The sequence below is a fragment of the Mesorhizobium sp. M1338 genome, assembly GCF_040318045.1.
Taxonomy (GTDB): Bacteria; Pseudomonadota; Alphaproteobacteria; order Rhizobiales; family Rhizobiaceae; genus Mesorhizobium.
Map to the genome: position 1 here is coordinate 57672 of NZ_JAMYLL010000016.1, position 56518 is coordinate 114189.

The following is a 56518-nucleotide window of genomic DNA, read 5'->3' on the forward strand; positions in this document are numbered from 1 at the left end:
ATTCCGCCGACATCGAATGCTTCCTCATCGCCTTCGAATCCGCGTATAGTGTCTCCATGCCCATCCGCCAGCTTTCCGAAACGATGATCAACCAGATCGCCGCCGGCGAAGTCATCGAGCGTCCGGCAAGCGTGGTCAAGGAACTGGTCGAGAATGCGCTCGATGCCGGTGCTGGCAAGGTGGAGATCGTCACTGCCGGCGGCGGACTGAACCTGATCCGCGTCACCGATGACGGCTCCGGCATTCCCGAACCGGAGCTGGCGCTGGCGATCGCGCGTCACTGCACCTCCAAGCTCACCGAGGATATCAACGACATCCGCTCGCTCGGCTTCCGCGGCGAAGCGCTGCCGTCGATCGGCTCGGTGTCGCGGCTGTCGATCCGCTCGCGCACAGCCGCCGGCGACAGTGCCGCCGAGATCGGCATCGAAGGTGGCCGCGTCCTGCCCGTCAGGCCGGCGGCGGCCAATCGCGGCACCACGGTCGAGGTGCGCGACCTGTTCTTCGCAACGCCCGCCCGGCTGAAATTCATGAAAGGCGAGCGCGCCGAGAGTTCGGCGACCAGCGATGTGATCAAGCGCATCGCCATCGCCTTCCCCACCGTGCGCTTCACCCTGGCCGGCTCCGATCGCTCGACGCTGGAATTGCCCGCGACCGACAGCAGCCAGGAAGGCAGCCTGCGTCGCATCGCCCAGGTAATGGGTGCCGACTTTCCCGACAATTCGATTGCCATCGAGGCGATGCGCGAAGGCGTGCACCTGACCGGGTACGTGTCGATCCCGTCCTTCACCCGCGCCAACGCGCTGCAGCAATATGCCTATGTCAACGGCCGCCCGGTGCGCGACAAGCTGATCGCCGGCGCCATTCGCGGTGCCTTCGCCGACGTCTTGCCGCGCGACCGCCATGCGGTGACGGTGCTGTTCCTGACGCTCGATCCGGCCATCGTCGACGTCAATGTCCACCCGGCCAAGGCCGATGTGCGCTTCCGCGACCCAGGACTGGTGCGCGGGCTGATCGTCGGTTCCATCCGCCAGGCACTCGCCGATTCAGGCATCCGCGCGGCCACCACGGGTGCTGCCGGCATGATGGCGGCTTTCCGGCCCGGCGCCGCATCCTACGGTCACGGCGGCCCGGCAAACGGCCACCGCAGCTACGACGCGGCCCATCACGCGTCGGGCTCGTCCGGCTTCGATGCTGCCCGTTCATCCCAGCGCCCTCTCGACATGGGTTTCGAGGGAGCGCGCTTCGAACATCGCGGTTTGCGCGAAAACGAGCAGGCGGCGTTCGATGCCGGTCCGCTTGCCAGCGCCGATGCGCGCGCCGGGCAGGATGAGGCGGCCGAGACGCTGCTTGGCGCGGTGCTGGGAGCGGCGCGCGCCCAGGTGCATGAGAACTACATCGTTGCGCAGACCAGGGATTCGCTCGTCATCGTCGACCAGCATGCAGCACATGAACGGCTGGTCTACGAGGCGCTGAAGAATGCGCTGCATTCGCGCCCCGTGCCCTCGCAGATGCTGCTTCTGCCTGAAATCATCGACCTGCCCGAAGAGGATGCCGAGCGGCTTGCGCTCCATTCAGAAACGCTGGCACGTTTCGGGCTCGGTATCGAGCGCTTCGGCCCCGGCGCCGTCGCGGTGCGGGAGACGCCGTCGATGCTCGGTGAAACCAATGTCCAGCAATTGGTGCGCGACCTTGCCGATGAGATCGCCGACAACGACACGGTCGAGACGCTGAAGGAGCGGCTGGACAAGATCGCCGCGACCATGGCCTGCCACGGCTCGGTACGCTCCGGCCGTCTGCTCAAGGCGGAGGAGATGAACGCGCTGCTGCGGCAGATGGAGGCGACGCCGGGCTCCGGCACCTGCAACCACGGCCGCCCGACCTATATCGAGCTCAAGCTGGCGGATATCGAAAGGCTGTTCGGGCGGCGTTGAGGTCTTGCTATCGGCGTCCCGCTTCATTTCCTTTGGCGGTACTTTTTGGTCTTGCGGTCAAAGGCATAGTCCATCGCATATCCGGCGCCGCCACCTCGAAAATTCACCGAAATGATGTCCTTGCCTCGCTCGGCCCACTTCTGGACGTTCGCATAGATGGACGTCATCAACATGCCGGCGTTGCAGCCATCATCATCGAAGGCGATCTCCTGAACGACCTTCCTGCTGCTCTTTTTGATGACCTGCATTTTCGCCATGCAAGTGCCTGACTCGGTGTTCGTATAAAGACCGGCAAACCTGTGGGCGGCTGTTTCGGCCCAGAAGGGAATCTCGACGGTCCCGTCGAGCTTTGGGTCGCCAGTATCGTCCAGGCCCGCGACTTTCTTGAGCGAGACGGGATACGTGTCTGCCCCCTTGCTCCAGGTGCCTGTGGCGCCGCTTTCAGCCATGTCGAGGGAAAACGGGCATCCGGTGGTGTCGACGGGGATCTTTGATCCAACCACCAATATCCGGTCGAATTCCTTGTCGTTCGAGATCTCGCAGAGCGCGAGCCTGCTGCCGTTGAGCTTGCCGAACACCGCTATCGGGCTTTGTTTCGTGTCGTAGAAGTAGCTTCCCTCGACGGTCATGCCGCTGCCGAAGCCGTCATATGTCTGAAGCGAGACATGAACGGGCTGGGAGCCGATCGACCCTTCGTAATTCTCCACGTGATACCAACCCGCGGCGGCCTTCCCGCTCAGCAGCAGCACACAAGAAATTACGGATATGAACCATCTTCCCATCCCGACCCCGCCGTGTTCCACAAAAGCGGCCCACCATAGCCGCCCGCCTGGCGCATGTCTGCATCACGGCGGGTACGGCTCGGGATTTGAGTCCGGAAATGGCTCCAGCCTTTTGTGTCAACGCCTCAAATTCACGACAATGACGCCGCCGAGTGCCAGCGCGCCACCGAGGATGCCGAGCAGCGTCGGCACTTCGCCGAGCCAGAAGAAGCCGATCAACGCCGACATGGGTGAGACCAGATAGAGGAAATTCGAGGCACGTGCGGCGGGCAGACGCGACAGCGCGGTCGCCCAGGCGGCGTAGGCGATCAGGCTGGGCACGATGCCGAGGAAGATGACGGCGCCAAGGCCTGCGGTGTCGGCAACCGCCGCCTGCGAAAAGGCTGACGGCAGGAAGGGCGACAGGCAGAGTGCGCCGAGCACCATGTTCGAGGCCGAAATGGTCAATGGATGATGGCGGGCAAACAGCGGCTTCTGGACGATGGTGTTGACGGCCGAGCACAAGGCCGAGCCAAGCACCAGCAGGGCGCCGGTATTGAAATGCAGACCTTGCCCGTCGGCCATGGCGATGACGCCAATGCCGGCGAAGGAAATCACCGTTCCGATCCAGGCCATGCCAGAGAAGCGCTCGCCAAGCAGCGCCATCGCCATGATGGCGGTGAAGATCGGGCTGACGTTGATGATGAAGCCGGCGGCACCTGCCGAGACGGTCAGTTCGCCGAAATTGAGCATTACGGTGTAGAGCGCGACGAAGATGGCGCCGCCGAAGACGAGGCGCCACACTTCGTCCAGCCTGGGCAGCGCCGGACGCTTGACCGCGAGGAAGATCGCCGCCGGCACGGCGGCGATGGCAAAGCGCAGCGCGCCCAGTTCCAACGGCCCGAAGGCGGCAAGGCCGGCGCGGATCGCCGGAAAGGCCGATGCCCAGCCGACCACCGTGAGCGCCACGGCGATGGCTGCCGCGGTATCCATCCGCTGTGTCAAATTCAACGTGCCCGTCATCGCGCCCATCTCACCGTCCTCGTGTTCTTCGGTCCTGAAAGGCAGAAAACGCCTTTTGGGGCCGATTGACAAACGACCAAATCGAGGATCACCTGTGACTATGGATCACAGCTCAGACACAATGGTGCCGCTCGAAACGCTGCGCGCCTTCGACGCGGCGGCGCGAACAGGCAGCTTTTCGGCGGCGGCCGAAAAGCTCAACATCACCCACGGCGCCGTCAGCCGGCAGATCGCCAAGCTCGAAGACTGGCTGGGATTGAAAGTCTTCGATCGCGGTGCGCGCGGCGTCTCGCTGACAATCGAAGGCAACAGGCTGCATCTGCGCACCACGGAAGCTTTCGCGCTGATATCGACCCATTCCGACCGCTGGGTCGAACCGCGCGGCACCGCCGTGGTGCGGCTGACCTCCATCCCCTCGGTCAGCGGGCTGTGGCTGATGCCGCGCATGGCGGCACTGGAGAATAATCCCTCCAAGCTGCGCATCGTGCTGGATGTCGACATCCGCCAGGCCGACCTCGCGGACGAAGGCATCGACCTGTCGATCCGCTGCGGCCGCGGCGGCATTCCTGGCCGCATCTCGGTGCAGCTTTTCGAGGAACATGTCTTCCCCGTCGCCTCACCGGAGCTTGCCCGCGAGATCGGCCGCGGCGACCCCGCCCGGCTGCTCAAATTTCCGCTGATCAACGATTCCGACGCTTCGGCCTGGCGCGCCTGGTTTGCCGCGCAAGGCATGGACTACCGCCCGCGCCCGCAGGACCGCCGCTTCGAGGATTACAACCTGGTGCTCGACGCCGCCGCCTATGGGCTCGGCATCGCGCTGGCGCGTCCGCCGCTGACCGGGCATCAGTTGGAGTCGGGCCGCATCGCTCCCGTCGACGAGCGCACCGCTCTCAATCCGGTGTCCTACTGGCTCGACCGGCCGATGGGACGGCCACGGGCCGCTGCGGCGGAACTGGCGCGCCGTATCGCGGTGCAGGCAGGGCTGGCGCCGGAAAAGATGGAAGCCTTCATCGACGCCGAGGGTTAGCGCAGCACCAAAAGAATGAACCCGACGATCGCCACGGCCAACAGCCCGGCAGCCAACGACGTTAGGCCCACGCTCATCTGCCTGCTTTCGGGCTGCGCCACGACGTTCGACCGGGAAGCCGCCTGCCCTCGTCCCGCAACCGCATTGGCGTCGGCTGAGCGGCGCAGGGCCGGAACCTCGGGTGAAAGAAGCGCAACCCATGGCAGTGCCGTGGCCCTTGCCGCGGCTCCCTCATCGACCCTTGTCGGCGGCGGCGCCAGGCCACGTTGCGTAGTGTCGCCGTCAGCCGATGTCCTCGCCGCAGTCGCTGCGGCATCGCCGGTTGTTGCGCCGTCCGGTTCCGCGAGCGCCAGATAGGCCTGCAACATCTCCGCCGATGCTGTCTGCTGGGCTCTCACGGTTGTTGCCGGTGATAACAGCATAGGCAGTGTCGGTGTCGCTGCCGGGCGAACGGGCGCGCCGGATGGCGCCGGCGGCGCCACCAGCGCCTTCACGAGGGCGGTTTTTACCGGATCGGCCTTCGCCGACGGCACGGCCCGCGGCGTCATCGCTTCCCTAAGCAAGACGGCAAGACGAGCAGAGGAAATATCCATAGTGCCCCGTCAACAGCGTTTTTCTTCCCAACATTAGGGGTTCAGCATTGTCTCAGGCTTGTCACATGCTTGACCTCGCCGGAAATTTATGGCGATGAAACCCCCATGAACCTCGGCGTCCCTGCATGATGAACCGTTTCGAAGGCCCCGGCGGCAGCAAGGAAGCCCGCATCCGCTATCTCGATGGCGATTTCCAGGTTACCAGCCCTGGCGCATTCGTCCGCTGCTCCGTGACCGGCGAAAGCATTCCGCTCGATGAGTTGAAATACTGGAGCGTCGCCAGGCAAGAGCCCTATGTCAGCGCAACCGCATCCCTGCGCCGCGAAATCGAGGTGCATCCGGAGCTGCGCAAGCGCGGCTAGCCCCTCATTTTACGCTGGCGCCAGGCATCCAGCGTTTCATCGATGATGCGCGCGGGCACGTGATCCAGTTCGAAAACGGTGTCGATCTCCAGCACTTCGAGCTGGTCGAGAAAGTCCCGTGAGGCGCCGTGCCGCAGCCGGGCGGCGTCCTTGGCGGTGGTGATGAGACCGAGCCTCTCGGCGCCAGCCGTCGCGGCCAGTTCGGCAAGTTCGTCCTCGGCATAGAAATGATGGTCCGGAAACGGCCGCGTCGACACCAGCTCGCCGCCGGCTTTGCGCACCGTGTCGAAGAATTTCTCGGGATGGCCGATGCCGGCGAAGGCCAGCAGCCGCTTGCCGGCAAACCCCGCCTTGCCGCTTGGCTCGGTGCGAGCCTCGAAGATCGGCCGTCCGGCGCGCGCCGCCTGGCGTACCACGGCGTCGGCGGCGGTGCCCTCGCCCATCTTCAACAGCCCGCTGGTGAAGACCAACTGGTCGACGACCTTGGCCCGGAGCGGGCCGCCCGGAATGACCCGGCCATTGCCGATCCCGTAGCGCGCATCGACGACGACCAGCGCGTAGTCGATGTGGATGCGCGCGCTCTGGAAGCCATCGTCCATGATCAGGAAATCGCAGCCATGCTTTTCCAGCAGCAGCCGGGCGCCGGCGGCGCGGTTCGGCGTCACCGCCACCGGCGCGTGTTCGGCCAAGAGCAGCGGCTCGTCGCCGACATGCTTGGCGCTGTCGTGATTGATATCGACGACATGCGGTTCGGCGAAGGAGCCGCCATGGCCGCGCGACAGGAAGCCGGGTTTCAGATGCATGCGTTGGGCCTGTTCGGCGAGCGCGATGGCCACCGGTGTCTTGCCGGTACCTCCAACGGTGAAATTGCCGATGCACAGAACCGGTGCCTCGATCTTCTCGCGCTTGGCCCGCCGCATGCCCCGGCCGGCGGCGAGCGCATAGATGGCCGACAGCGGCGACAGTGCCAGGACCCGCCAGTCCGGCTCTTCCCACCAGAATGGTGGTGCCTCGGAAGTCACGCTAGCGCCCGTTCGCGCCCTTCAGGCGCGACTTGACGACCAGCGGCTGGATGTAGGGCTCAAGCGATTTCAGCGTACGGGCCAGCGCACCTCGCATCTCGTCGACGGTCGCAATGCCCGCCGCCATCATCTCGTGGCGCGCCACTTCGTTGGTCAGGAGGAAATTGACGGCGCCGGCCAGCATGTCGCGATCGCGCACCAGCTTGGCGCCGCCGCTGTCGAGCAGACGCCGGTAGGCCTCGCGAAAATTCTGCACATTGCGGCCGGCGAGAACCGCGGTGTCGAGCATGGCCGGCTCCAGCGGATTCTGGCCACCCTCCGAGGTCAGCGAGCGGCCGACGAATGCGATTTCCGTCAGCCTGAGATAAAGCCCCATCTCGCCGATCGTATCGCCAAGCAATATGTCGGTGTCGGCAGTGATCCTGTCGCCCTTGCTGCGCCGCGCGACCTTCAGACCCATGCCGGAAATCTGCGCGGCAAGCGCCTCGGCGCGATCGGGATGACGTGGAACGACGATCGTCAGAAGACCAGGGTGACGCTTGTGCAGCGTCGCGTGGACTTCCGCCGCGACCACCTCCTCGCCGTCATGGGTCGAGATCGCCGCCCAGGTCGGGCGCGCGCCGATCTGCCGCCGCAGCGCCGCCAGCACCCGTTCGTCGACAGGCGGTGGCGACGTGTCGACCTTGAGGTTGCCCGATACGGTGACCGGCCGGGCGCCGAGCGCGAGGAAGCGCTCGCCATCGACATCCGACTGCGCCACCACATGAGCCAGGTTCTCGAACAACGCCTCGGCGATGTTGGCCCGTTTCTTCCACGACCTGAACGAACGGTCGGACAGCCTGCCATTGACCAGCACCTGCGGCACGCGGCGCGCGCCAAGCTCGAGGATGGTCATTGGCCAGATCTCGGATTCGGCGATGATCGCCAGATCCGGCTGCCAGTGGTCGAGGAACCGGCTGACCGCCGGCTTGAGGTCGAGCGGCACATATTGATGGATGATGCGATCACCGAGCCGCTCGTCGGCGACCTGCGCCGAAGTGACCGTGCCGGTCGTCAGCACGATGTTAACGCCGTAGTCGAGAATGCTTTCGACCAGCGGCACGACGGCTATGGTCTCACCGACGCTTGCAGCATGGATCCAGATCACCGGACCCTCGGGCCGCGGGCGGCCGGCGACGCCATAGCGCTCGCGGCGGCGGTAGCGGTCTTCCTTGCCGCGCGAGGTGCGCCAGGCGACGTAGGGCCCGACCAGCGGATAGGCGGCCGCACCCGCGAAGCGGTATGCCGACAGCATGGCTCTCGCCCAGCGACCGCTCATCGCGTGGCGTCCACGAGACGGTAGGCCTCGGCGGTCGCGGCATTGAGCGCGACTGTCACTTCCTGGCGCTTGCGCTCCATTTCGGCGGCATCGGCACCAGCCGCCACGAAGATCGGCGGGCCGATGACGATCGACGAGCGGCCGAACGGCAGGTTGATGGTGGTCCTGTCCCAGCTCTTCTCCAGCACCTTGCGGCGGCTGGTGGTGATGGCGACCGGCACAAGCGGCCGGCCCGAGAGGCGCGCCAGGAGAACGATGCCAAGCCCTGCGTCGCGCGGTTTGCCGTGCGGAATATCTGCGATCATGGCGACGTTCTTGCCGGTCGCGAGCGACTTTTTCAGGGCGATAAGCGCTTTTGCCCCGCCTTTATCGAGATGCCTGGCATTTTCTCGCCCGCCCGAACCGCGCACCGCCTCGATGCCGAATTTCTCCAGCATCAATGCGTTGAGCTCGGCATCGGCGCTGCGTGAGACCATGGCGACCAGGGGCTTGCGCTTGGGGTAGTAGGCTGGCGTCAGCAGATGCTGACCGTGCCACAGAGCGATGATGACGGGCTCGAACTCGGTATAGGCACCGCCCGAAAACCGCGCCGATCCCGCGACGACGCGATTGGTGAGGTGCACGAACCGGACGAACTGGGCGAACAGGCTGGCGATGGCGTTCTTGACGAAGCGCGACTCCGCCAGCGGTTGGCGAATCTTGCGCCAGAAGGCCTTGGTCGTGCGGCTGCGTCCCCTGCCCGTGGGTGCGGCCTCGCTCGCTGGCCCTTTCGCCAGATCATGCTCCATCGAAGTCAACCGGCAGCCTTGTTGTCGGGGTCCAGCAGCCGGTGCAGATGAACGACGAAATAACGCATGTGGGCATTGTCCACGCTGGCTTGCGCCTTGGCTTTCCAGGCCGTGTGCGCGGATTGATAGTCCGGATAGATGCCGACGATGTCGAGCCCGTCGAGATCGCGGAATTCGCTGCCGCCAAGCTTCTTCAGTTCGCCACCGAACACCAGATGCAAAAGCTGTTTCTTTCCGTCTTCCACGGCCATGTCGGTCCTTCACATATCGTGAGTTTGTGACAGGTCTAGACCAAAGCCGCCGACTTTGGAACCTTAGACCCAGATGAATTCATCTCGTTCAGGAAAGCGCTTTTACGCATCCAGCCCGGCGATGACGCCGGCGAGCACGTCCAGCAGTTCACCGCTGCCGGCGGCGAGCGCGCCGTGGCGGGTCACCTCGCCGGCATAGAGCGGGGCGCGGCCATGCCGGTCGAGCAACTGGCCGCCGGCCTCGCGCAAGATGAGATCGGCAGCGGCAATATCCCAGTCATGCGCGTTCGGCTTGACGAAAGTGGCATCCAGCACGCCATTGGCGATCATGGCCAGCCGATAGGCGAGCGAAGGGCTGTAGGGCGCCCGCTTCAGCCGCGCCTGCCACTTGGCCGGCATCAGGTCGGTCAACTGCTTCAGCCCGGAAATCTCGGCCGTATCCGCCAGTTTGCGCACCGCGATGCGCTTGCCATTGCGGAAGGCGCCCTGACCGGGCAGCGCCCAATAGGTCTCCTCCATCGCCGGGCATTCCAGCACGCCGGCCAATGTGCGGCCATGCTCGACGACGGCAACGCTGACGCACCAGGTGCGCTGGCCTTCCAGGAAACCGCGCGTGCCGTCGATCGGGTCGACGACGAAGGTGCGGCGTGCCGAAAGCCGAACCGGATCGTCGACTGTTTCTTCAGACAGCCAGCCATAATCCGGCCGCGCCGCCAGCAGCGTTTCGCGCAGATAGGCGTCGGCGGCGTGATCGGCCTCGCTGACCGGCGATGTGCCGCCCTTCATCCAGACTTGCGGGCTGTTACCGAAATAGCGCATGGCGATGACACCAGCCTCGCGGGCGGCATCGCGCAGCAGCAGCAAATCCTCGGTGGCGCCGGCAATGGTCAGGTCATGCTCCGGCAAGGGTCATCCCTTCGATCAGGAGCGTTGGGGCGGCGGTGCCGAAATTGCGGTCGAGATCATCAGCCGGCACCATGTTGAGGAACATGGTCTTCAGGTTCGAGGCGATGGTAACCTCGGCGACCGGATAGGCCAGTTCACCATTCTCGATCCAGAAGCCCGAGGCGCCACGGCTGTATTCGCCGGTGATCATGTCGACGCCCTGGCCAAAAACCTCGGTGACGTAGAACCCGGTCTTGAGCGATTTGATCAGTTCCTCCGGCGAGCGCTCGCCGGGCTCGATGGCGAGATTGGTGGAGGATGGCGAGACGGAAGAGCCGCTGCGCGCGCCGCGCCCGTTGGTGACGAGGCCAAGCTCGCGCGCGGCCGATGTCGACAGGAACCAGTGGTTGAGCACGCCCTTTTCGACCATCAACAGCTTTTCGCCCTCAACGCCTTCGCCGTCGAACGGACGCGAGGCCTGGCCACGCCGCCTGAGCGGCTCGTCGGTGACGGTGATGGCGGATGCGGCCACCTGCTTGCCCATCATGTCGCGCAGGAACGAGGTCTTGCGCGCGACCGAGGCGCCGTTGATGGCGCCGGCAAGATGGCCGGCGATGCCGCGCGCGACGCGCGGGTCGAGCACCACGTCGACCGGCCCGGTCGCCGCCTTGCGCGCGCCGATGCGACGCACCGCGCGTTCGCCGGCCTTGCGGCCAATATCCTCGGGTGCATCCAGATCGGCAAAATGCTGGCGCGAAGAGAATTCGTAGTCGCGCTCCATGCCGGTGCCCTCCCCGGCAATGACGCTGGCCGAGCGCGAAAAACGCGAGCCGACATAGTGACCAAGGAAGCCGTGCGAGGTGGCAAGAACCAGCCCGCCCAGGCCCGCACTGGCGCTGGCGCCGGCCGAATTGGTCACGCCCTTGACTGCAAGGGCTGCCGCTTCCGCAGCAAGGGCTGCTTCCTTCAACTGGTCGGCCGACACTTCGGTGGCATCGAACAGGTCGAGATCGCGCGTCTGTTTGGCGAGCAATGCCGGGTCGGCCAGCCCCTGATAGGGATCCCGCGGCGACACTTTCGCCATCGCGACGGCGCGCTCGGCCAGCATCTTCGGATCCGAGGCTGCGGTGGCCGACACACTAGCCACCCGGCCGCCGACGAAGACGCGCAGCGCGACATCCTCGCTCTCGGATGATTCGGTGCCCTCGACCTTGCCGAGACGCACCGACACGCCGGTCGAGCGGCCGCGCACGGCCACCGCGTCGGCGGCATCGGCACCAGCCTCCTTGGCAGCCTCGACCAGAGCCGCGACGCGGTCGGTCAATTTTGCTGCGTCTGATATATCGGTCATGCCTGAAATCCTGCTGGTGCGGCCGACGTCCGGTCGTTGCCCACCCATCTATTGTTCCGGTCCGGCTTGTGCAATGGCATGGGCTTCAATCAAAATGCAGCGTTGAGGGTTCAAACCGCGAACCCTGCGACGCATAATCAGTCTGCAGCCTGCTCGGAGCATTTTCGATGACGCCTTTCCATCTCGCCTTCCCGGTCCGTGATCTCGATGAAACCCGCGTTTTCTATGGCGAGGTGCTGGGCTGCGCCATCGGCCGCTCGTCGACGACCTGGGTAGACTTCGACCTGTTCGGCCACCAGATGTCGGCGCATCTGCGGCCGCGGGCGGCACAGGCCCCCAGCGACGGCAAGGTCGACGGCATTACCGTGCCGATCCCCCATTTCGGCGCCGTGCTGCTGATGGACGACTGGCAACGACTGGCAACGCGACTGGAGGCACGCGACGACATCGACTGGCTGGAACGACCGATGGTCCGCTTCAAGGGCGAGCCCGGCGAACAGGCGACATTGTTCATCCGCGACCCCTCCGGCAATGCCTTGGAATTCAAGGGCTTTCGCTCTTTGGAGCAGGTTTTCGCGCATTGAGCAGGTCAGGACCGGCTGCAGAGCGATTCAGGGCGCCGCGACCGGCGTCCAGATCACATCCTCGATCTTCTGCGCGCCGGTGGCCAGCATCGCCAGCCGGTCGAAACCGAGCGCGATGCCGCTGGCCGGCGGCATGATGGCAAGGGCGGCGAGGAAATCCTCGTCCAGCGGATAGCGCTCGCCATAGATGCGCTGTTTCTCGTCCATTTCGATGATGAAGCGCCGGCGCTGCTCCTCGGGATCAGTCAGTTCGCCAAAGCCGTTGGCGAGTTCGACGCCGCAGCAATAGAGCTCAAAGCGCTCGGCGACGCGCGGGGCGATCGGGCTCGGCCGCGCCAGCGCCGCCTCGGCCACGGGATATTCGCACAGGATGGTCGCGCGCCCCTGCCCGAGGAACGGTTCGACCTTTTCCACCATCACCCGGCTGAACAGGTCGGCCCAGCTATCGTCGGGCGCGGTGCGCAGGCCGGCCCGGGTCAAGGCAGCGTACAGCGCGGCGCGGTCGGTGGCGCCGTCGGCGGCGATCGTGGCCAGCAGATCGATGCCGGCATGGCGAGAGAAGGCGTCCGCCACCGTCAGCCGCTCCGGTTCGGCGAACGGATCGCAGTCGCGGCCGCGGAAGGAAAAGCTCGTCGCCCCTGCCCTTGTCGCTGCCAGCGCCAGAAAGGCCGCGCAATCCAGCATCAGGCTCTCGTAGCCTTCGCCCACCCGGTACCATTCGAGCATGGTGAATTCAGGATGGTGCAAGGGCCCGCGCTCGCGGTTGCGGTAGACCGGACCGAAGCTGAAAATCCTGACCTCACCGGCGGCGAGCAGCTTCTTGCAGGCGAATTCCGGCGAGGTGTGGAGATAGAGCGGCGACCGCGCACCGTCCGGCCCTATCGCTTGCGTGGCGAAGGCCGCCAGATGCGCCTCGTTGCCGGGCGAGACCTGCAGGGCCGCCGTTTCCACCTCGACGAAATCATGGGCGGCGAACCAGTCACGCAGGCTGGCGGCGATGGCGTTGCGCAGCATCAGCCGCGGGCGGCGGTCGGCATGGACATGCGGCGTCCACCAGGGCGAAGCTTCGGTCATGAGGCGCAGATCATGATGGAATGGGGCTGGCGGCGGCGGCCAAGATGCGCTAGGCCCCCATCCAGTGCCGCACAGGCCGGCAAACGCCAATCAACTATCGCAGGATTTAAAACCGTGGTGAAAGTCATCGCCAGTTCGCTCCGCAAAGGCAATGTCGTCGAAAAAGACGGCAAGCTTTATGTGATCCTCTTTGCCGAAAACATCCACCCAGGCAAGGGCACGCCGGTGACGCAGCTCGACATGCGCCGCATCGGCGACGGGGTGAAGGTTTCGGAGCGCTACCGCACCACCGAACAGGTGGAGCGCGCCTATGTGGAAGAGCGCGAGCACACATTCCTCTATCGCGACGGCGAAGGGTTTCACTTCATGAACCCGGAAACCTACGACCAGGTGGCGGTGTCGGAAGCCGTTGTCGGCGACATGGCGCCTTACCTGCTGGAAGGCATGGCCGTGCAGTTGTCACAGTTCAACGGCATTGCCATTTCGCTGGTGCTGCCGCAGCGCGCCACCTTCGAAGTGGTGGAAACCGAGCCGACGACCAAGGGACAGACGGCCTCGTCCTCCTACAAGCCGGCCCTGCTGTCCAACGGCGTGCGCACGCTGGTCCCCCCGCACATCGCGCCGGGCACCCGCGTGGTGGTGATGACGGCCGATGGGGCTTATGTGGAGCGGGCGAAGGACTGAGGTGGGCGTTTAGCTTCAGGGCGAAGGCGGTGATTCCTCAGCGAGCGACCCCTCAGGGAAAAGTGAGATGCCCTGAGGCGCTGGATGGCTGCCTCGCAGGCGCCGCCCTCCGATAGCTCATGGGCGGCTTGAGGCGGCGATCGCGGGATAGTCGGTATAGCCAGCGGAGCCGCCGCCATAGAGCGTCGCCGAGTTGAACTCCGTCAGCGGCGTGCGCGTCTTCAGCCGTTCCACAAGGTCGGGATTGGCGATGAACGGGCGCCCGAAGGCGAACAGGTCCGCCTTGCCCTCGGCGAGCCGCGACGCCGCGAGTTCGAGGTCATAGCCGTTGTTGGCGATATAGGTATTGTTGAAGCGCCGGCGGAGCGATCCGAAGTCGAACGGCGTGACATCGCGCGATCCGCCCGTGGCGCCCTCGACGACATGGATATAGACGATACCCAAAGCGTCGAGTTGATCGACGATATAGTCGAACTGCGCCTGGGGGGCGCTGCTCGAGACGCCGTTGGCGGGCGAGACGGGCGAAATCCGGATGCCGGTGCGCTCTGGGCTGATCTCCTCGACCACCGCAGCGGTAACCTCCAGCATCAGCCGGGCGCGGTTCTCGACCGATCCGCCATACGCATCCGTGCGGACATTGGCGCCGTCCTTGGCGAACTGGTCGAGCAGATAGCCGTTGGCGCCATGAATCTCGACGCCATCGAAGCCGGCCTCAATGGCGTTCGCGGCTGCTTGCCGGAAATCGTTGACGATCCCCGCAAGCTTGTCGAGCGCCAGCGCGCGGGGCTCCGAAACCTCGACAAAGCCGTTGTTCACGAACGTCTTGGTCGCGGCCCGGATTGCCGAGGGCGCCACGGGCGCGGCGCCGTTCTCCTGCAGATCGACGTGCGAGACGCGGCCGACATGCCAGAGCTGAAGAAAGATTCGCCCGCCCTTGGCGTGCACGGCGTCGGTGACCTTGCGCCAGCCGTCGATCTGGGCCTGGGTGTAGATGCCGGGCGTGTCCTGGTAACCTTGTCCCTGCCGCGAGATTTGTGTCGCCTCGGAAATCAGCAGGCCGGCCGACGCGCGCTGGCCGTAATACTGCGCGGCGAGATCGCCTGGAACGAAGCCCGGGCCAGCGCGATTGCGCGTCAGGGGCGCCATGACGATACGATTGGAGAGGGTCAGCGAGCCGAGAGAATAAGGCTCAAAAAGTGCTTTGTTGGTCATAGGTCACCTTTGTTTGTCCCCGTCGCGACGAGGTCGTTTTCAAATGGATCTTGGCGCTCAGGCGGCCGTGCGGTATCGCTCGGCGGGATGTTCGTTCCGGTAGTTCGGAAGCATGGCCTGGCGCGCGGCCTGAAGCGCGTCCCACTGCCCGGCATCGGGAAGCGGCGGGATGGTCACCGGTTCGCGACGGTCGAAGCCGACCAGCGCCGCATCGACCAGATCGTCCACCTCCATGACGTTGGAAAGTGTGTTGATGTCGGCGCCGACGTGGTCCCAGATCTCCGTACGCGTCGTGGCGGGAAGCACGGCCTGGACGTAGACACCCTTCGGCCCGAGCTCGAGGCTGAGCCCCTGCGACAAAAACAGCACGAAGGCTTTGGTCGCGCCGTAGACCGTCATGCCGAACTCCGGCGCCAGGCCCACCACGGAGCCGATGTTGACGATCGCCCCTTCGCCGGCCTTCGCAAGACGCGGGGCGATGGCGCTGGCCAGCCGCAGCAGTGCGGTCGTGTTGAGCGCAACCAGCCGCGCCACGTCATCGGTGCTCTGTTCGACGAAGCTTCCGCCGATGGCCGTTCCGGCGTTGTTGACGAGGATTCCGATGCGGGCGTCGTCGCGCAGCCGCGTCTCCACCGCTGCAAGCTCGGCAGGTTGGGTAAGATCAGCCTGGATGATGTCGATCGCCACGCCGGTCTCCTCAACCAGGCGCGCCGACAGAGCCTCCATTCGTGCCACGTCACGGGCAACCAGCACGAGGTCGTGCCCGCGCCGCGCGAAGCGCTCGGCATAGGAAGCTCCGATGCCGGTGGATGCGCCGGTGATGAGGACTGACGGAATGACGGTCATGGCATTGCTCTTTTCTCTGATGGAACCTACATTCATGACGATCATCATGATTGCGGCTAAATATGATGGCCATCATGTAAAAGTCAACAGGCCTATCGGAGAATTTTGAAATGAAGGTGAGTCGAGAGCAGATGGCGGAGAACCGTCGCCGGATTCTGGATGCGGCCAGCCGGCTGTTTCGCGACAAGGGTTTCGACGCAGTCAGCGTGGCGGAAGTGATGAACGCCGCCGGGCTCACCCATGGCGGCTTTTATGGCCATTTCAGTTCGAAGGACGACCTGATCGCGCAGACCCTTGCCCATGTCCTTGCCGCGGACTCAGTCGGAGGGGGCGATCTTCGCGCCTATGTGGGTTCCTATCTTTCGCCCCGTCATCGCGACAACGCCGCCGGCGGCTGTCCGACGGCGGGTCTTGCCGCGTCTATCCGCCATCAGACCCCGGCTGCCCGCTCAGCCATGACAGAGGGCCTTCGATCGCAGATCGACCATATCGGCAAGGCGCTCCCGAAGCTGGATGCGGCAGCCAGACGCCACGTGGCGATCGGAAGCTTTGCGGCGATGGTGGGGGCAGTGATCCTCGCCCGGGCGATCGACGACCCAACGTTTTCGGATGAAGTGCTGGAACAGACGCGTGCCTGGGTCGATGCCGGGATCAGTCAGGTGTCTGCCAGCTAGGTGGTCTGCGGCAGGAGTGCTCTTGTCGAAAGCAATGCGGCTATCGTTCGGCCGACATTAGGCGCAAAGTCGCCATTCGGCCGTGAACTCGCCTATGGCCGCATCAAACGCGACCGTTCCCATAGGTCGCCTTTTGTTCGCTTAAGCCGGTTCGGCAAGCAGAATGGGCGCCAGGTCTTACCGGCACGCCACCATCCTCACCCGACCTGCTTTCCCCGCCTCGCGTTGACGGCAGCACTAAGCCGCGCCTCCAGCACCTTCTCCACCTGCCGTTTCAACTCGTCCTTGATATCCACCGTCTCGTTCATCAGGGCATCGATCTTCAGGAAATCGAGCACGCGGTATTTCGACACCGCCGGGCGGACCAGGATGTCGGGGCGGCATTGCTTCAGCTTGTTGGCGATGATCGACTGCATCATCAGCTGTGTGGCGCCGAAAATCAGGTCGACGGAGGTCGGGTGCTTGCGGTCGGCCTCTTCCGGCGCTCCGACGACGTCGACGCCGATGATGATGTCGGCGTCGTTCTCGATCAGGTCGAAGGGCACGGGGTTGTAGATGCCGCCGTCGATCAGCAGCCTGCCGTCGCGCATCACCGGGCGGAACACGGCGGGTATGGCCGCTGACGCCGCCAGTGCCGAGTGCAGGTCGCCATCCTCGAAGACGGCCAGCTTGTGGCCGAAATAGTCCGTCGCGGTTACCTTCAGCGGGATTTTCAGCTCGGCGAAGGTTTCCGGGATGGCTTCGGGCAGAAAGGCCTTCAGGATGCGCTCGACGTTGAACTGGCTGACGCGGATGCCGTTCTGCATAGCTTCGGCGATGGTACCCGGCCGCGCGCGCCACATGCGGCTCGCCACTTCGGCGCGACGGCCGAGGATCGAGCGGGCATAGTCGTGGATGTCCTTGCCGGTCATGCCAGCGGCCATGCCGGCACCCATGATGGCGCCGATCGACGAGCCGGCAATGGCCACCGGCTTGATGCCCAGTTCGTCCAGCGCCTCGATCACATGGATATGCGCCAGCCCGCGCGCGCCGCCGCCGCCGAAGGCGATGCCGAAGCTAGGCGCCATTTTGCGTGACTCCTGTCCCGTTTCCGGCTGGTGTCGGAGACCGCCAATTGGCAAGGTCGGCGCCGCCCCTCACCTGCCTGCCGGCATCCTCTCCCCGTATAGTGGCGGGGAGAGGGGCGCTGTCATCGCCGATTTCGCCAATCGCCAGCGTTGCAGAATAGGCGTCGAGGTTGCGGCCAGCCGGGGCAGCGCCAGCGCTCGGAAAAGAGAAATGCGTGCCGGCTCTCATCCCTTGCCGGCTCCGGCCAGTTTCGGCCCGATGACCATGATGGTCGGCTCGGTGGTCAGCAGCTTCTTCGCCGCCGCCTTGACCTGGTCGAGCGTCACCGCGTCGATGTAGCCGGCCCGGCGCTGCATGTAGTCGATGCCGAGATCGTCGAGCTGCAGTTCGACCAATGTCGAGGCGATGGCGCTCGACGAGTCCAGATTGTTGATGGCGTAGGCGCCGATCATGTATTTCTTGGTCGCCGCCAGCTCCGCCTCGGTCGGGCCTTCATCGGCCAGCTGCTTGACGACGTCGCGGACGATCCCCAGCGTCTCGGCCGCGCGGTCCGACCGGGTGCCGGTGCTGATGACCAGTGCGTTGGCGTGGTCCTGGTTGATCAGCGAGGAGTTGACGCTGTAAGCCAGTCCGCGCTTTTCACGCACCTCCTGGAACAGGCGCGAGGTGAAGGTGCCGCCGCCGAGGATCTCGTTCATCAGCACGGCCGGAAAGAAATCCGGCGCCCTGCGCTTTACGCCGGGATAGGCGAGCTGCAGGGAGGTCTGCGGCAGGTCGTAGTCGACCTCGACATGCTGCGCCAGCTTGGGGTCGATATCGGCCACCGGCCTCAGCGCCTGGTCTTGCGGCAGGTTACCGAACACCATGTCGAGCTTCTTCTTCAGCGTCTCGGGGTCGATGGCGCCGACCACGGCGACATGCAGCCCGCCGCGCGCGAACACCGCGCGGTGCAAGGCTTTCAGATCATCCGGCGTGATGGTGGCGATGCTTTCCTTGGTGCCCTGGTCGGAGCGGGAATAGGGATGGTCGCCGTAGAGTGCGCGCGCCCATTTGCTCTGCGCGACCGTGTCGGGGTCGTTCTCGCCGGCGATGATGCCGGACAGGATCTGGGCGCGGATGCGGTCGATCGGCAACTGGTCGAAGCGCGGCTCGTTGACCGCCAGCCGCAGCAGGTCGAACGCCTCGTCGCGCTGATCGGCCAGCATGCGCATCGTGCCATAGATGCCGTCGCGGCTCTCTTCGAAACTCATCTCGGCACTGGCATCGTCGAGCTTGATCTGGAAGTCTTCCGAGTCCAGCGGCCCGGCGCCTTCGTCGAACAGGCCGGTCATCAGGTTGGCCAGCCCCTCCTTGCCCGGCGGATCCTGCGTCGAGCCGCCGCCGAAGACGAATCGGATGGCGACGATCGGCACAGAATAATCCTCGACCAGCCAGGCGGTGATGCCCTTTGGCGAGGTGACGGACTGGATGTCCATCGCGCGCGCGGTGAGTGCCGGCAGGATCAGGAAGAGGATGGAGAGGAGCAAGGTGATCAGCGGGGCAACCGCACGCCTTTGGGCTTCAGACAAATGATTACTTTCAATCTGTGTTCGAGACGAACATTCGTCGACGTCGGCGCCGCCCCTCATCGCCCTGCCGGGCACTTCTCCCCGTACAGGGACGGGGAGAAGGGGGCTGGCCGCAACCTCGGCGCCCGTCTTGCAACGCTGGTGATTGGCGAAACCGGCGATGACAGCGCCCTTCTCCCCGTCACTATACGGGGAGAGGATGCCGGCAGGCAGGTGAGGGGCAGCGCCAACGCTCAATCTCGACATCAAATCAATTCCCCGCCTGTTGCTGCGGCAAGAGATAGCCGGTCGTCGACCGGGCGAGCACCAGATAGCGCGCGGCGACGCCCTTGACCTCTTCGGCGGTGACCTTGCGGATGCGGTCCGGCCATTGCTGGACGTCCTGCACATTGCCGCCGGTGGCCAGTGTCGAGCCATAGATGTTGGCCATGGAATCCTGCTTGTCACGGGCAAAGATCATCGACCTGACATAGCGGTCCTTGGCCTTTTCCAGCTCCGATGGCGTGACACCATCCCGGACGATGCGCGCGACCTCGGCATCGACCGCCGCCTCGACGTCGGCGATCTTGGCATCGCCGCGCGGCGCGCCGTACACGGTGAAATTGGTATCGTCGAGCATGGTGCCCTGGAAATAGGCGCCGGCGTTGGAGGCAATGCCTTGCTGGACGACGAGCGCCTGGTAGAGCCGGCTGCGATTGCCGCCGCCGAGGATTTCCGCCAGCAGGTCGAGCGCTTCCGCCTCGCCCGGCTTGCCCGAATGATAGGATGGCACCACCCATTGCGTCGAAAAACTCGGTACGCTGACGCGGGCATCGGCGAGCGTCACCGTGCGCCTGGTGTTCTGCTCCGGTTCCAATGGGCGGATGCGCGGCGGCAGATCGGGGCCGCGCGCCACCTTGCCATAGGTCTTCTCGGCCAGCGCCCGCACCGTGTCCGGCTCGACATCGCCGGCGACGATCAGCACGGCGTTGTTGGGCCGGTAATATTTGTCATAGAAGGCGGTGGCGTCGGTGCGGTTCAGCTGCTGCATCTCTTGCATCCAGCCGATGACGGGAATGCGATAGGGCTGATTCTGCCACAGCGTGGCGTCGACCTCCTCGTCCAGCACGGCTTGCGGATTGTTGTCGATACGCGAGCGGCGCTCCTCGAGGATGACATCGCGCTCGGTCTTGATGACGTCGTCGGTGAGGATGAGGTTGCGCATGCGGTCGGCCTCGAAGCTCATCATCAGTTCGAGCGCCGACGGCGCCACCGTCTCGTGGAAAGCGGTGTAGTCGTAAGAGGTGAAGGCGTTGTTGGAGCCGCCGATGTCAGAGATGGCGCGATCGAACTCGCCGGCCGCATGATGGGTCGTCGCCTTGAACATCAGATGCTCGAAGAAATGGGCAATGCCGGATTTGCCCGGCGGCTCGTCGGCGCTGCCGATCTTGTACCACACCATGTGGGTGACGATCGGCGCGCGATGGTCGGGAATGACGACCACCTCCATACCGTTGTCGAGCAGGAAATCCGTGACCTTGAACGCGTCCGGCGCACTGTCCGCGAGCGCCGGGCCGGTGATCGTGAAAGCCAGCGACGTCGCCATCAGCGTTGCGCGCAGCCATTCAGCTTTAGAGGTCATCAATGGCTCCGGTTTCTCGACAGGACGATAGGCAGGGTCTGGACGACAAGCAAAGTGAATTGTTGGTCATGTTGCCGGCAAAGGCGGCGGCAAAGAGGCCGGGAGCAAAACGTATCAGGCCGCTTCGATGAAGCGGATCACCGTCTCGCCGTAACTGCGCTCGTCCAGCACGGAAAAGCCGGGGCCTGGCTCGAAGGGCGCCACCGCCGCCTCCTCGACCACGCACAGCGCGCCGGGGCGAAGCCAGCCGCCGGCCTTGGCCGACCGCAGGGCGCGCTCGCCAAGGCCCTTGCCGTAGGGCGGGTCGGCGAAGACCAGGCCGAACGGCGCCAGTGTGCCGGCTTCGCCAAGGCCTGTGGCATCGCGGCGGAATATCTTGGTGCGGCCGGTCAGGCCGAAGGCTTCGACATTGTCGCGGATCAGGCCACGGCCTTCGGCCGATTCCTCGATGAAGACGCCGTAGGACGCACCGCGCGACAGCGCTTCGAGCCCGAGAGCGCCGGTGCCGGCGAACAGGTCGAGCACGCGCGCGCCGTCCAGTTGCTCCGCGAAGCGATGCGCCAGCACGTTGAAGACGGCCTCGCGGGTGCGATCGGTCGTCGGACGGATGGCGCTCGAGCGGGGCGTCGCCAAGGGACGCCCGCGAAACTCACCGCCGACGATTCTCATCTCGCTTTGGGCCTCATCTCGTTCTGGGACCTTTGGGACCACCGCGCGGCCGCTCGCCACCACCGGCACCGCCCGGACGCTCGCCTCTCGGCTTGCCGAATGGCTTTGCACCGGCGGGTTTGCCATAAGACGGCTTGAATGACGCCTTGCGCGCCTTGGCGTCAGCCGCCTTGGCGGCGTCGGCCTCAGCCCTGCCCTTGCCGATCGGCCGCGCGCCCGGCGCCATCCAGACATTGGCCTTGCGCTGGCCGGGCGGCTCGATCGGCCGCTGCTCGCGCTCGGACTTCTTGCCACCGGGCTTGCCGCCAAAAGCACCACGAGGCTTGTCGCCAAAATTGCCGCGTGGCTTGTCGCCAAAGCTGCGTTCGGGCCGCGGACCGCGCTCGCCAAAGCTCTTCTCGGACCCTGCGCTTCTGTCGGGACTGGTCGACAGTTTGCCCAGCGCCTCGTCGCGGCTGCCTTCGCGGCGTTTGCGGTTCTTGATCAACCCGCCCTCGCCGATCGGACGGCGCTCGCCGTCACGGGTGAATTTCGGCCGTTCGGGCTCCGGCTCGCGAACTTCAGTACGCCGCACCGGCTTGTTGGAAAACGGCTTGGTGACCTCGGCGTCGAAATTGGCGCCGGATTCCTCGACCAGGCGTTCGCCAAGCTGGTCGCGCAACACCCGGCCCTTGATCTCCAGCACATGGCCCTCGGCGAGGTCATCGAGCTGGAACGGCCCGTAGGAGATGCGGATCAGCCGCGTCACATCGAGGCCAAGTGAACCCAGGATGTTCCTGACTTCGCGGTTCTTGCCCTCGCGCAGGCCGATGGTCAGCCAGGCATTGGTGCCCTGCTCGCGGTCGAGCGTCGCTTCGATGGCACCGTAGAAGACGCCGTCGACGGCAATGCCTTCACGCAGGCCGGCAAGCGCGCTCTCCTCGACCTTGCCGTGGACGCGCACGCGGTAGCGGCGCAGCCAGCCGGTGGCCGGCAGTTCGAGCACGCGCGACAGGCCGCCATCATTGGTGAGCAGCAGCAGGCCTTCGGTGTTGATGTCGAGCCGGCCGATGGTCATCAGCCGCGGCAGCTCGGCCGGCAGCACGTCGAAGACGGTCTTGCGGCCCTCGGGATCGCGGTTGGTGGTGACCACGCCTGCCGGCTTGTGGAACAGGAACAGGCGGGTGCGCTCGATCGGCGGGATTTCCATGCCGTCGAGATGGATGACGTCATCAGGCATGACGTTGAAGGCCGGCGAGGTCAAAGCGCGGCCATTGACCTTGACGCGACCGGCGGCGATCAGCTCCTCGGCATCGCGGCGCGAGGCCAGGCCGGCGCGCGCCAGCCGCTTGGCGATACGTTCGCCTGCCTCTTCGGCAGCGTCGGCGGGACGCGGGCGTGGCTTGAAGCTGCCGCCCGACGCGCCTTGCGGCCGATCGCTGAAGTCGCGCTTGGGACGATCGCCGAAATCGCGCTTGGGACGATCAGCGAAATCACGCTTCGGACGGTCAGCGAAGTCGCGCGGCGCACGATCGCCGAAGTCGCGCTTGGGACGGTCGAAGCGCTTTTCGCCGCCCTCTGCCGCCGCAGCCGGCCGGTCGCCACGCGGTGCATAAGGTTTGCGCGGCCCTTCGCGCTTTTCATAGGGCTTGCGTTCGCCTTCCGCCGCCATCGGCCGGTCGCCACGTGGCGCATAAGGCTTGCGTGGGCCTTCGCGCTTTTCATAGGGCTTGCGCTCGCCCTCAGGCGTCGGACGGTCGCTGCGCGGTGCATAGGGTTTGCGCGGCCCCTCGCGCTTTTCATAGGGCTTGCGCTCGCCCTCAGTCGTCGGACGGTCGCTGCGCGGTGCATAGGGCTTGCGTGGCCCCTCACGCTTATCATAGGGCTTGCGTTCGCCTTCGGCCGCCATCGGCCGGTCGCCGCGCGGTGCGTAGGGCTTGCGTGGCCCCTCACGCTTCTCAAAAGGTTTGCCTTCGGGACGCGGGCCTTTGCTGAATGGCTTGTCGCCGCTCTTGAAGTCGCGCTTCGGCCGCTCGCCATCGGCGGCCATCGGGCGATCGCCGCGCGGTGCGTAAGGTTTCTTGGCGCCAAAGGACGGCTTGCCGCCCTTGCCGGCGGCGCTATCACGGCTGCGCGGTCCCGCCGTTTTCGAACCGTTCCTGGCCGGACCCTTCTTGGGTCGGAATTTCTTGTCGTTGTCGTCCATGTGGCCTTTGTCCGTTTGCGCTGCTACAGCGTGGCGCATCCTTTCGGGCGCGCAACGAACGCTGTAGCACTTTGATTTGGCGCATGATCATTTCCGAAAATCGAGTCCGACTTTCGGGTTGATGCGCTCAATAACAGGATCATCAGAGTTTGTCAGGGAAAAGTGGAGACCGGTTTTTCCGGCAAGACAAACGAAAACCAAAAGCCTGGGGTGGCGAGGAGATAATCGGAATGGAAACCGCGTGAAGCGACCGGATTTCATGGCGATGGCGCTGAAAGAGGCCGAGGCGGCGGCCTTGCGCGGCGAAGTGCCGGTCGGCGCCGTCATCGCCAGCGGCGGCACGGTCGTTGCCAGCGCCGGCAACCGCACACGCGAACTTGCCGACCCGACGGCGCATGCCGAGATGCTGGTCATCCGCGAAGCCTGCCGCAAACTGTCGGCCGAGCGGCTGACCGGGCACGATCTCTATGTGACGCTGGAGCCTTGCGTCATGTGCGCCGGCGCTATTTCCTTCGCCCGGCTGCGCCGGCTTTATTTCGGCGCCGCCGACGACAAAGGCGGCGCGGTGGTCAACGGCGTGCGCTTCTTCGCCTCGCCAACCTGCCATCACACGCCCGACATCTATCCGGGCATGGGCGAGACCGAGGCGGTCCTGTTGCTCAAAGGATTTTTCCAGGAACGGCGCGGCTGACCGGGCGCAAGGCCCGTCAACGCAAAGCAACGAAACGCAGACCGTCCGTTTTTAGAGCGACGGCAGCCAGTCGAACCAGCCGCTGCCCTTCTTGCCTTGCGCCTCTTTCTTCAGGCGGCGTTCCTTCTTGTACTCGTCCTCGCCAAGCTCGTTCTGCGGCGCCGTGCCGGCAGCGACACGATACTGCACCGGCGGTTCGCTGAGATATTTGCGGGTGTTCGGGTCGCCCTGCTTGCTATCGGCAAGCCGGCGCTGGATCTCGGCGGCGCGACCCTTGTCTGAATCGGCTGGCGTCCACGCCGGCGGATGGCTCGAGCCTGACTCCGCCATCGCCTTCTTCACCGAGGCCGGGTCGGTCTGCACGTCGTCGACGATTTCCGACTGGTAAGCCGGGTCGTTCTGATGGGCGGTGGCGTCCGCGCGCAGGCGGGCGCGGCGCTGCTCGGGCGATTCGGGCCACTCGGCGCTTGCCGTCTCGATGCTGTCCTGCGGCGCCGGCAGCGCTTCCTTCTGGCCCGGCGCCGGCTTCACCAGCGTCGGACGCGGCTTGTAATCGATCTGTTCCTTGCGCTTCGGCGCGAACGAAAACGCGCCGGAAATATCACCGGCCAGCTGTTCGCCGGCGGTCTTGTCGGTACCATAGGTCGGAGAGCCCATGCAGCCGGACAAAGCCAGGCCCGATGCGACAAGCGGCGCCAGCAGCGCCAGGCGCGCGTTATATCTCTCGGTCATGCCAAAAAGTCCCACTGTAGACAGCCTCTCGATTGCCACCGGTCTTATGACCGGTCCCCATCGTCCAAGCACTTGCGACGGAAATCCGGCGACAATTTGTCTTCCGGAGTTTCGCGTGTTTACCTCAACCACTCGTTAAGGGCAACGCGCGGGCGGTTTTCGCCCGCCCGGCGTGGCATTTGTGCACCGATCCAGCTGGCTGGCCAGCCTGTTAAAGCCGGCCAAGTGCCTTCAATTCGTGCAGCACCGCGGCATCGCGCGCCGAAACGTCGGGGAATTCCGGATCCTGGCCGACATCGGCGGTGTAGCGCCAGGACCGCGCGCATTTCACCAGGCCGCGATCCTCGGCCTTTTCGACCACCACGGCGACACCCCTGACGTCGTCAAGCGTGAAGGCACCCGCGGGCGCTTGCCCATGAGCGATGACCAGATCGCTGGTGATCGCCATCTCGGCCATGTCGACATCCGATATCGCCGCTTCGAGTGCCGCATCGTTGATGGTGACGACCGGCACAGCTTCCAGCGACGACCCAATCACCTTCTGGGCGCGCGCGATCTCCAGCGCGCCGGTGACGACGCGTCGCACCTGCCGCACCTTGCGCCACTTTTCCGCCAGGGCCTCATTCTTCCAGTCCGCCGGAATTTGCGGAAACTGGTCGAGATGCACCGAGACGGCGTCCGGATGACGGTCGAGCCAGGCCTCTTCCATGGTGAAAGGCAGCATTGGTGCCAGCCATTTCACCAGGCAGTCGAAAAGATGACGCACGACCTGCACCGAAGCCTTGCGCTGCACGCTCGACGGCGCGTCGCAATAGAGCGCGTCCTTGCGGATGTCGAAATAGAAGGCCGACAGCTCGACCACCATGAAATCGAGCAGCATGCGGGTGATGCGCTTGAACTCGAAGGCGTCGTAGCCCGAGCGCACGACCTCATCCAGCTCGGCCAGCCGGTGCAGCATCAGCCGCTCCAGCTCCGGCATTTTCTCCAGCGGCACCTCTTCGCCGTCGTCATGGGCGAGCGTGCCGAGCATCCAGCGGATGGTGTTGCGCAGCTTGCGGTAGGCGTCGATGTTGGTCTGCAGCACGTTCTTGCCGAGGCGCTGATCCTCCCAGTAATCGGTCGTCACCACCCACAGACGCAGTATGTCGGCGCCCGACTGCTTGATGACGTCTTGCGGCACCACGGTGTTGCCAAGCGACTTCGACATCTTGCGGCCGTCCTCGTCCATGGTGAAGCCATGGGTGACGACTGTGTCATAAGGCGCCCTGCCCCTGGTGCCGCAGCTTTCGAGCAGCGAAGAGTGGAACCAGCCGCGATGCTGGTCGGAGCCTTCGAGATAGACGTCGGCCGGCCATTTCAGATCCGGACGATCCTCCAGCGTGAAGGCGTGCGTCGAGCCCGAATCAAACCAGACGTCGAGGATGTCCATCACCTGCTTCCATTTGGACGCATCGTGATTGCCGAGGAAACGCTCCTTGGCGTCGGAGGCGAACCAGGCGTCGGCGCCCTCCTGCTCGAAGGCATCCATGATGCGCTGGTTGACCGCCTCGTCCTTCAGCACATTGCCGTCGGCATCGGCGAAGACGGCGATCGGCACGCCCCAGGCGCGCTGACGCGACAGCACCCAGTCGGGGCGCTCCTCGATCATGGCGCGGATGCGGTTCTGGCCCGCCGCCGGCACGAAACGAGTGTCGTCGATTGCCTTCAGCGCACGGCCGCGCAACGTCGAGCCGTCGCCGAGGTCCTTGTCCATATAGACGAACCATTGCGGCGTGTTGCGGAAGATGATCGGCTTCTTCGACCGCCAGGAGTGCGGATAGGAGTGCTTCAGCCGGCCACGAGCGAACAGCGCGTTGCGCTTGATCAGTTCGTCGATGACGGCCTGGTTGGCGTTGCCCTTCTTGCCGTTGTCATCGATGACACGCGCCGGTCCGCCCTCGCGGTCCGGGCCGAAACCCGGCGCGTCCTTGGTGAAGAAGCCGCCATCGTCGACGGTGAACGGGATGGCGCTGTCGATGCCACGTGCGCGCAAATCCGTTGCCGCATCCATCCAGGCGTCAAAGTCCTCGCGGCCGTGCCCCGGTGCGGTGTGGACGAAGCCGGTGCCGGCGTCGTCGGTGACATGGTCGCCAGCGAGCATCGGCACGGCAAATTCGTAACCGCCGCCAAAGCCCTTGAACGGATGCGAAAGCGTAAGGCTTCCAAGCTCTTGCGCCGAAACGCCGCGGAGACGATTCAAGATGACCTTGGCCTTGGCCGAGGAGTCTTCGGCCAGTGCGTCGGCAAAGATCAGCTTTTCGCCCGGCTGCGGGCCGAACGCGTTCTCGGCCGCCGTGACCTCGTAGAGGCCATAGGCGATGCGCGGCGAGTAGTTGACGGCGCGGTTGCCAGGGATCGTCCAGGGCGTCGTCGTCCAGATGACGACATGGGCCTGCAGCAGATCGAGGGCTCCCTCCGTCAGTTTGGTCCCGCCATCATCGATGGGGCGGACCAGGCTGGCGACCGGAAACTTCACCCAGATCGTGTCGGATTCATAATCCTGGTACTCGACCTCGGCTTCGGCCAGCGCCGTGCGCTCGACGACGCTCCACATCACCGGCTTGGAGCCGCGATAGAGCTGGCCCGACATGGCGAATTTCAACAACTCGCCGGCGATGCGCGCCTCGGCATGGAAAGCCATTGTCGTATAGGGATTCTTGAAGTCGCCGATGACGCCGAGCCGCTGGAACTCGCCGCCCTGCACCGTGATCCAGTGCGCGGCGAACTCGCGGCATTCCTTGCGAAATTCGTTGACCGGCACCTCGTCCTTGTTCTTGCCCTTGGCGCGGTACTGCTCCTCGATCTTCCATTCGATCGGCAGGCCATGGCAGTCCCAGCCCGGCACATAGTTCGAGTCATAACCGCGCATCTGGAACGAGCGGGTGATGACGTCCTTGAGGATCTTGTTCAGCGCATGGCCGATATGGATGTTGCCGTTGGCGTAGGGCGGGCCGTCATGCAGCACGTATTTCGTGCGGCCGGCAGCACTTTCGCGCAGCTTGGCGTAGAGGTCCATGTCCTGCCAGCGCTTGACCAGCAGCGGCTCCTTCTCGGGCAAACCGGCGCGCATCGGAAAATCCGTTTGCGGCAGATAAAGCGTCTTGGAATAGTCGATCGTTTCTTTGGTGTCAGTCATTGGGGTATCGGTCATTGGTCTGCCATGTGCATTGCCCGGCCGCAAAGGAGCTCGGGCGTTGAACTTTACTTCTTGCGCATGTCGGTTTCCCAAAACCGGGGCCACTTTTGGGCGACATGCCTTATGATCTGGAAAAAGCGCGAGATGGCGCACGCCAAAATTCCCGGCGGCTCCGGCGGCGCTCAGGCCGCCCGGAACACCGGGCTCATAATTCGTATCGTCGGCCTGCAAAGGCGCGAAAAGCTCATCATGCCCCGGCTTTTAGCGGAGATGAGCGCAGGAATAAAGCGTCTCGTTCGATTCACTTACATCGTGAAGTCGAAGCGATATGTGGTCGACACGCCGATCATGAACTGATTGCGGTCGCCGCGTTCCCTGACCAGGCTGGAATCGGCCGCCGGTCCCATCAGGCGGGAATATTCGCCAAACAGGCTGGCGGTCATCGGCTCGGTCACCTTCCAGGTTATGGCGCCACCGACGCCGGTCGATTTCAGGCCGCCACCGGGGTGATATTCGCTCAGGCCCGAGGCCACGGCTTCCTGCGCGTCGACGCCATAATAGGCGTCAAAATAACCAGCCGAGGCGAACGACACGCGCGGCCCGCCCGAAATCCGCACGGTTGGCGTCACATCGTAGAAGGCGTCGGCGGCGATGTCGGCGACAAAACCGTTGTGGGCACGGATGCCGTGGCGCAGCTCGGCGCGGGCACGCAGCCAATCCGTCGGATAGAATTCGAAGAAGCCGCCGACTTCGCCGCCCCAGCGCACCGGATCGAGGCCCTTCAGCTCATCGGCGTTGCCGTCGTCGCGGGAAAACAGGAACTTGCCGGTCAGGCCGGCGCGGACACCGTCATCGTCGACCAGTGCCAGCGAGATGTTGTCGTTGCGCGAGGAGAAGCGTGCCGCCGGTCCGGCCTTGCCCAACGAAATGATCGGTGAAGCGCTGAGCAGGTACTTCTTGCCGCCCTCGAAATTCGGCGCCACCATGCCGGTGGCGCCAACGGTCAGATACCAGTCGCCGGACAGCCAACTGCCCTCGCCCGCATTGGCAGCGCCCGCGCCACCCAGCAGCGCAGCGGCCAACACCAGAGAGATTTTTCCGACCGGACTCATGGCCACTCCACTAACACAACACACACGGTTACCGATGCCAGCTTTGACGGCCATTTGGTAAAATTTGATTTAAAATCCGACACATCCGCTCGTGGTTTGCAGGGGATCCCCCACTGCCGGCCATCGACTGGACGTTGACCGGCGCCGGGACTAACGTCCGCCCGTACCCGCAGCCCTTGGTGGAGACCGCGACAATGACCCTGCATGGCGACGCCTTGAAAATCGCGATCGAACAGACACGGACAAAATGGGGGTGGTTTGTCGCGCTCGGCGTACTGCTGCTCATCTTCGGCGGAATTGCCTTCGGCAATCTGTTCATCGCCACGGTGGCCTCGGTCTATGTCGTGGGATGGCTGATGCTGATGGCGGGCATCATCGAGATCGTGCATGCGTTCGGCGTCAAGACCTGGGGCCGCTTCTTCTACTGGCTGCTCAGCGGATTGCTCTACGCCGTCGCCGGCTTCTTCGCTTTCGACAACCCGCTGCTTGCCTCGGCGGTACTGACGTTCCTGCTGGCGATCGCGCTGGTCGCGTCAGGCGTGCTCAGGGCTTGGGTCGGCTACAGCCACCGGCCGCAGCGCGGCTGGGGCTGGGTCGTCGCGGCCGGTGTCATCAGCGCGCTTGCCGGCCTGGTCATCGCCATGGGCTGGCCGGTCAACAGCCTGTGGGTGCTCGGGCTGTTCCTGGCGATCGACCTGATCTTCCAGGGCTGGACCTTCATCGCCGTTGGTTTGGCACTGAAGAAGTAGCCGGGATCACGCCTGGCTCAAAAAGCCATGGCCGCGTCGAGGTCGGAGAGCGGCTTGACGCCGGCAAGCAGCGCGCGTGCCTCGGCTTCATCGCGCTTCATCTGCGCGACCAGCGCATCGAGCCCTTCGAACTTCACCTCCGGGCGCAGGAAACCGAAGAAGGAGACCTGGCAGATCTCGCCATAGAGGTCGCCGAAGAAATCGAAGACGAAGGTTTCCAGCAGCTGCGCGCCGTTGTCGTCGACCGTCGGGCGACGGCCGAAGCTGGCGACACCGTCGTGAAGTGTGCCGTCGGCGCGGCGAAAGCGGACGGCATAGATGCCCTCCTTCAGAGCGGCTTCGGCTGAAAGCCTCATATTCGCGGTGGGAAAGCCAAGCGTGCGGCCGAGCTGCTGTCCGCCGACCACCTCGCTTTCGACGGTGAAGCGATAGCCGAGCAGTCCAGCGGCCTCGGCCACCTCGCCCCCGCTCAGCAACCCGCGGATGCGGCTGGATGAGACCACCTCGGCGCCCTCGTCACGGAAGGCGTCGACGAGCGTGACGCCGAAGCCGTGACGCTCACCGGCCGCCATCAGGTAGGCCGGACCGCCTTGACGATCCTTGCCGAAATGGAAATCGAACCCGGTCACGGCGTGGGTAATGCCAAGGTTCTTTTCCAGCACATCGGTCACGAACGCTTCCGCCGACAGCGAGGCGAAGTCGCGCGTGAACGGCTGTTCGACGAGCGCGGCAAAACCCAGTAGCGACAGGAGGCGCGCCTTCATGGGCGGCGGCGTCAGCACGAACAAGGGTATATCAGGCCTGAATATCTTGCGCGGATGCGGTTCGAACGTCAGCACCAGGGCCGGCACATCACGCCGCCCGGCCTCGGTCAATGCCCGCTCGAGCACCGCCTGATGGCCACGATGGACACCATCGAAATTGCCGATCGCCACGACGCCGCCGCGCAGGTCGGCGGGCAGCGGAGTTGTTGCCAGAACGTGCTGGAAGGCTGCCATCGTCACCTACCGCAGTCTGGGAATGACGGCCACCGGACGATATCCATGCTTTTCCAGGAAGGTCGCCAGCCTTGCCGGATCCGGTTGCAGTGCATCGCCATAGTCGCGGGCATGGATACCGCCGGAGACATAGAGAACGTCGAAGCCATTGTCGGCGGCGCCCTTCACATCGGTCATCATGCCGTCGCCGATGGCCAGCACCTGGCCGCGTTCGACCGGCCGGCCGAGTAGCTCCACAATCTCCTTCATGGCGACGTCGTAGATCGGCGCGTAGGGTTTTCCGGCGATCAATGTGCGGCCGCCGAGTTGGGCATAATCGCGTGCCAGCGCGCCGGCACACCAGATGAGGCGTTCGCCACGCTCGACCACGATGTCGGGATTTGCACAAATGAAAGGCAGGTTCCTGGCGCGCAATCGCCGCAGAAGCTCGGTGTAATCCTCGGGCTTCTCGACCTCGTCATCGAACAGACCGGTGCAGACGACGCCGGACGCCTCGAACTCCTCGACAAGCTCGACGTCGAGACCTTCATAGAGGGTGAAGTCACGGTCGGCGCCGATATGGAAAATCTTGCGCGGGCCCTCGGCGATCAAATCCCGGGTCACGTCGCCTGACGTGACCACCCTGTCGTAGGCTGAGGGTGGAACACCGATCGCGTTCATCTGCGCCACGACATCAGCACTTCTGCGCGGCGAATTGGTGATCAGGACGACGGGGATTTCCGCCTCTCTAACCCTCGCAAGCGCCGAGGCCGCCACCGGGAAATGCCTCTCGCCATTGTGGACCACGCCCCAGACATCGCACAGGATTGCCGAATAGGCCTTCGACACGTCTTCGAGCGAGCCGATGATTTCAGGCGAATCCGCCATGCCATTTCCTTCAGTCATGATCATACGAGCACCACGGCCGACGGTCGCCGCGGCCGGTTCGGATTAGCCGAACCGCTCCGGCCTGTCACCAGCTTTCGGCGTGGCCGTGAGAGCGGTAGTGGATGCCTCGCGCAAAGGACCGCGGCGCTAGTGTCTTCCAAGCTTCAGCGGGTTGTCACGCGGCGTATTGTGCCGTCGGAGCCGGCATAGTTAACGAGCCATCAAAGAGCTGGCCGGTCTTTGAGGCATCCAGCAACATGAAATTTAGCATTTTGTCAGCATTGTCATGCCGAAAACTGGTTTCTGGGCAGGGATGCTGAAGGCGATGATCCTCAGATTCGCGCGCGACAGGCGCGGCAACTTTGCTTTGGCGACCGCCATGGCGATGCTGCCGATAATGGTTAGCATGGCCGGCATCATGGATCTGGTGGGCACGAGCGACGACGCCGCGCAATTGCAGAACTCACTGGACGCGGCTGGGCTTGCCGTCGCCACGAAGTACTCACCCGGCATGACGGCAGGTGATGTCCGGGCGCTCGGGCTGACATTTTTCTCGGCCAACATGAGCGCCGCCGACCAGCAAGAATATTCGGGCAGCGTCTCCACCTTTTCGGCCGCGGCAAGTGGGGACGCGAGCGCCTACTACATCTCGGTTTCGTCCAGCATCAGCCGTGCAAGCTTCATCCGCGGCGCGCCCTCCTGGCAGGCTCACCGCTCAGCCTCAGTCAAACTGGAGCCCGGCGCGCAAGCCTGCGTGCTGGCGCTCGATCCGCAGGCATCGGCCGCCGTGAGCCTGCAGGGCTCGACCAATGTCTCGATGGCCAACTGCGTAATCGCGGCAAACTCCGATGCGTCCGATGCCGTGAGCAGAGGCGGTTCCGCGCTGGTTTCAGCGGGCTGCGTCTCGACTGTCGGCGGCACTTCCGGGCTTTCGCCACCCAGCGCCAATCTCACCTGTGGAACGCCGATCGAGCATCAATATGCGTCGTTTGATCCTTTGGCCGACGTCATCCCTCCCGCCTTCACATTGTGTCTGCCGGTCCCGAACGGCAAAACCTACACGCTGTCACCTGGCACTTATTGCGACAAAACATTGTCGGGAGACATAACACTTGATCCGGGCGTCTACATCCTGCGCGGCACCGCCATCAAGCCCGGAGGCAACGGTAGCCTGACCGGCCAGGGCGTGACCATATTCCTCACGGAAGGCGCACAGATCTACATAAATGCCAATGAGCAGGTTAACCTTTCCCCGCCCACCAGCGGCCCCTATGCCGGCATCACCATTTTCGAGGATCGCGGGAACACGTCCGCCTTGACGCTGAATGGCGGCGCGAATTCCGTGATCAGCGGTTTCATCTATGCGCCTGACGCTCCCATTTCCTACGCCGGCAACTCAGATATGAGCAGCCAAGGCGACTGCCTGAGGCTTGTTGGCAAGACCGTGCAGATGACGGGAAACTCATCCGTCAGAACGGATTGCACGGCCGCTCTTGGAAATCGCGAGATGTATGCCAGCCGCCGCATTACTCTCGCGAAATGAGAGACGCCTCCGAACGTTTGGCCCACATTTAGGGCGGCCGCCGATAGTGAGGCGCGGGTTGCACACCCGTTTCACGCTTCCGCGAGGATCCGACGGATCCGAGCAAGGAAATCGGCAACGAACCTGCGCATCGTCGGCTGATCCAGAGGCACGGGCAACCAACTGGCGCAACGGCTGGCGTCGTCATGCGCTTGCGCGTGCCTGCCGGGACAGGCACATGTTGACCGCTCGCGGGATCACGTACCCACGGCAGCCCGCTAGGGAAACGAACCGATGCCCGAAACCGCCAATCATCTCGCCTTCGCCCTGGTCTGCCTCGGCATGGTGCTGACGCCAGGCCCCAACATGATCTACCTGATCTCGCGATCCCTGTCGCAAGGACCGAAGGCCGGGCTGATCTCGCTCGGTGGCGTGGCGCTCGGCTTTCTCTTCTATGTGCTGGCGGCGGCCTTCGGCATCACCGCGCTGCTGCTCGCCGTGCCCTATGCCTATGACGCGCTGCGCTTTGCCGGTGTGCTCTATCTCCTGTGGCTTGCCTGGCAGGCGGTGAAGCCGGGCGGGCGTTCGCCATTCCAGGTGCGCGAACTGCCAAGGGACCGGCCACGCAAGCTGTTCGCGATGGGCCTGATGACCAATCTGCTCAATCCGAAGGTGGCCGTGCTCTATCTGTCGCTGTTGCCGCAGTTCATCAGCCTGGGCAAAGGCCATGTCCTGTCGCAGCTTCTGGTGCTGGGCGCCACGCAGATCACGATCAGCCTTACCGTCAATGCCATCATCGCGGTGACGGCCGGTTCGATCGCAACTTTCCTCGCCGGACGGCCCTTGTGGCTGGTCATCCAGCGCTGGATGATGGGCACCGTGCTGGCGGCATTGGCGCTGAAGATGGCGACCGACGCGCAGCGCTGAGAGCGCTTCGTTACATCGGTCGCCTTATCTGCTGCTCCCGCTCCGGCTCGACCACCTTGCGGTAGAGGTGCCAGGTGGCATGGCCGAGCACCGGCATGACCACCGCGAGCCCGGCAAACAGCGGGATCGAGCCGATCACCAGAAGCACGGCGACCATCAGCCCCCATAGCGCCATCTGCAGCGGATTGGTCATGACCGCCCGCGCTGAGGTTTCGATGGCCGAAACGGCGCCGACATCGCGGTCGAGCAGCAACGGGAAGGCAACCACGGTGGTGGCCAGCACGACCGCGGCGAAGACAAAGCCCGCGGCATTGCCGGCAAGGATCAGCGTCCAGCCCTTGCCGGTCGTCAACACCTCGCGGACGAAGCCGCCGATCGATGCCGGAGGCCGGTCGCCGAACAGGCCGGTGTAGATCGACTGGGCGGTGTACAGCCACAACAGGAACAGCGCGACCAGCATGATGCCGATCACCGCGATCGACGGAATCGCCGGCGAGCGGCGCACGTCAAGGGCATGCCACCAGGAGGTGTTCATACCGAGCTCGCGCCGGCGGCTGATCTCGTACAGACCGAGCGCGGCGAACGGGCCGACAAGTGCGAACCCCGACATCAAGGGATAGATAAGCTGGATGGCATTGGCGCCAGACGACGTCCACCGCGTCAGGATCAGGCCGACGATGGGATAGATCAGGCACAGGAACACGTAGTGCGATGGCTTTGCCCAGAAATCCTCGGCGCCGAGGCGCAGTGCATCCCAAAGGTCCGACGTGGTAATGCGACGCACTGCTGGCTGCACATGCATCCCACGTGCGTCCGCCATGACATGAAAGCCGGCCATAACCATCCTCCCGTGTGTCGGGGCGGTCACCGCCAGGATGGCCGCCCGGAGCTGCCACTTTTCGTTCAAGCGCAATTCTAGTCGATTTAGGGCCGCTTGTCGCCAAGTCCATTGATCGGTTGAGTTGATTTCCGGTTCTCTCCTCGGATCAGCAAGCGGGTTTGCAGTGGCGCGGCGCCAGGCATGTCGGCGCCGCGCGGTTGAAAATACCTGAAGCGCGTCAGGCGGCGAACCGATCGATCACCTCGACAACCCAACGGTCTCGCACCGCATTCTGGCGCTGGAACTGCGCAAGCTGGAGGACGCCGGTATCGTGCGGCGAACGGTGTATTCGGGCTATCCGTTGCGCGTTGAATACGATCTTACCGCGCCGGGTCGCGGGCTTGTGCCGCTGATCGATGCGCTCGGCGCCTGGTGGGTGCATACGGAAGACGATCGGATGGGCGGTAATCCAACCTCGGACACAAATCTCGATACAGCAGCCTAGGATCGTCGATTCGACCCCGTTTTTCGCCGCCCTGCCCGGCAAAAGCCATGATCGCCACTATTTCAGGTGGGCATGACCGTTGCGAAAATCGAAAACCACCCGATCCCGAATCTGAACAGGCGCATGCTGCTGAAGGGCGTCGGCCTCGCAGCCTTGGCCGGGCTCGCCGCCTGCGGCACCGTTTCGCTGCCGGCCGGCGAAGGCGCCAGGGTTTCCTCATCCGCCACTGGCACGCTGGCCGGCATCCGCGCTTCGGCCGGGCTCGCGGCGCTGGTACCCGACCGGCAGCTCGAACAGGCCGCCCTGCAGCAGGCCGGCTACATGGCGCAACGCCGTCGCATGAGCCACACCACCGGATGGGGCAAGGATTTTGCCTCGCGCGTCAAAGGCAATGGCATTGCGGGTGCGGCCGCTGAGAACATCGCCGAGGGCCGTTTCGACCTACAGAAGCTGTTCGATATCTGGGTGCATTCAGCCGGCCATCGCCGCAATATGCTCGATCCGCGCTTCACCCGCTTCGGCCTTGCCTATGTGCGCGATGGCAGCGATAGCAACCTCCGTTACTGGAGCCTCGTGCTCGGGAAATAGCAGCAGGCGTATCGCCGTCGGCCGCCGGCTTCTTCGTCAAGCTGCGCGGCGGACCAATGGCTGATCCGTCAATCCTTGGGGTTGAGCAAGGTCTCGATGTCCCGTGCGGAGACCGGTTTGCTGAAGTGATATCCCTGCATTTCATCGCAATTGTTCTTGCGCAGGAAGGCGATTTGATCGTCGGTTTCGACGCCTTCGGCGATAACTCTCATGTTCAGCTTTTGACCCAACGAAATTACGGCGCTCGCAACAGCCTGATCGTTTTCGTCATCGGCGACGTCGTTGATGAAAGATTTGTCGATCTTCAGCCGCGCAACTGGAAACGTCTTGAGTGCGCTGAGGCTGGAATAGCCCGTCCCGAAATCGTCGATCGATATCTGAACGCCAAGATGTTGCAGTTCGTTCATCGTCGCGACCGCCAAATCGGTGTCCTGCATGATGAGGCTTTCGGTCAACTCCAGCTCCAGATAGCTTGCCTCAAGGCCGCTCTCCTGGAGTGCATTGACGACACGTCCGATCAGGTTCCTTTCCCTGAATTGCCGAGCCGACACATTCACGCAAACCGTCATCGGCGGCAGACCCGCATCCTGCCAGGCCTTGTTCTGTCGACAGGCTTCGTGCAGGACCCAATCGCCGATCGGCACGATCAGACCGGTCTCCTCGGCCGCAGGAATGAAGCTGGTCGGCGCTACCAGGCCCAGTGTTGGGTGGTTCCAGCGTATCAACGCTTCCACCGCAAAGACACGCCCCGAGCGAAGATCAACTTGCGGCTGGTAGACCAGCGCGAATTCCGAGGCGGCCAAGGCGTTTCGCAATTCCTCTTGAAGCACGAATTTTTCATGAGCCCTTGAGTTGAATTCGGGAGCGTAGAATTGGAAATTGTCGCGGCCGAACTCTTTCGCGCGATACATGGCTGCATCGGCATTGGCCAGGAGTGTTTCCGGGCTCGCTCCATCCTTGGGATAGTTCGCGATGCCGATGCTGGCGGTCGTTCGTAGCTGATGCTCTCCGAGATGAACCGGCTCCGCGATCGCGGCCCGGATCTTCTGCAAGCTCTGGGAGATGAGATCGACATCCGTGGGCTGGTCGAACAGGACGATCACAAATTCATCGCCGCCAAGTCGCACAACGGTGTCGGTCGCCCTTACGCATTCGACCATACGGCTGGCGACGGTCTTCAGGAGCTCGTCTCCGGCATTGTGGCCAAGCGTGTCGTTGACGAGCTTGAAATTGTCCAGATCGATGAACACCAGCGTCACCCAGCGATCGTATCGCTGCGCGTACAAGATGGCTTGAGAAAGCCGGTCCTCCAGCAAGGCGCGATTAGGAAGCCCGGTAAGCACGTCATGATTTGCCATGAAGTGGATTTGGTCTTCAGCCAGTTTGCGCTCGATCGCTATACCGGCGATGCGGGTCGTGAAATCAATCAGCCGGGTCTCGGCCTCGACCGGTTCACGCACCGTCATCGAATACATTGCAAAGACACCCAAAACCGCGCCCTGATGCGACAGGATCGGGGTCGACCAGCAAGAACGATAACCGTATACCGCCACCAGTTCGCGGTAATCCTCCCACAGCGGATCTTGTATGACGTCGGCGACAATGACCGGCTCCCGCCGATAGACCGCGGTCCCGCACGATCCGACCTTGGGACCGATGGCGATGCCATCGATGGCGTTCGTATAGCCTTTCACCAGGCTCGGCGCCGCACCGTGCCGCAAATGGCTGCCGTCCTTGTCGAGGAGCAAGACGGAACCGAATATGCCTGTCAGCTGGGATTCCACGAGACGCATGAGGCGGTCGAGCACGTCCTCGAGCGGAGCACTCATCGCGATCATTTCCAGGATTTGCGCTTGCCCGTCACGGAGGACGTCGGCTTGCTTGCGGGCAGTGATGTCGTGGGCGATGCCAATTAGACCGAATATCTCATTTTTAACATTGCGCAGCGGAACCTTCGTCGACGAGAACCACTTGCCGGCGCCGGACGCATCGACAACAAACTCCTCCTCGTCGATCATCGGCTGTCCGCCGGTGAGGACGTTCTGTTCGATCACGCGAAATTTCTGCGCAAGTTCGGGAGCATGGAGATCAAAGTCGGTCAAGCCGATCATGTCGCTTGTCTTGTCCCGGCCATTGTCGGACGCAAGGGCCCTGTTGACCATCACGAAGCGGCTTTCGGTGTCCTTGACCCATAGATAGCCCGGCACCCAGTCGATCAGCGTCTGCAGCGAGATGCGTTCATTGACAATCTGGCGATTGGCCGCGAGTTCCGTAACGTCCGAATGCGTGGAAACCCAGCCGCCGTCGGGCATAGGTTGGTGGCAGACCTGGATTGTCCGGCCATCGGTGAGGTTGGCGGTCCAGATTCTTGAAGTGACACTCGAATTGACCGACCGGGCCAATGCTAGATAGGCGTCGGCAGCCATAGCGGATGTTCCGGCAGCGACGCGTCGCTCGACGATTTCACCCAGTGTCAGGCCCGGCTGCAATTGCTCCACCGCAATGCGGTAGATCTCCGCATAGCGACGGTTAGACAAGATCAGACGTTCATCGGCGTCGAAAAAGCAAATGCCTTGCGATATGTTGTCGATCACCGTCTTGAAACGGAGTGCCTGGCCTTCGAGCCCGACGATCGTAGCTCGAAGCTCGTGCTCAAGGGTTTCGTAGGAAGCCGTAGCCAGTTTTGCTAGTGCGGCCAGGCCGCTCGACTCGGGCACCTCGGTGGCTAGCCTGGATGATTTCGTGACCAAACAGAGTTCCTCCGATTTGGCGCATGGGAAAATACCGCTCACTTGCAGACGGAAGTCCCCATAGTGTTACGTATATACTAATGACAGATGAACTGGATCGAGATCGAGGCTGCGGAGCCTCGATACCTGAAGCCAAGGGCTGTTCTCGAACCTCTTTTGAGCTTCCAGACTCAGTATTCTTCGACATCAGGATGATTCGGCCGACAACCGCCCGAGGCGATCGCCACTGCGCCATCCGCTACTGGGATAGTTGAGAATGCAGGCTGTATGATCATGATCTCCAGACTGGCTGCCACGGAGACATACAACCTCCAGCGCAACGGCATCTAGTCCATGTGCGCGGCTGGTCCGCCAGCGGCAGGCGCCTGCTTTGGCTTGCGCAGCAGGAAAACAAACGGGATGGCAAGCAGCGTCATCACCATGAGTATTTTGAAGTCATTGACGTAGGAGATCATCATCGCCTGGAGATTGACCATGCGGTCGACTTGCGACAGCGCCATTGGATCGCCGCTTGCGGCCGCTGGGGAGACCGCCCACAGATTTGGGTTGAACGGATTGATGAAGGCCGAAAGCTCGGAATGATTGACCTGCGTGTTGCGCACCATCAGAACGGTTACGACCGACACGCCAATGGACGAGCCAAGGTTACGCACCAGGCTGAACAGAGCCGTGGCGTCGGTGCGGAAGCGCACATCCAGCGTGGCGAAGGCGACCGTCGACAGCGGCACGAACACCATGCCCATGCCCAGGCCCTGGATGACGCCGGAGCTGAGGATCAGCCAATTGTCCATCTGCGGCGTGAAGGTGGACATGGTGTAGAGCGACTGCGCTGTCAGCAGAAAGCCGATGACGACAAGAATCCTGGCGTCGATCCTGCTCATGAGCCGCCCGACGACAAGCATCGAAATCATCGTGCCGACACCGCGCGGCCCCAAGACGACACCGATGGTGACGGTTGGATAGCCGAAGATGGTCGACAGCATCGGCGGCAGCAGCGACATCGAGGCCAGGATGAGCACACCCATGACGAAGATGAACGCCAGCCCAGTGACGAAATTGCGATCGAGGAAGATCTTGGGATCGATGAAGGGGTGTTCCGCCGTCATCGTGTGGATGATGAACACCCAAAAGCCGGTGAGGGAAAGAGCAAGCTCGATCCAGATCTCGATCGAGGAAAACCAGTCGACCTCGCCGCCGCGGTCGAGCAGCAGCTGCAGCGCACCGACACCGAGCGATAACATGGCGAAGCCGAAGAAATCGAAACCGCGCACCCGCCGGGCAACCGCCGGCAGATAGGCGGCCATGCCGAGGAAGGCGATGATGCCGACCGGCAAATTGATGAAGAACACCCAGCGCCAGTTGAAATTCTCGGTCAGCCAGCCGCCGAGCGTCGGGCCCAGGATTGGCCCCAGCATGATGCCGGCGCCCCAGATGGCCATTGCCTGGCCGTGGCGTTCCCTGGGGTTGATGTCGAGCAGGAAGGTTTGCGACAGTGGCACGATGGCGGCGCCGAACACGCCCTGCATCAGCCGGAAGAACACTATGCTCTCCAGGCTCCAGGCAATACCGCACAGCATCGAGAACACGGTGAAGCCGACAACCGCCCCCAGGAACAGTTCCTTGCGGCCGAAGCGATCGGCCAGCCAGCCGGTCACCGGCGTCATGATGGCGGCGGCGACGATGTAGGAGGTCAGCACCCAGTTGATGTTGTCCGGCGAGGCGCCGAGATCGCCGGTCATGGTCGGCAGCGCGACGTTGGCGATCGTCGTGTCGAGCGCCTGCATGATCGTCGCCAGCATGAGGGCGACCGTGATCAGGCCGCGATGCGGCACTTCTTTGAAGGGTTCGGGCGTGCTCATGACGTGAAACTTCCAGCAGGTAACAAAAACGTGTACAACGGGTTTCCGGGCGGCAAAGCCTTCCGTTGAGAGACCTTCATCGCGGTGGGACGCGATTATCGATGTGGGGGTTACATCGACCGAAAGTCTCTGATGAGCGGATGCCTGCCGCCCGGAAACATGAGGACCGACGGGTCCGTGCCGAAGATTTCAGATTCCGGTCAAGCCGCGCGGCGGCTTCGCCCAGACGCTGATCCTTCCCACTCCTCCATCAGACCAATCCTGCTACTCGCTTCCACCCGCAGGTCCCCGCGGGATTCCGCTGACTTTACTGCGCGGTCTCGCCAGCCGTGGCGTGACCGAAGATCGACGGCAGGCCACGCGCCACGCCGGTGTCGACGGTAACGGTGGCGCTCATGCCGGTGCGCAACGCCATCTTGGCGTCGGCATCGGTCAGTTCGAGACGCACCGGAATGCGCTGCGTGACCTTGACCCAGTTGCCGGTGGCATTCTGGGCCGGCAGGAGCGAGAATTCCGCTCCCGTGCCGGCGCCGATCGCCTTGACCGTCGCTTCGAAGGTGCGCCCCGGATAGGTGTCGACCACGATATCAGCCTTCTGCCCGGGCTTCATGTGGGTGAGCTGCGTTTCCTTGAAATTGGCGGCGATCCAGGTGTCGCCGGTCTCGACCAGCGAGAACAGCGGCGTGCCGGAACCGACATACTGGCCGACCTTGAATGAGGAAGCCTGGCTGACGACGCCGTCGGCCGGCGCCTTGACCGTGGTCCGCGCCAGGTCGTAGGCCGCCTTGTCGCGCGCGGCGAGCGCGGCCATCACGGTCGGGTGCTTGTCGGTCTCGATGTCGGGATTGCCGCCAAGCGCTGCCTTGGCGCTGATGATGCCTTGCTCGGCAACGGCCAATTGCTGCTTGGCCTTGTCGAGATCGTTCTTGGCCTCGTCCAGTGACGACTTGGCGTTGATGCCCTTCTGGGCAAGGTCGGCGGCGCGGTCGAACTGCGACTGGGCGAAGGCGACCTGACTGGTGTCGGATTTTTGCTGAGCCATGGACTGGCCATAAGCCGCGCGCAACTGCTCGACATTGAGACGCGCTCCCGCAACCGCCGCGTCGGCCTGAGCCAGCGCGATCCGGTATGGCTCAGGGTCGATGGCAAACAGCACATCACCCTGCTTGACCAGCTGGTTGTCGGCGATGTCGACCTGAACGATACGCCCGGCCGTGTCGGAAGCGATCGAGACCTTGGCCTGCTGCAGATTGGCGTTCTCCGTCTCCTGGTAGCGGCCGCCGGTGACCCAGACATAGCCGCCGCCGGCAGCCAGTGCGGCAGGCAGTGCGACCATCAGCAGAAAGCGACCCAGCCGGCGCTTCTTCTTCACAGGGGTCAGGGCTGGCTGCACCGGGGGAGCAACCGTCACCGGGGCGGCGGCCGGCTTCTCCGGCGCTTCCATTTCCAGCTCGGTCACTTTCTCGTCTATCTTGGCTACCGCGTTCATGCTGCTGCGCCTTCTGTCTTTACTTTTTCAATGGACGGCGTCTCGTCGTCGGTCAGGTTCCGGACCATCGCTTCAAGCCCCTCAATGAGGACACGGCGGGCTTCCGGCTTCACGCCGACCAGTGATTCCTCGTAGACTTCCCCGGCAATGCTCTTGATCACGGCGTAGGCTTCGCTCGCCTTGGGCGTCAGGAAGATCATGCGCACCCGGCGATCGGTGGCGTCGGGACGACGCTCAATCCAGCCGCCCTCCTCCATGCGATCGACCAGGCGAGAAACGCTGATCGGCTCGATTTCGAGAAGTTCGGCCAGCCGCGCCTGCGCGACGCCGTCTTCCTTGGCAACGCGCACCAGAAGCCGCCATTGCGCCGAAGAAAGCCCCAAGCCACTGGCCCTCGCCTCGAAGCGCTTGCGCATAAGGCGCTGCACGTCGTGGATCAAGAAGCCCAATCTGTCGATGCCATCGGAAACCATGAGCGGGATATATAATAAGCGTGCTTACTATTCAAGATGCCGCGTTGCACAAGAAGCCGGCAAATGCGCATGACAGCCATGCGATGCAGTCATGGTTAGCGATTGGTGAGCGCCTGGTCTCCATGCCAGTCGGCATAGCCGCTCCGCCACGTCATGCTGGTCGTGTCTGACATATTGATGTACAGCCGTTGGTCAGGATCGGGGGATCACGAAAATGCCGACGCTTTACGCTCTCAAGCCGGCTTTCCAGGGAAGGCTGCGGCCGCTGGTCAATCGGCTGGCGGCAATCGGGGTCACTGCAAACAGCATAACCATCCTGGCGGCGTTGATGTCGATGGCGGCAGGAGCGGCCATCGCGGTTCTGCATGAATGGCGCTGGCTGCTGCTGCTTGTCCCAGCGGTTATGTTCGTGCGCATGGCGCTGAATGCCGTGGATGGCATGCTGGCGCGGGAACATGGGCAGGCCTCGACGCTCGGCATGTATCTGAACGAGTTTTGCGACGTCGTTTCGGACTTCGCGCTAATTCTCCCTTTTGCCGTCTTTCCGGAATTTGGCGCATGGGGCGTCATCGCCTTCGCGATATCGGCGGTGCTGACCGAGTTCGCCGGCGTGCTCGGCATCGCCGCCAAGGTCGGACGCAACTATGCCGGGCCGTTCGGCAAGAGCGACAGGGCAATGGCGCTCGGCGTGGTCGCCGTGCTGTGCGCCGCCGGGCTCTGGCCGGCATCCATCGCGCCGTTTGTGTTTCCGGCCATGGCAACGCTTTCGCTGCTGACCGCCATAAACCGGATACGCGCCGGCCTTATTGGCAGCGCCAGCTGAGCATCGAGGCTCGCCATGCCGCCAGAGGGAAAGACCATGATGCACGAGCCGATCGCCGCCGCGGCCACGGAAAGCCTTGAGCGGCAAGCGCAGGAGCGGGTCTTCCGCAGCCATGACGGGACGGAGATCTTCTACCGGTTCTGGCCGGCGGCGTCCGCCGATACCAAGGGCGCGGTGGTGCTCTTCCATCGCGGCCATGAACATGGCGGCCGCATGGCCCACCTCGTCGATGAATTGCGGATGCCCGACCACGCCTTCTATGCCTGGGATGCCCGTGGCAATGGTCGTTCGTCCGGCGAGCGCGGCTATGCCCCGTCCTTCTCGGCCCTGGTGCGCGACATCGACTGCTTCATGCGCGAGATCGCCGCCAGGGATGGCTTCGCCACGCGGGATATCGCGCTGATCGCGCAATCCTTCGGCGCCGTGCTCGCCGCAGCCTGGGTGCATGATTATGCGCCGAAGCTGCGCGCCATGGTGCTGGCCTCACCGGCCTTTTCGGTGAAACTCTACGTGCCCTTCGCCAGGGAAGGCATTGCGTTGTGGCAGAAGATCAAGGGCCGCTTCTTCGTCAATTCCTACGTCAAGGCGAAATTCCTGACCCATGATCTCGTGCGCATCGCCTCCTTCGAGAGCGATCCGCTGATCACGCGGCCGATCGCCTCCAACATCCTGGTCGAACTGTACCAGTATGCCGCGCGGATCGTCGCTGACGCCCGCGCCATCACCGTGCCGACGCAGCTTCTGCTTTCGGGCAGCGACTGGGTGGTGCGTCACGGTCCGCAGCATGAGTTCTTCGTCAATCTCGGCAGTCGCGCCAAGGAACGCCATGTGTTGCCGGGCTTCTTCCACGACACGCTGGGCGAGCGCGACCGGGCGCGGGCCCTCGACCTGATCCGGCCGTTCCTGGCCAGGCAGTTCGCCACGCCGGACGCGCCGGTCGACCTGAAGCAGGCGGATATTGCCGGCTACACCCGCGACGAGGCCGACAGGCTTGCCTCGCCGCTCGATCCGTTGTCGCCCAAAGGCCTCTACTGGGCATTCAGCCGTGCCTCCATCCGCATGGGCGCCTGGATCTCGCAGGGCATGAAAACCGGCATCGCCACCGGCTTCGATTCCGGCTCGACGCTGGACTATGTCTATGAGAACGACGCGCGGGGTCTCACACCCCTTGGCCGTGTCATCGACCGCATCTTCCTGGAAGCCATAGGCTGGCGCGGCATCCGCCAGCGCAAGCTGCATCTCGAAGAACTGATCGGCTCTTGCCTGACGACGCTCAAGGCCGCAGGCCGCCCGGCGCACATTCTCGACATCGCCGCCGGCCACGGCCGCTATGTTCTCGATGCCATCGTCAAGAGCCCCGACCAGCCGGCGAGCGTGCGCCTGCAGGATTATTCCGACCTCAACGTGCAGCTTGGCCGCAAGTTGATCGCCGAACGGCAATTGCCGGCTGATGTCTCGTTCCAGCGTGCGGACGCCTTCGATGCCGATATGCTCGGCTCGATCGATCCGGCGCCCGGCCTCGCCATCGTCTCCGGCCTCTACGAGCTGTTCTCCGACAATGCGATGATCGCCCGCTCGCTCGGTGGGTTGGCCAGCGCCATGCAGCCGGGGGGTCTTTTGCTCTACACCAACCAGCCCTGGCATCCGCAGCTCGAGATGATCGCCCGCAGCCTGACCTCGCATCGCGGCGGCGAGGCCTGGGTGATGCGCCGGCGCACGCAAGGCGAGATGGACCAGCTCGTCGAGGCCGCCGGTTTCGACAAGCTCGACCAGCGCATCGACCAGTGGGGCATCTTCACCGTCTCGGTCGCGCGGCGACGCTGAACAGGATGGTGTCATCGCTTGCATCCACCGCGCGCACCGAGCCCTATGGCAGGGTGGTCGTCAGGGCAGCCCTTTGGCTGGCCTTCCTGGCGCCGTTCTTCTACCTCAGCTACGGCTTCGCCAACTGGCTGGCGTCGCGGCGCGATGACGTCGGCAGCATCGTATTCGCCTGGGAACACAGCATCCCCTTCCTCGCCTGGACCATCGTGCCCTATTGGTCGATCAACCTGTTCTACGGCCTGTCGCTGCTGCTCAACGACAACAGGCAAGGGGTCGACCGCCTGGCCGGGCGCTATCTCACGGCGCAGATCGTCGCCGTTGCCTGCTTCATCCTGTTCCCACTGACCGCGACGTTCGTGCGGACGGCAACGACCGGACTGCCGGGCTTCCTGTTTGCCGTGCTCGGCGGTTTCGACAAGCCGTTCAACCAGGCGCCCTCGCTGCACATCGCCCTGTTGGTGATCATCTGGGATCACTGGCGCAACCGGCTCGGCGGCTTTCTCCTGCCGGTCTGGCATGGCTGGTGCTTCCTCATCGGTGCTTCGGTGCTGACGACCTGGCAGCATCATTTCATCGACATCCCGACCGGCGCGCTGCTCGGGTTTTTCGCGCTGTGGCTGTTTCCCCGCAGCGGCGCGTTGCCGTTTTCAGGCATCCGGCTGACCAGCGATGCGAAGGCGCGGCGGCTGGCGCGGTTCTATGCGCTGGGCGCCGTCCTCGCCCTGGCCGGTGCCGCGCTCGGCACCTTCTTCTGCGCCGTCGCGCTCTTCCTGCTTTGGCCGGCGCTGGCGCTGGCCATCGTCGCCTTCGCCTATGCCGGGTCCGGCTCGAAGGTGTTCCAGAAATCCGCCGATGGCAGCATCACCCTTGCAAGCCGTATTCTGCTCTTGCCCTACCGGCTCGGCGCCAGGGCAAACATGTGGGCCTGGACGCGTAATCTTGCTCCCCAGGTGGCGATTGCCGACGGCGTTTTTCTCGGGCGCTTTCCCACGGCAAGCGAGGCCAACAGCTTCGGCACGATCATCGACCTCGCCGCCGAATTTGAAAAGCCGGCAGGAGCCGATTGCCGCTGGATCAGCTTTCCGATGATCGACCTGTTGCCGCCGCCGACGGCGATACAGCAACAGGCCGCCAGTGCGCTGGAAAGTGCGCGCCGCGACGGCACCGTGCTGGTGTGCTGTGCGCTCGGCTTCCAGCGGAGCGCCGGCGTCGTCGCCGAATGGCTGGTTGCGACCGGCAGAGCCCAGGCGCCGACGCTTGCCCGCGAGATGCTGATAGCAGCCGGCCGGCCGGTTCATCTTGCCGAGACCACGGAGCAGGCGGCGTCATGACCGGCAATGCTTACCAGGAACGCGCCGACCGCTTCGCCCGCATGCTGATGCAGCAGGCCGCATGGCCGGCCGCAGTCGTGGTGGCTGCAAATATCCTTGGGCCCCTGGCCGCGTCGGCGCGCGGAGCCTTCGAGACCTTGCCTGCGGCGATCGCCCTGTCCATCACCGCCGCAAGCGCTGTCGCCGTGCTGACGCTGTCGGCATTGCTGGCGTTCGATGCGCTGCTCTTCCGGCTGATGGCGAGCCACGACGACGAGGTTTCCGGCGGCGCCGCGGTGGATGACATGCTGGCGCGCATGCGCCTGAAACCCGCCGCGTCCACGACACGCACGCTCGATGACCGCATGGCTGGCACAAGCCGCTTGCTGTTCAAGCAGCGTGCGGCCCTCGCCCTGTTTGCCGTAGCACTTCTGGCGGCGGGGTTTTGGGCGCCGCGATGAACAAGCTTTCGCTGAAAACCTTCACCTTGCTGCAGACGGTAACCTCCGTCGGCCTCTCGGCGCTGGCCTGGATGGTGACCGGCGTGCGTCCGATATGGAGCGGCAGCCTGCCGTCCGACCGGCAGCGCATCTATTTCGCCAATCACACCAGCCATGGCGACTTCATCCTGCTGTCGGCGTGCCTCAGCGAAAGGGAACGCGCGATCACGCATGCGGTTGCTGCCGGCGAATATTGGGGAAAGTCGCGGCTGCGCCGCTTCATTGCCGAGGACATGCTTTCGTCGGTGCTGATCAACCGGCAATGGACGAAGCCTGAGGAAAACCCGATCGAGATCATGCTGTCGGTTCTCGACCAGGGCCACTCGCTGATCCTGTTTCCCGAGGGCACCCGCAACATGACCGAGGAGCCGCTGCTGGCCTTCCGCTCCGGGCTCTACAATCTGTCGATGGCGCGGCCACAGGTCGAGCTGATCCCGTGCTGGATCGAGAACATGTCACGCGTGCTGCCCAAGGGCCAGTTCCTGCCGGTGCCGCTGCTGTGCCGCGTCGTCTTCGGCGCACCGGTCGCCGTGGCGCCTAGCGAAGAGCGCCGCGCCTTTCTCGAGCGTGCCCACGCCACGCTTCTGGCGCTCAACCCGCGTCCCGAGCGAGACGATTGATGCGCCACGAGATCTCCATCCTGATCATCGGCCTGCTGGCGGTTTTGACCACCGCCAGCATCGTCGCCGCCATACTTTCGGCGCGGGCGCCGAAGCCGCTAAGCTCGACCCTGGTCAATCTCACCCAGCGCATCAACGCCTGGTGGGTGATGGTGGCGATGATGACGGTCGCCTTCTTCTTCGGCCGCTACGGCATGACCATCCTGTTCGCGCTGATTTCCTTCGCCGCGCTGCGCGAATTCGTGACGCTGACGCACACCCGCCGCAGCGACCACTGGGTGCTGCTTGGCATGTTCGGCATCATCATACCGTTTCAATACTGGCTGGTGTGGACCGCCTGGTACGGGCTCTTCGTCATCTTCATTCCGGTCTATTGCTTCCTGTTGATGCCGGCCATCACGGCGCTGCATGGCGACACCGAACGCTTCCTCGAGCGGATCGCCGCGCAGCAATGGGCGGTGATGATTTCGGTCTATTGCGTCAGCCATGTTCCAGCGCTGCTGACACTCGACGTGCCGGGCTTCGAAGGCCGCACCCTGCTGCTGATCGCCTTCCTGATCATCGTCGTGCAAGGCAGCGACGTGCTGCAATACATCTTCGGCAAGCTGTTTGGAAAACACCGTTTTTCGCCGAACGTCTCGCCGTCGAAAACCTGGGAAGGCCTGATCGGCGGACTGGTGTCGGCGAGCCTGCTCGGCGCGCTGTTGTCGTTCGTGACGCCCTTTTCGCCGTTGCAGGCAGCGGCCGTGGCCTTCGTCGCCTGCTCGATGGGATTTCTGGGTGGTCTGGTCGCCTCGGCCATCAAGCGCGACCAGGGCGTCAAGGATTGGGGCCATCTGATCGAGGGCCATGGAGGCATGATGGACCGCACCGACAGCCTGGTCTTCGCCGCCCCGGTGTTCTTTCACATCGTGCGCTATTTCTGGACGGTCTGAGCAGGCCGTTTCCGACCGCGCTCAAAGCCGGTTGCGGATGAGCATGGCGACGACGAAGAACGCACCGACCGAGCTGATGCCGACCGGCAGTTCCCGCGGCGGCAGCAGCGTTCGTGCCAGAAGATCGCTGGCCATCAAAAGCACAGCGCCGGAATTCGAACGCTACGGCCCCGAATTCGATCCACGCGGCGGCAATGGCGGTTTGGAGATCTGGATCCCGGTGAAAGCGTAGGCGATCACCCCATCGGCAGCGCCGGCCAGCGATCGGCGATCCTGCCGCCGGAAAACACCGCGATCGATCCGAATTGCTGCAGCACGGCCTCGCTCTGCGTCGGGCGCAGGAAGGCATGGTCGCCTGGCCTTGCGGTCGCATCGGCCGGCAAGCCCATGAATTGCTGGTTGGAGGACAGGCCGAGCAGGGCGTTCGTCTTCATGCCTTCGGGGAACACGGGCTCGGCCATCCACTTGCCGCCATAGAGGTAGCACCCCTTGCGCGGAAACCGGCCGAGTGCCTGCAGCAGGCGCGTGACGGCAGGCGGGCCGGGCAGCATCGGCTCGACCACTTTCAGCATCGGCGTCGCGATAAAGGCCGCCGGCAGGAAGCCTTCGAGGCCGGGCGTATCGAAATCGCTGGGCAGCACGAAGGCCGAGCCCATCGACACTTCGTTGGCCACGCCGCCATGGTGGAGCAGTGCGGTCTTGCTGCCGCCGATGTTCAAGATGCGGCGCTGGTCCGCGCCGAGGCAAGCGACGAACGCCGTGGCCTGCGCCGACGCCTTTGCCAACGCTTTCACCGGCCCGCCGAACAGGCCGGGAATGTGCGGCGCATGCGCCTCATAGGCCATGACACCTTGGCAACGCAGCCGGGCCGGCATTGCGCTCAAAGCCAACGACAACGCCTCCGGGCTGGCAAAGCCGCCGCGATGCAGCCCGACATCGATCTCGAAGGCGATGCGCAGCTCGATGTCGAGTTCGTCAGCGAGTGCGCCATATTCCGCCAGCCGCTCCTGTGTATCGATCAACCAGCAGACACGCGACCAGTCAGCCGCGCCTTTCGAAAGCGCAGCCCTTGCCGCATCGACCGGCATCGGTTTGCCATACAGCAGATCGGCATCCGGAAACGCCTTCACCACCGCCCCGCTGATCGGCGGATGGAAGGTCATGACGTGATTGGTGCCAAGAGCCTTGCCGATATGAGCAAGCAGCGGCAGGCAGGCGAGCGATTTGTCGACCAGCCGCACAGCAAGAGCGGGGTCAAGCCGCTCTTTCACCAGTGCGATATTGCGGTCCAGCCGGCCGATATCCAGCACCAGGCAGGGCTGGAAGATGCCGGCGGTCTTCAGTGCGTCCGACAGGGCGGAAAAATAGGCGCTCATCGTTCGATGCCAAAAGGACTGGGCTCGATGCCGAACAGGCCGGCCATGTAGGGCGAGACGAAGCGGTTTTGCGGATCGATGTCGCGGCGCACCGCCATGGCGTCTTCCCAGCGCGGGTAGAGCTTTTTCAGCTCCGCCGCTGTCAGGCTGTGCATCTTGCCCCAATGCGGCCTGCCGCCATATCTGCGGAAGATCGGCTCGACTGCGCGCATGAACGGCAGCGGATCGTTCGCTGCGTCATGGTGGATGGCGATCGAGCAGGTCGGCCTCCTATAGAATGGCGACAGCCAGAATTCGTCGGGCGCAACGCTGCGCACCTCCATCGGGAAATAGACCTCGGGAAAGCGCTTCTCCGTCAGCTCGATGATTTCGGCCAGCGCCTTCGGCCCCTCCTCGAACGGCAAATGGTATTCCATCTCGTTGAACTTGGTCTGCCGGTCGCTGGCATAGACGTTGAGCCAGTCCTGCACGTAGTCCTCGGCCGGAAATTTGGCGACCGCCGAGCGGATGAGGCGGCCGCGCAGCGACGGCAGCCAGGCGAGCGCGGTGCGCAGCCGGCGCAGCGTCCTCAACCCGGCCTCATCCGCTTCCGGCGGTCGCGGGGTCGGTGCCGCGTCGCTGAGATCGCTGGCGATGAACTGCGCGTAACCGGAAAACGGAATGTAGTAGAATTCGGCCGAGCGATGGGCGGCCATCATCGTCTCGAAGTCCCGCAGCATCTCAGTGATCGGCAGCACCCATTTGCGGCGGCGCAGCCGGTAGGTGGCAATGTTGTTCAACGTTACTTCGGTCATCACGCCGAAGGCGCCGAGCGCGACACCAATGGCATGGATCATCTCCTGGTCCCCTGCCCGCTTGAAGTCGCGCAGCTTGCCCAACCCGTCGACAATCCGCACCGTCTCCAGCTGCGTGTGATAGGCACCGAGCGTCGGTCCCGAGCCATGGGTGGCCGTGCCCAGCGCGCCGCCGATGGCCTGGCGGTCGATATCGCCCATATTGGGCAGGCCCTGGCCGATGCCTTGCAGCATGTGCATGAGCGGCCCGAGCCGGGTCCCTGCCCGCACCCGCGCCTGATGTTTCTCGGCGTCGTGCGAGACCAGCCCTTCCAATTTCTCCAAGGACAGGATGGTGCCCTTGGATTTCACCAGCGGGGTGAAGGAATGACCGGCGCCGACGACGCGGATCGGACCCGGCGCTGTGCGCACCAGATCGCCCAGTTCGCCGGCATCGGCGGGACTGGCGATCAACCGCGGTTCGGCGGTGACAATGCCCGACCAGTTGCTCCATCTGTTCGACATGGCGCTCCCCGCTCAGGCAACGGCGCGGCGGCGCCGCGTCACGAGGATAAACAGACCGAGCAGCACCACGCTGGCCACAGCACTGGCGGCGGCGAATTCCGGCACCGGCCGGAAGTCCTTGCCGTCGATGAGCAGCGACGCGGCGATCGGTCCGATCGCCAGGCCGAACAGCTGGGCCGCGGGCACCAGCAGCACGGCGGTGCGCGTCTCGTCGGCGGTGATCGCCAGCCGGATCTGATAGGGCACGATGAACAAGAGGATGAAGCCCATGACCAGGGCGGCGATCCAGAATGTGGCGGGGCCAGGTCCGCTGGCGAGAACCAGCGAGCTGACAAGCGCGATGGCACCGATCGCGGCGATGGCCAAGCGATAATCGATGCGCGCCTCGAAAACGGTTGCCGTCATCGCACCCAGGACCTGCGCCGCGAGGCTGGCGGAGACGATCAGGCCGACGGTGCGGCCATCGATGCCGTATTGCGCGCCAAGCGGTTCCAGAAAGGCCCAGACCGCACCGAAGAACATGAAGTAGCAGAACACCGACAGCAGCGCGGTGAGCGAAGGAATCGTCAGCACATTGGCCAGATTCTCTTCCTTGGGCAGATCGGCGTAGTCCCCGGGGACGGTGAAGGCGACCGCCAGCGACGCGATGCAGACGACGGCAAGAACGAGGAAGCCGCCCGCCGATCCGGCTGCCGGGATGACATAAAGCGCCAGCAACAGGGCAAGCGCGCATTGCGCCAGTGTCTGCATGGTGACGAAATAGCCGCCGATGCGCTCGGCGCGCCGCGAACGGGCGATCAACTCCGTGGCGACCGCCACCAGACCGCCCTCGGCAAGACCGGCCAGGGCGCGGGCCCCGATCAGCGTGTTGGCGGTTGCGGCATAGGCCGTCCACACATTGGCCAGCGCCAGCAACAGCAAAAGGACGGCACTTTTCCGGCGCATGTTGTGGGCCGAAAGCAGCATCGCCACGACAGCAGAACCGATGGCAATGGCGATCATCTCGGCGGTCGCGACCAGCGCCAGTTCATCGCCGCTGACATGGCCCTCGGTGTAGAGCGCGCCGAGCAACACGGGCTGCAGCCCGAGGATGAGCAGGCCGACCGAACCGATCCACAGTGCCGAGGCAAGCTGTGCGCCGGTCGGATTGCCGACCAGCCAGTCGCCATTGCCCGAGTGCCCGGTATTTGTCGAAGCCAAAGGCGCCTCCCAACGTCCTTGCCGCGCGGCAAAAAAACTGACAACCTGTCAGCATTTCTAGAAACTGATACTTGATCATATTTCTTGTCAACCGGATTTTGAAAAACCCGTGCGAAAGATCGGTGCATGACGGAAGTGAACAGAACAGCCACCGAGCCCCGGCGCAGGCCCAAGCAGGAACGCAGCCGCGAGCGCATCGACGCGATCCTGTCGACGACCATGCGGCTGATCGGCGAGAAGGGCATCGACGCCGTCACCATGAAGGAAGTCGGCATGCTGGCGGGCGGGCCGATCGCCACCGTCTACCATTACTTTCCCAACAAATCGGCGATCCTGGCGATGCTCTACGAGCGGTTTTCAGAAGTCAGCCGTGCCCGGCTGACGGCGATCATCGCCGACGTCCGCGAGGCGAAGGACGTGATCGTGGCCGCCGACCGGCTGCTTGACGATTATCTCAGCCGCGTCGCCGGCGATCCGGCCATCCAGGATCTGCAGAACGCCATCCAGGCCGACAAGGCGCTCAAGAATCTCGACATCGCCGAAACCCGACATCAAGCCAGGATGTTCTGCGACCATGTCATCACCCTGCTCGAGCCCGGGAAGCGCGAGCAGTTCGAACGCATGGTCATCCTGATCTTCCAGCTCGCCGGCGGTGTCGTGCGCCTGGCGCTTGCCGAGGGCGAAGCGGAAAGCCGCCGCACGATCGAAGATTATCGTTCGATCATTCACACGCAGCTGCGGTTGTTTTTGTAGAACACCCATCATTGATCTATCGCACACCGCGGATCAGGCTCTCAAACCCATCGGCCAGATCGGAAGCGCCTGCCGCGAACATCCTCCTCAAATTGCTGGGACGGCCGGGGGTCTTGTTCGCATCCAGCAGCACCGCCCTGCCGTCATGCACCACAAAATCGAATTTTCCATAATCGAAGCCGAGCGCGCGCCGCAGCGAACGCAGTTCATCGGGGACCGGAACAGGCTCACGTCGGATCGTTTCGGATGCCTTGATCAACGGCTTGGGCGATACATAACGCGTGCAGCGCTCGCGGTCTCCGCAGAACACCCAGAAGCGCGCCGCGAAGCCATCGCGCTCTCTTTCCGGAATGAACTTTTCCACGACCAGATCGGCGCGGTCAAAGATACTTTGTGGAATATCGCCGATCGACTCATGGATCGCGTAAGGTTCCTGAACAGGCATGTCCGGAAATAGCTGAGGCTTGCCCGCGCGTTGCGATTGCCGATTGAGGAACGTCTCCGGAATACCCTGATTGTTGAGATTGCTTTTGACGATCACCTGACCTTGCCAGCTGTCAGCTCTGTCGACCAATGCACCGCTGATCCGACGCTTGGATATGTCGACCGCCCCGATATTGAGGCAGAATGCAAAACTTGATGCATAGTCGACATAGTCCGTGGGCGTCACCGTGGCGTCGACATGCAACACCGCTATATCGGCGCTGAATGGCGTCGACAGACCTTGCTGAACCCGAACCGAATGGCCGCGCCTTTTCAATTCGGCGAGAATGTCGAAAAGCATGTATGGGCTGCTCCTGCGCAGCAGGATGTCGCGCCTGCCCAGGAATCGGTCATGCTCATGGGTGACCACGAGAATACGCGCCAATCATCGACCTCTTGGCTTATACAACAACCTCTATTAAGCCCCGATGGGTATCTAAATCTAGACGTCCATGGCCCAATAAATTGCATGACAAATCACTGGGACAATTATCACCGCCATTGGAAACTTCTGGATGCGCCGCTCCGGCCAACAGCGGAAACCATCGGCATATTCGATCGCGAATTCGATCTGAAAAATGCCGACGTCCTGCTCCTTGGAGTGACGCCGGAACTGGCAATCCTGGGCAGATCGATGTTGGCGGTCGATCAATCGGCCACCATGATTTCCGGCGTATGGGCCGGCGACGACGGATCGCGAAAGGCGATAGCCGGCAACTGGCTTGACCTGCCAGTGGATCGGGCAAGTTTCGACGCCGTCATCGGCGACGGATGCCTGTCGGCGGTCGATTCCAAAGCCGCGCGCGGTTCGCTGTTTGGCGAAATCGCGAGGGTGCTGAAGCCTGGCAGGCGTGCGGCGATCCGCGTTTTTGCTCGGCCGGAAACGGCGGATGATCCGCGCGGCATCGAAGCTCTGGTTCTGGCCGGCGGGGTCGAGAATTTCCACGCGCTCAAATGGCGGATCGCGATGGCGTGCACGACCGACGACCGCGATTTCGCAATCAAGGTGCGAACGATCCGCGACACCTTCGACAGCCTGTTCCCCAACCGCGAAGCTCTTGCCGCGAGGACGGGTTGGACCATGGTGTCGATCAACACGATAGACGTCTATGCGGGCTCGGACATAAGCTACAGCTTCGCGACGCTGGCAATGCTGATCGAGGAAGCGAGCAACTGGTTCGACGACGTGCGCGTCGTGCCGAGCGGCAGCTATCCCCTGGCGGAGCGTTGCCCGCTGCTGGTGTTCGGTTCGGCCAAGCCCCGATAAGTTCGTCATCGAGGTGCCAAGAGGCGCTCCGACCGCCTTGACTCTGGCAGGGCGGCGGCCTATTTCAGCGCCACGTTAGCACTCGCCATTGGTGAGTGCTAACTCATATGTCCGGCGCCGCCGGACGGAGGAACTGTTCTCACCGTTCTCATCGAGGAAGAAAAAATGGCAAAGTCGAAGTTCCGCCCGCTTCATGACCGCGTGGTCGTTCGCCGGGTCGAATCCGAATCCAAGACCGCTGGCGGGATCATCATCCCCGACACGGCAAAGGAAAAGCCGCAGGAAGGCGAGATCATCGCTGTCGGCTCCGGCGCTCGTGACGAAGCTGGCAAGCTGGTCCCGCTGGACGTCAAGACTGGCGACCGCATCCTGTTCGGCAAGTGGTCGGGCACCGAAGTCAAGCTCAATGGCGAAGACCTTCTGATCATGAAGGAATCCGACATCATGGGCATCATCGGCTGATATCAGGCCTTTTCATCAACTGAATTCCCGGGCTCAATCAAAGCCCCTGCCAGGAGCTAAAAATGGCTGCCAAAGACGTAAAATTTTCCCGTGATGCCCGCGAGCGCATGCTGCGCGGCGTCAACATCCTCGCCGACGCGGTGAAGGTCACGCTCGGCCCCAAGGGCCGCAACGTCGTCATCGACAAGTCGTTCGGCGCGCCGCGCATCACCAAGGACGGCGTCACCGTCGCCAAGGAAATCGAGCTTGAAGACAAGTTCGAGAACATGGGCGCGCAGATGGTCCGCGAAGTTGCTTCGAAGACCAACGACATCGCCGGCGACGGCACCACGACCGCGACCGTTCTGGCGCAGTCGATCGTCCAGGAAGGCCACAAGGCCGTTGCCGCCGGCATGAACCCGATGGACCTGAAGCGCGGCATCGACCTGGCCGTGACCGAAGTCGTCGCGGCGCTCGGCAAGGCTGCCAAGAAGATCAAGACCTCCGAGGAAGTTGCCCAGGTCGGCACGATCTCGGCCAATGGCGACGAGTCGGTCGGCAAGATGATCGCGGAAGCGATGCAGAAGGTCGGCAACGAAGGCGTCATCACGGTTGAGGAAGCCAAGACCGCCGAGACCGAACTCGAAGTCGTCGAAGGCATGCAGTTCGATCGCGGCTACCTCTCGCCCTACTTCGTCACCAACGCCGACAAGATGGTTGCCGAGCTCGAGGACGTCTACATCCTCCTGCACGAGAAGAAGCTCTCCAACCTCCAGGCCATGCTGCCGGTTCTCGAAGCCGTCGTGCAGACCTCGAAGCCGCTGCTCATCATCTCGGAAGACGTCGAAGGCGAGGCCCTGGCCACGCTGGTCGTCAACAAGCTGCGTGGCGGCCTGAAGATCGCCGCCGTCAAGGCGCCGGGCTTCGGTGATCG

53 protein-coding genes and 3 pseudogenes (1 of these 56 running past the window's edge) are annotated in these 56518 nt (G+C 63.8%); 24 read left to right on the forward strand and 32 right to left on the reverse strand.

From position 1 onward, the window contains the following. Window positions 1-56 precede the first annotated feature (56 nt). Complete coding sequence (gene mutL, locus NKH19_RS16745) at window positions 57-1931, forward strand: DNA mismatch repair endonuclease MutL (RefSeq protein WP_352869554.1); 1875 nt, start codon at window positions 57-59, stop codon at window positions 1929-1931. 23 nt (window positions 1932-1954) lie between these two features. Here mutL and NKH19_RS16750 read toward each other — a convergent pair whose 3' ends face one another. Continuing rightward, on the reverse strand, window positions 1955-2680 hold the full coding sequence (locus NKH19_RS16750; protein ID WP_352869480.1) for a hypothetical protein: 726 nt from the start codon (window positions 2678-2680) through the stop codon (window positions 1955-1957). A 150-nt stretch (window positions 2681-2830) separates the two neighbouring features. Next, window positions 2831-3724 carry a DMT family transporter gene (locus NKH19_RS16755; RefSeq protein WP_352869478.1) on the reverse strand — a complete coding sequence of 298 codons (894 nt, stop codon included), beginning with the start codon at window positions 3722-3724 and terminating at the stop codon, window positions 2831-2833. Window positions 3725-3815: 91 nt separating this feature from the next. Between NKH19_RS16755 and NKH19_RS16760 the strand changes: the two genes are divergently transcribed. After that, window positions 3816-4742: a LysR family transcriptional regulator gene (locus NKH19_RS16760; RefSeq protein ID WP_352869477.1), complete on the forward strand. Its 927-nt coding sequence runs from the start codon at window positions 3816-3818 to the stop codon at window positions 4740-4742. Here the strand turns inward: NKH19_RS16760 and NKH19_RS16765 are convergent. Further along, entirely contained in the window at window positions 4739-5290 is a 552-nt protein-coding gene (locus NKH19_RS16765; RefSeq protein ID WP_352869476.1) for a hypothetical protein, read from the reverse strand. The two genes, NKH19_RS16760 and NKH19_RS16765, sit on opposite strands and share 4 nt — an antisense overlap. A 170-nt stretch (window positions 5291-5460) precedes the next feature. On the opposite strand from NKH19_RS16765, the gene NKH19_RS16770 reads away from it, so the two are divergent. After that, window positions 5461-5697 (forward strand): DUF2093 domain-containing protein, encoded by a 237-nt coding sequence (locus NKH19_RS16770; RefSeq protein WP_352869474.1) that lies wholly within the window; start codon window positions 5461-5463, stop codon window positions 5695-5697. Here the strand turns inward: NKH19_RS16770 and lpxK are convergent. From lpxK to NKH19_RS16800, 6 genes are all read right to left on the reverse strand, one after another. Next, window positions 5694-6719 (reverse strand): tetraacyldisaccharide 4'-kinase, encoded by a 1026-nt coding sequence (gene lpxK / locus NKH19_RS16775; protein ID WP_352869472.1) that lies wholly within the window; start codon window positions 6717-6719, stop codon window positions 5694-5696. The two genes, NKH19_RS16770 and lpxK, sit on opposite strands and share 4 nt — an antisense overlap. Window position 6720: 1 nt before the next feature. Next, window positions 6721-8037 (reverse strand): lipid IV(A) 3-deoxy-D-manno-octulosonic acid transferase, encoded by a 1317-nt coding sequence (waaA, locus tag NKH19_RS16780; RefSeq protein WP_352869471.1) that lies wholly within the window; start codon window positions 8035-8037, stop codon window positions 6721-6723. After that, window positions 8034-8825, reverse strand: a complete 792-nt coding sequence (locus NKH19_RS16785) for a lysophospholipid acyltransferase family protein (protein WP_352869469.1) — start codon at window positions 8823-8825, stop codon at window positions 8034-8036. Before NKH19_RS16785 ends, waaA begins: the two co-directional genes overlap by 4 nt. A 5-nt stretch (window positions 8826-8830) precedes the next feature. Beyond that, window positions 8831-9076 (reverse strand): DUF4170 domain-containing protein, encoded by a 246-nt coding sequence (locus NKH19_RS16790; protein WP_352869467.1) that lies wholly within the window; start codon window positions 9074-9076, stop codon window positions 8831-8833. Window positions 9077-9178: 102 nt separating this feature from the next. After that, a complete protein-coding gene (locus NKH19_RS16795; protein WP_352869466.1) occupies window positions 9179-9982 on the reverse strand; it encodes a 3'(2'),5'-bisphosphate nucleotidase CysQ in 804 nt (267 codons plus the stop codon). Beyond that, complete coding sequence (locus NKH19_RS16800; protein ID WP_352982415.1) at window positions 9969-11312, reverse strand: TldD/PmbA family protein; 1344 nt, start codon at window positions 11310-11312, stop codon at window positions 9969-9971. The genes NKH19_RS16795 and NKH19_RS16800 overlap by 14 nt, the downstream gene beginning before the upstream one ends. Before the next feature lie 167 nt (window positions 11313-11479). Here NKH19_RS16800 and NKH19_RS16805 point away from each other — a divergent pair, with 167 nt between their 5' ends. Further along, window positions 11480-11896, forward strand: coding sequence for a VOC family protein (locus tag NKH19_RS16805; RefSeq protein WP_352869463.1), 417 nt, complete (start codon window positions 11480-11482; stop codon window positions 11894-11896). A 27-nt stretch (window positions 11897-11923) separates the two neighbouring features. On the opposite strand, the gene epmA is transcribed toward NKH19_RS16805, so the two are convergent. Then, window positions 11924-12970 (reverse strand): EF-P lysine aminoacylase EpmA, encoded by a 1047-nt coding sequence (gene epmA / locus NKH19_RS16810; protein ID WP_352869462.1) that lies wholly within the window; start codon window positions 12968-12970, stop codon window positions 11924-11926. A 114-nt stretch (window positions 12971-13084) separates the two neighbouring features. On the opposite strand from epmA, the gene efp reads away from it, so the two are divergent. Next, window positions 13085-13654: an elongation factor P gene (efp, locus tag NKH19_RS16815; RefSeq protein WP_352869460.1), complete on the forward strand. Its 570-nt coding sequence runs from the start codon at window positions 13085-13087 to the stop codon at window positions 13652-13654. Window positions 13655-13771: 117 nt separating this feature from the next. Here the strand turns inward: efp and NKH19_RS16820 are convergent, their stop codons facing one another. Both NKH19_RS16820 and NKH19_RS16825 read right to left on the reverse strand, forming a co-directional pair. Beyond that, entirely contained in the window at window positions 13772-14866 is a 1095-nt protein-coding gene (locus tag NKH19_RS16820; RefSeq protein ID WP_352869459.1) for an alkene reductase, read from the reverse strand. A gap of 57 nt (window positions 14867-14923) precedes the next feature. Continuing rightward, on the reverse strand, window positions 14924-15712 hold the full coding sequence (locus tag NKH19_RS16825; RefSeq protein WP_352869457.1) for an SDR family NAD(P)-dependent oxidoreductase: 789 nt from the start codon (window positions 15710-15712) through the stop codon (window positions 14924-14926). A 110-nt stretch (window positions 15713-15822) separates the two neighbouring features. On the opposite strand from NKH19_RS16825, the gene NKH19_RS16830 reads away from it, so the two are divergent. Then, on the forward strand, window positions 15823-16386 hold the full coding sequence (locus NKH19_RS16830) for a TetR/AcrR family transcriptional regulator (RefSeq protein WP_352982418.1): 564 nt from the start codon (window positions 15823-15825) through the stop codon (window positions 16384-16386). Between the two features lie 197 nt (window positions 16387-16583). Here NKH19_RS16830 and NKH19_RS16835 read toward each other — a convergent pair whose 3' ends face one another. The 5 genes from NKH19_RS16835 to NKH19_RS16855 form a co-directional block, all read right to left on the reverse strand. Continuing rightward, on the reverse strand, window positions 16584-17453 hold the full coding sequence (locus tag NKH19_RS16835; RefSeq protein WP_352869455.1) for a patatin-like phospholipase family protein: 870 nt from the start codon (window positions 17451-17453) through the stop codon (window positions 16584-16586). Window positions 17454-17678: 225 nt separating this feature from the next. Continuing rightward, a complete protein-coding gene (locus NKH19_RS16840) occupies window positions 17679-19022 on the reverse strand; it encodes a M16 family metallopeptidase (protein WP_352869454.1) in 1344 nt (447 codons plus the stop codon). 250 nt (window positions 19023-19272) lie between these two features. Then, entirely contained in the window at window positions 19273-20643 is a 1371-nt protein-coding gene (locus NKH19_RS16845; RefSeq protein ID WP_352869453.1) for a M16 family metallopeptidase, read from the reverse strand. 114 nt (window positions 20644-20757) lie between these two features. Then, entirely contained in the window at window positions 20758-21312 is a 555-nt protein-coding gene (gene rsmD, locus NKH19_RS16850; RefSeq protein ID WP_352869451.1) for a 16S rRNA (guanine(966)-N(2))-methyltransferase RsmD, read from the reverse strand. 13 nt (window positions 21313-21325) lie between these two features. Continuing rightward, complete coding sequence (locus tag NKH19_RS16855; RefSeq protein ID WP_352869450.1) at window positions 21326-23497, reverse strand: pseudouridine synthase; 2172 nt, start codon at window positions 23495-23497, stop codon at window positions 21326-21328. Between the two features lie 241 nt (window positions 23498-23738). Here NKH19_RS16855 and NKH19_RS16860 point away from each other — a divergent pair, with 241 nt between their 5' ends. Continuing rightward, window positions 23739-24188, forward strand: a complete 450-nt coding sequence (locus NKH19_RS16860) for a nucleoside deaminase (RefSeq protein ID WP_352869448.1) — start codon at window positions 23739-23741, stop codon at window positions 24186-24188. A gap of 51 nt (window positions 24189-24239) precedes the next feature. Here the strand turns inward: NKH19_RS16860 and NKH19_RS16865 are convergent, their stop codons facing one another. After that, window positions 24240-24920 (reverse strand): hypothetical protein, encoded by a 681-nt coding sequence (locus tag NKH19_RS16865; RefSeq protein ID WP_352869447.1) that lies wholly within the window; start codon window positions 24918-24920, stop codon window positions 24240-24242. A 211-nt stretch (window positions 24921-25131) separates the two neighbouring features. Beyond that, entirely contained in the window at window positions 25132-28095 is a 2964-nt protein-coding gene (ileS, locus tag NKH19_RS16870) for an isoleucine--tRNA ligase (RefSeq protein ID WP_352869445.1), read from the reverse strand. Between the two features lie 123 nt (window positions 28096-28218). Here ileS and NKH19_RS16875 point away from each other — a divergent pair, with 123 nt between their 5' ends. Continuing rightward, entirely contained in the window at window positions 28219-28452 is a 234-nt protein-coding gene (locus tag NKH19_RS16875; protein ID WP_352869443.1) for a hypothetical protein, read from the forward strand. Here the strand turns inward: NKH19_RS16875 and NKH19_RS16880 are convergent. Then, window positions 28401-29207, reverse strand: coding sequence for a MipA/OmpV family protein (locus tag NKH19_RS16880; RefSeq protein WP_352869441.1), 807 nt, complete (start codon window positions 29205-29207; stop codon window positions 28401-28403). The genes NKH19_RS16875 and NKH19_RS16880 overlap by 52 nt on opposite strands. A gap of 194 nt (window positions 29208-29401) precedes the next feature. On the opposite strand from NKH19_RS16880, the gene NKH19_RS16885 reads away from it, so the two are divergent. Next, window positions 29402-29956 (forward strand): HdeD family acid-resistance protein, encoded by a 555-nt coding sequence (locus NKH19_RS16885; protein WP_352869440.1) that lies wholly within the window; start codon window positions 29402-29404, stop codon window positions 29954-29956. Window positions 29957-29973: 17 nt separating this feature from the next. Here the strand turns inward: NKH19_RS16885 and NKH19_RS16890 are convergent, their stop codons facing one another. Then, window positions 29974-30954: a bifunctional riboflavin kinase/FAD synthetase gene (locus tag NKH19_RS16890; protein WP_352869439.1), complete on the reverse strand. Its 981-nt coding sequence runs from the start codon at window positions 30952-30954 to the stop codon at window positions 29974-29976. A gap of 6 nt (window positions 30955-30960) precedes the next feature. After that, window positions 30961-31821: a TIGR01459 family HAD-type hydrolase gene (locus tag NKH19_RS16895; RefSeq protein WP_352869437.1), complete on the reverse strand. Its 861-nt coding sequence runs from the start codon at window positions 31819-31821 to the stop codon at window positions 30961-30963. A 286-nt stretch (window positions 31822-32107) separates the two neighbouring features. On the opposite strand from NKH19_RS16895, the gene NKH19_RS16900 reads away from it, so the two are divergent. Both NKH19_RS16900 and NKH19_RS16905 read left to right on the forward strand, forming a co-directional pair. Beyond that, entirely contained in the window at window positions 32108-33364 is a 1257-nt protein-coding gene (locus tag NKH19_RS16900) for a TadE/TadG family type IV pilus assembly protein (RefSeq protein ID WP_502910954.1), read from the forward strand. 273 nt (window positions 33365-33637) lie between these two features. Further along, window positions 33638-34270, forward strand: coding sequence for a LysE family translocator (locus tag NKH19_RS16905; protein ID WP_352869435.1), 633 nt, complete (start codon window positions 33638-33640; stop codon window positions 34268-34270). A 10-nt stretch (window positions 34271-34280) separates the two neighbouring features. Here the strand turns inward: NKH19_RS16905 and NKH19_RS16910 are convergent, their stop codons facing one another. Continuing rightward, the gene (locus NKH19_RS16910) at window positions 34281-35108 is read right to left on the reverse strand and encodes a DUF2189 domain-containing protein (protein WP_352869433.1); all 828 of its coding nucleotides are present in this window, start codon (window positions 35106-35108) and stop codon (window positions 34281-34283) included. 247 nt (window positions 35109-35355) lie between these two features. Between NKH19_RS16910 and NKH19_RS16915 the strand changes: the two are divergent. Together NKH19_RS16915 and NKH19_RS16920 are read left to right on the forward strand one after the other, a co-directional pair. Further along, window positions 35356-35595 (forward strand): annotated as a pseudogene (locus NKH19_RS16915) (winged helix-turn-helix transcriptional regulator); the annotation flags it as partial. Between the two features lie 72 nt (window positions 35596-35667). Continuing rightward, window positions 35668-36183 carry a CAP domain-containing protein gene (locus NKH19_RS16920; protein WP_352869431.1) on the forward strand — a complete coding sequence of 172 codons (516 nt, stop codon included), beginning with the start codon at window positions 35668-35670 and terminating at the stop codon, window positions 36181-36183. Between the two features lie 68 nt (window positions 36184-36251). Here the strand turns inward: NKH19_RS16920 and NKH19_RS16925 are convergent, their stop codons facing one another. From NKH19_RS16925 to NKH19_RS16940, 4 genes are all read right to left on the reverse strand, one after another. After that, on the reverse strand, window positions 36252-38933 hold the full coding sequence (locus tag NKH19_RS16925) for an EAL domain-containing protein (RefSeq protein ID WP_352869430.1): 2682 nt from the start codon (window positions 38931-38933) through the stop codon (window positions 36252-36254). A 326-nt stretch (window positions 38934-39259) separates the two neighbouring features. Then, the gene (locus NKH19_RS16930; RefSeq protein ID WP_352869429.1) at window positions 39260-40792 is read right to left on the reverse strand and encodes a DHA2 family efflux MFS transporter permease subunit; all 1533 of its coding nucleotides are present in this window, start codon (window positions 40790-40792) and stop codon (window positions 39260-39262) included. Window positions 40793-41099: 307 nt separating this feature from the next. Continuing rightward, a complete protein-coding gene (locus tag NKH19_RS16935; protein WP_352869427.1) occupies window positions 41100-42281 on the reverse strand; it encodes an HlyD family secretion protein in 1182 nt (393 codons plus the stop codon). After that, a complete protein-coding gene (locus NKH19_RS16940; protein WP_352869425.1) occupies window positions 42278-42754 on the reverse strand; it encodes a MarR family winged helix-turn-helix transcriptional regulator in 477 nt (158 codons plus the stop codon). The genes NKH19_RS16935 and NKH19_RS16940 overlap by 4 nt, the downstream gene beginning before the upstream one ends. A gap of 214 nt (window positions 42755-42968) precedes the next feature. Between NKH19_RS16940 and NKH19_RS16945 the strand changes: the two genes are divergently transcribed. From NKH19_RS16945 to NKH19_RS16970, 6 genes are read left to right on the forward strand one after another with little or no spacing between them, the layout of a single operon-like run. After that, window positions 42969-43577, forward strand: a complete 609-nt coding sequence (locus NKH19_RS16945) for a CDP-alcohol phosphatidyltransferase family protein (protein WP_352869423.1) — start codon at window positions 42969-42971, stop codon at window positions 43575-43577. Between the two features lie 39 nt (window positions 43578-43616). Beyond that, window positions 43617-45401, forward strand: coding sequence for a bifunctional alpha/beta hydrolase/class I SAM-dependent methyltransferase (locus NKH19_RS16950; protein ID WP_502910958.1), 1785 nt, complete (start codon window positions 43617-43619; stop codon window positions 45399-45401). 5 nt (window positions 45402-45406) lie between these two features. Beyond that, entirely contained in the window at window positions 45407-46732 is a 1326-nt protein-coding gene (locus NKH19_RS16955) for a phosphatase PAP2/dual specificity phosphatase family protein (RefSeq protein WP_352869419.1), read from the forward strand. Further along, window positions 46729-47172, forward strand: coding sequence for a hypothetical protein (locus NKH19_RS16960; protein WP_352869417.1), 444 nt, complete (start codon window positions 46729-46731; stop codon window positions 47170-47172). The genes NKH19_RS16955 and NKH19_RS16960 overlap by 4 nt, the downstream gene beginning before the upstream one ends. After that, window positions 47169-47831 (forward strand): lysophospholipid acyltransferase family protein, encoded by a 663-nt coding sequence (locus NKH19_RS16965; RefSeq protein WP_352869415.1) that lies wholly within the window; start codon window positions 47169-47171, stop codon window positions 47829-47831. The genes NKH19_RS16960 and NKH19_RS16965 overlap by 4 nt, the downstream gene beginning before the upstream one ends. Further along, window positions 47831-48766 carry a phosphatidate cytidylyltransferase gene (locus NKH19_RS16970; RefSeq protein ID WP_352659454.1) on the forward strand — a complete coding sequence of 312 codons (936 nt, stop codon included), beginning with the start codon at window positions 47831-47833 and terminating at the stop codon, window positions 48764-48766. Before NKH19_RS16965 ends, NKH19_RS16970 begins: the two co-directional genes overlap by 1 nt. A gap of 21 nt (window positions 48767-48787) precedes the next feature. On the opposite strand, the pseudogene NKH19_RS16975 reads toward NKH19_RS16970, so the two are convergent. Continuing rightward, window positions 48788-48916: pseudogene (locus tag NKH19_RS16975) on the reverse strand (iron ABC transporter permease); the annotation flags it as partial. On the opposite strand from NKH19_RS16975, the pseudogene NKH19_RS16980 reads away from it, so the two are divergent. After that, a pseudogene (locus tag NKH19_RS16980) lies at window positions 48912-48998 on the forward strand (AraC family transcriptional regulator); the annotation flags it as partial. The pseudogenes NKH19_RS16975 and NKH19_RS16980 sit on opposite strands and share 5 nt — an antisense overlap. A gap of 4 nt (window positions 48999-49002) precedes the next feature. Here the strand turns inward: NKH19_RS16980 and NKH19_RS16985 are convergent. From NKH19_RS16985 to NKH19_RS16995, 3 genes are read right to left on the reverse strand one after another with little or no spacing between them, the layout of a single operon-like run. Continuing rightward, window positions 49003-50142 carry a DSD1 family PLP-dependent enzyme gene (locus tag NKH19_RS16985; RefSeq protein ID WP_352869413.1) on the reverse strand — a complete coding sequence of 380 codons (1140 nt, stop codon included), beginning with the start codon at window positions 50140-50142 and terminating at the stop codon, window positions 49003-49005. After that, window positions 50139-51440 carry a D-arabinono-1,4-lactone oxidase gene (locus tag NKH19_RS16990; RefSeq protein ID WP_352869411.1) on the reverse strand — a complete coding sequence of 434 codons (1302 nt, stop codon included), beginning with the start codon at window positions 51438-51440 and terminating at the stop codon, window positions 50139-50141. Before NKH19_RS16990 ends, NKH19_RS16985 begins: the two co-directional genes overlap by 4 nt. Window positions 51441-51452: 12 nt before the next feature. Next, a complete protein-coding gene (locus tag NKH19_RS16995; protein ID WP_352869409.1) occupies window positions 51453-52640 on the reverse strand; it encodes an MFS transporter in 1188 nt (395 codons plus the stop codon). A gap of 126 nt (window positions 52641-52766) precedes the next feature. On the opposite strand from NKH19_RS16995, the gene NKH19_RS17000 reads away from it, so the two are divergent. Next, window positions 52767-53393 (forward strand): TetR/AcrR family transcriptional regulator, encoded by a 627-nt coding sequence (locus NKH19_RS17000; RefSeq protein WP_352869407.1) that lies wholly within the window; start codon window positions 52767-52769, stop codon window positions 53391-53393. Window positions 53394-53409: 16 nt separating this feature from the next. On the opposite strand, the gene NKH19_RS17005 is transcribed toward NKH19_RS17000, so the two are convergent. After that, complete coding sequence (locus NKH19_RS17005) at window positions 53410-54261, reverse strand: ATP-grasp domain-containing protein (protein ID WP_352869405.1); 852 nt, start codon at window positions 54259-54261, stop codon at window positions 53410-53412. Between the two features lie 84 nt (window positions 54262-54345). On the opposite strand from NKH19_RS17005, the gene NKH19_RS17010 reads away from it, so the two are divergent. From NKH19_RS17010 to groL, 3 genes are all read left to right on the forward strand, one after another. Continuing rightward, window positions 54346-55143, forward strand: coding sequence for a class I SAM-dependent methyltransferase (locus NKH19_RS17010; protein WP_352869403.1), 798 nt, complete (start codon window positions 54346-54348; stop codon window positions 55141-55143). A gap of 165 nt (window positions 55144-55308) precedes the next feature. Then, entirely contained in the window at window positions 55309-55605 is a 297-nt protein-coding gene (gene groES / locus NKH19_RS17015; protein ID WP_031261112.1) for a co-chaperone GroES, read from the forward strand. Between the two features lie 62 nt (window positions 55606-55667). Continuing rightward, window positions 55668-56518: the 5' portion of a chaperonin GroEL gene (gene groL, locus NKH19_RS17020; protein WP_352882975.1), read on the forward strand. It continues 805 nt past the right edge of the window; only the first 851 of its 1656 coding nucleotides appear in the window; it begins with the start codon at window positions 55668-55670; its stop codon lies off the right edge, out of view.

Coding starts and splice junctions, on each gene's coding strand:
- NKH19_RS16865 (WP_352869447.1), bottom strand. CDS start 24,920: ATGACCGAGAGATATAACGCGCGCCTGGCGCTGCTGGCGCCGCTTGTC.
- NKH19_RS16935 (WP_352869427.1), bottom strand. CDS start 42,281: ATGAACGCGGTAGCCAAGATAGACGAGAAAGTGACCGAGCTGGAAATG.
- rsmD (WP_352869451.1), bottom strand. CDS start 21,312: ATGAGAATCGTCGGCGGTGAGTTTCGCGGGCGTCCCTTGGCGACGCCC.
- NKH19_RS16940 (WP_352869425.1), bottom strand. CDS start 42,754: ATGGTTTCCGATGGCATCGACAGATTGGGCTTCTTGATCCACGACGTG.
- NKH19_RS16895 (WP_352869437.1), bottom strand. CDS start 31,821: ATGGCGGATTCGCCTGAAATCATCGGCTCGCTCGAAGACGTGTCGAAG.
- NKH19_RS16950 (WP_502910958.1), top strand. CDS start 43,617: ATGCACGAGCCGATCGCCGCCGCGGCCACGGAAAGCCTTGAGCGGCAA.
- NKH19_RS16760 (WP_352869477.1), top strand. CDS start 3,816: ATGGATCACAGCTCAGACACAATGGTGCCGCTCGAAACGCTGCGCGCC.
- NKH19_RS16900 (WP_502910954.1), top strand. CDS start 32,108: ATGCCGAAAACTGGTTTCTGGGCAGGGATGCTGAAGGCGATGATCCTC.
- NKH19_RS16905 (WP_352869435.1), top strand. CDS start 33,638: ATGCCCGAAACCGCCAATCATCTCGCCTTCGCCCTGGTCTGCCTCGGC.
- NKH19_RS16945 (WP_352869423.1), top strand. CDS start 42,969: ATGCCGACGCTTTACGCTCTCAAGCCGGCTTTCCAGGGAAGGCTGCGG.
- NKH19_RS16885 (WP_352869440.1), top strand. CDS start 29,402: ATGACCCTGCATGGCGACGCCTTGAAAATCGCGATCGAACAGACACGG.
- NKH19_RS16770 (WP_352869474.1), top strand. CDS start 5,461: ATGATGAACCGTTTCGAAGGCCCCGGCGGCAGCAAGGAAGCCCGCATC.
- NKH19_RS16955 (WP_352869419.1), top strand. CDS start 45,407: ATGGTGTCATCGCTTGCATCCACCGCGCGCACCGAGCCCTATGGCAGG.
- NKH19_RS16855 (WP_352869450.1), bottom strand. CDS start 23,497: ATGGACGACAACGACAAGAAATTCCGACCCAAGAAGGGTCCGGCCAGG.
- mutL (WP_352869554.1), top strand. CDS start 57: ATGCCCATCCGCCAGCTTTCCGAAACGATGATCAACCAGATCGCCGCC.
- NKH19_RS16785 (WP_352869469.1), bottom strand. CDS start 8,825: ATGGAGCATGATCTGGCGAAAGGGCCAGCGAGCGAGGCCGCACCCACG.
- NKH19_RS16910 (WP_352869433.1), bottom strand. CDS start 35,108: ATGGCCGGCTTTCATGTCATGGCGGACGCACGTGGGATGCATGTGCAG.
- NKH19_RS16875 (WP_352869443.1), top strand. CDS start 28,219: ATGATCTGGAAAAAGCGCGAGATGGCGCACGCCAAAATTCCCGGCGGC.
- NKH19_RS16965 (WP_352869415.1), top strand. CDS start 47,169: ATGAACAAGCTTTCGCTGAAAACCTTCACCTTGCTGCAGACGGTAACC.
- waaA (WP_352869471.1), bottom strand. CDS start 8,037: ATGAGCGGTCGCTGGGCGAGAGCCATGCTGTCGGCATACCGCTTCGCG.
- NKH19_RS16985 (WP_352869413.1), bottom strand. CDS start 50,142: ATGAGCGCCTATTTTTCCGCCCTGTCGGACGCACTGAAGACCGCCGGC.
- NKH19_RS16880 (WP_352869441.1), bottom strand. CDS start 29,207: ATGAGTCCGGTCGGAAAAATCTCTCTGGTGTTGGCCGCTGCGCTGCTG.
- NKH19_RS16990 (WP_352869411.1), bottom strand. CDS start 51,440: ATGTCGAACAGATGGAGCAACTGGTCGGGCATTGTCACCGCCGAACCG.
- NKH19_RS16845 (WP_352869453.1), bottom strand. CDS start 20,643: ATGACCTCTAAAGCTGAATGGCTGCGCGCAACGCTGATGGCGACGTCG.
- NKH19_RS16970 (WP_352659454.1), top strand. CDS start 47,831: ATGCGCCACGAGATCTCCATCCTGATCATCGGCCTGCTGGCGGTTTTG.
- NKH19_RS16790 (WP_352869467.1), bottom strand. CDS start 9,076: ATGGCCGTGGAAGACGGAAAGAAACAGCTTTTGCATCTGGTGTTCGGT.
- NKH19_RS17000 (WP_352869407.1), top strand. CDS start 52,767: ATGACGGAAGTGAACAGAACAGCCACCGAGCCCCGGCGCAGGCCCAAG.
- NKH19_RS16920 (WP_352869431.1), top strand. CDS start 35,668: ATGACCGTTGCGAAAATCGAAAACCACCCGATCCCGAATCTGAACAGG.
- NKH19_RS16835 (WP_352869455.1), bottom strand. CDS start 17,453: ATGGCGCCTAGCTTCGGCATCGCCTTCGGCGGCGGCGGCGCGCGCGGG.
- NKH19_RS16825 (WP_352869457.1), bottom strand. CDS start 15,712: ATGACCGTCATTCCGTCAGTCCTCATCACCGGCGCATCCACCGGCATC.
- NKH19_RS16960 (WP_352869417.1), top strand. CDS start 46,729: ATGACCGGCAATGCTTACCAGGAACGCGCCGACCGCTTCGCCCGCATG.
- ileS (WP_352869445.1), bottom strand. CDS start 28,095: ATGACTGACACCAAAGAAACGATCGACTATTCCAAGACGCTTTATCTG.
- groES (WP_031261112.1), top strand. CDS start 55,309: ATGGCAAAGTCGAAGTTCCGCCCGCTTCATGACCGCGTGGTCGTTCGC.
- NKH19_RS16830 (WP_352982418.1), top strand. CDS start 15,823: ATGAAGGTGAGTCGAGAGCAGATGGCGGAGAACCGTCGCCGGATTCTG.
- NKH19_RS16800 (WP_352982415.1), bottom strand. CDS start 11,312: ATGACCGATATATCAGACGCAGCAAAATTGACCGACCGCGTCGCGGCT.
- NKH19_RS16890 (WP_352869439.1), bottom strand. CDS start 30,954: ATGGCAGCCTTCCAGCACGTTCTGGCAACAACTCCGCTGCCCGCCGAC.
- NKH19_RS16820 (WP_352869459.1), bottom strand. CDS start 14,866: ATGACCAACAAAGCACTTTTTGAGCCTTATTCTCTCGGCTCGCTGACC.
- NKH19_RS17010 (WP_352869403.1), top strand. CDS start 54,346: ATGACAAATCACTGGGACAATTATCACCGCCATTGGAAACTTCTGGAT.
- NKH19_RS16805 (WP_352869463.1), top strand. CDS start 11,480: ATGACGCCTTTCCATCTCGCCTTCCCGGTCCGTGATCTCGATGAAACC.
- epmA (WP_352869462.1), bottom strand. CDS start 12,970: ATGACCGAAGCTTCGCCCTGGTGGACGCCGCATGTCCATGCCGACCGC.
- NKH19_RS16930 (WP_352869429.1), bottom strand. CDS start 40,792: ATGAGCACGCCCGAACCCTTCAAAGAAGTGCCGCATCGCGGCCTGATC.
- NKH19_RS16755 (WP_352869478.1), bottom strand. CDS start 3,724: ATGGGCGCGATGACGGGCACGTTGAATTTGACACAGCGGATGGATACC.
- NKH19_RS16765 (WP_352869476.1), bottom strand. CDS start 5,290: ATGACGCCGCGGGCCGTGCCGTCGGCGAAGGCCGATCCGGTAAAAACC.